This is a genomic window from Elizabethkingia argenteiflava (assembly GCF_009904105.1).
Classification (GTDB): domain Bacteria; phylum Bacteroidota; class Bacteroidia; order Flavobacteriales; family Weeksellaceae; genus Elizabethkingia; species Elizabethkingia argenteiflava.
Genome location: NZ_JAAABJ010000637.1, coordinates 1 through 50,774 on the forward strand (window position 1 = coordinate 1; position 50,774 = coordinate 50,774).

40 protein-coding genes, 1 tRNA gene and 1 pseudogene are annotated in these 50,774 nt (G+C 36.3%); 14 read left to right on the forward strand and 28 right to left on the reverse strand.

Features of this window, described 5'->3' with window-relative positions:
- Positions 1-399, forward strand: a 399-nt coding sequence (locus GNY06_RS11410; RefSeq protein ID WP_212995114.1) for a T6SS effector amidase Tae4 family protein, incomplete at its 5' end; no start/stop codon positions are given.
- A gap of 138 nt (positions 400-537) precedes the next feature.
- Here GNY06_RS11410 and GNY06_RS11415 read toward each other — a convergent pair.
- Positions 538-608, reverse strand: a tRNA-Gln gene (locus GNY06_RS11415).
- A gap of 192 nt (positions 609-800) precedes the next feature.
- Here GNY06_RS11415 and recA point away from each other — a divergent pair.
- Both recA and htpG read left to right on the forward strand, forming a co-directional pair.
- Positions 801-1,802, forward strand: a complete 1,002-nt coding sequence (recA, locus tag GNY06_RS11420; protein WP_166520183.1) for a recombinase RecA — start codon at positions 801-803, stop codon at positions 1,800-1,802.
- Positions 1,803-2,028: 226 nt separating this feature from the next.
- The gene (htpG, locus tag GNY06_RS11425) at positions 2,029-3,924 is read left to right on the forward strand and encodes a molecular chaperone HtpG (protein WP_166520184.1); all 1,896 of its coding nucleotides are present in this window, start codon (positions 2,029-2,031) and stop codon (positions 3,922-3,924) included.
- Positions 3,925-4,095: 171 nt separating this feature from the next.
- Here the strand turns inward: htpG and GNY06_RS11430 are convergent, their stop codons facing one another.
- From GNY06_RS11430 to GNY06_RS11470, 9 genes are all read right to left on the reverse strand, one after another.
- Positions 4,096-4,404, reverse strand: coding sequence for an MGMT family protein (locus GNY06_RS11430; protein ID WP_166520185.1), 309 nt, complete (start codon positions 4,402-4,404; stop codon positions 4,096-4,098).
- A gap of 102 nt (positions 4,405-4,506) precedes the next feature.
- Positions 4,507-5,484, reverse strand: a complete 978-nt coding sequence (locus tag GNY06_RS11435; RefSeq protein WP_166520186.1) for a deoxyhypusine synthase family protein — start codon at positions 5,482-5,484, stop codon at positions 4,507-4,509.
- A 61-nt stretch (positions 5,485-5,545) separates the two neighbouring features.
- Positions 5,546-5,938 (reverse strand): alternative ribosome rescue aminoacyl-tRNA hydrolase ArfB, encoded by a 393-nt coding sequence (gene arfB, locus GNY06_RS11440; protein ID WP_166520187.1) that lies wholly within the window; start codon positions 5,936-5,938, stop codon positions 5,546-5,548.
- Complete coding sequence (locus GNY06_RS11445; RefSeq protein ID WP_166520188.1) at positions 5,935-6,981, reverse strand: AMP-binding protein; 1,047 nt, start codon at positions 6,979-6,981, stop codon at positions 5,935-5,937. Before GNY06_RS11445 ends, arfB begins: the two co-directional genes overlap by 4 nt.
- A 57-nt stretch (positions 6,982-7,038) precedes the next feature.
- Positions 7,039-8,802, reverse strand: coding sequence for an arginine--tRNA ligase (argS, locus tag GNY06_RS11450; RefSeq protein ID WP_166520218.1), 1,764 nt, complete (start codon positions 8,800-8,802; stop codon positions 7,039-7,041).
- A gap of 74 nt (positions 8,803-8,876) precedes the next feature.
- Entirely contained in the window at positions 8,877-10,331 is a 1,455-nt protein-coding gene (locus tag GNY06_RS11455; protein WP_166520189.1) for a SusD/RagB family nutrient-binding outer membrane lipoprotein, read from the reverse strand.
- Between the two features lie 13 nt (positions 10,332-10,344).
- Entirely contained in the window at positions 10,345-13,404 is a 3,060-nt protein-coding gene (locus GNY06_RS11460; RefSeq protein WP_166520190.1) for a SusC/RagA family TonB-linked outer membrane protein, read from the reverse strand.
- A gap of 141 nt (positions 13,405-13,545) precedes the next feature.
- On the reverse strand, positions 13,546-15,123 hold the full coding sequence (locus tag GNY06_RS11465) for a SusD/RagB family nutrient-binding outer membrane lipoprotein (protein ID WP_166520191.1): 1,578 nt from the start codon (positions 15,121-15,123) through the stop codon (positions 13,546-13,548).
- 11 nt (positions 15,124-15,134) lie between these two features.
- On the reverse strand, positions 15,135-18,155 hold the full coding sequence (locus GNY06_RS11470) for a SusC/RagA family TonB-linked outer membrane protein (protein ID WP_166520192.1): 3,021 nt from the start codon (positions 18,153-18,155) through the stop codon (positions 15,135-15,137).
- 132 nt (positions 18,156-18,287) lie between these two features.
- Between GNY06_RS11470 and GNY06_RS11475 the strand changes: the two genes are divergently transcribed.
- The 3 genes and pseudogenes from GNY06_RS11475 (at position 18,288) to GNY06_RS11485 (ending at position 20,515) form a co-directional block, all read left to right on the forward strand.
- A complete protein-coding gene (locus GNY06_RS11475) occupies positions 18,288-18,866 on the forward strand; it encodes a ribonuclease HII (RefSeq protein ID WP_166520193.1) in 579 nt (192 codons plus the stop codon).
- A gap of 545 nt (positions 18,867-19,411) precedes the next feature.
- Positions 19,412-19,786, forward strand: a pseudogene (locus tag GNY06_RS15325) (fatty acid desaturase); the annotation flags it as partial.
- A gap of 81 nt (positions 19,787-19,867) precedes the next feature.
- Positions 19,868-20,515: a LysE/ArgO family amino acid transporter gene (locus GNY06_RS11485; protein WP_166520194.1), complete on the forward strand. Its 648-nt coding sequence runs from the start codon at positions 19,868-19,870 to the stop codon at positions 20,513-20,515.
- Between the two features lie 351 nt (positions 20,516-20,866).
- On the opposite strand, the gene yidC is transcribed toward GNY06_RS11485, so the two are convergent.
- Together yidC and GNY06_RS11495 are read right to left on the reverse strand one after the other, a co-directional pair.
- Positions 20,867-22,651: a membrane protein insertase YidC gene (yidC, locus tag GNY06_RS11490; RefSeq protein ID WP_166520195.1), complete on the reverse strand. Its 1,785-nt coding sequence runs from the start codon at positions 22,649-22,651 to the stop codon at positions 20,867-20,869.
- 7 nt (positions 22,652-22,658) lie between these two features.
- Positions 22,659-24,278: a CTP synthase gene (locus GNY06_RS11495; RefSeq protein WP_166520196.1), complete on the reverse strand. Its 1,620-nt coding sequence runs from the start codon at positions 24,276-24,278 to the stop codon at positions 22,659-22,661.
- Positions 24,279-24,494: 216 nt separating this feature from the next.
- Between GNY06_RS11495 and radA the strand changes: the two genes are divergently transcribed.
- Both radA and GNY06_RS11505 read left to right on the forward strand, forming a co-directional pair.
- Positions 24,495-25,841, forward strand: a complete 1,347-nt coding sequence (gene radA, locus GNY06_RS11500) for a DNA repair protein RadA (protein WP_166520197.1) — start codon at positions 24,495-24,497, stop codon at positions 25,839-25,841.
- A 39-nt stretch (positions 25,842-25,880) separates the two neighbouring features.
- Entirely contained in the window at positions 25,881-26,462 is a 582-nt protein-coding gene (locus GNY06_RS11505) for an acyl carrier protein phosphodiesterase (RefSeq protein WP_166520198.1), read from the forward strand.
- Positions 26,463-26,468: 6 nt separating this feature from the next.
- Here GNY06_RS11505 and GNY06_RS11510 read toward each other — a convergent pair whose 3' ends face one another.
- Together GNY06_RS11510 and GNY06_RS11515 are read right to left on the reverse strand one after the other, a co-directional pair.
- Positions 26,469-27,170, reverse strand: a complete 702-nt coding sequence (locus tag GNY06_RS11510) for a LytR/AlgR family response regulator transcription factor (RefSeq protein WP_166520199.1) — start codon at positions 27,168-27,170, stop codon at positions 26,469-26,471.
- Positions 27,163-28,278 carry a sensor histidine kinase gene (locus GNY06_RS11515; protein ID WP_244614426.1) on the reverse strand — a complete coding sequence of 372 codons (1,116 nt, stop codon included), beginning with the start codon at positions 28,276-28,278 and terminating at the stop codon, positions 27,163-27,165. The genes GNY06_RS11510 and GNY06_RS11515 overlap by 8 nt, the downstream gene beginning before the upstream one ends.
- A 147-nt stretch (positions 28,279-28,425) precedes the next feature.
- Here GNY06_RS11515 and GNY06_RS11520 point away from each other — a divergent pair, with 147 nt between their 5' ends.
- From GNY06_RS11520 to ribB, 5 genes are all read left to right on the forward strand, one after another.
- Positions 28,426-29,130, forward strand: coding sequence for a DUF2490 domain-containing protein (locus GNY06_RS11520; protein WP_166520200.1), 705 nt, complete (start codon positions 28,426-28,428; stop codon positions 29,128-29,130).
- 10 nt (positions 29,131-29,140) lie between these two features.
- Entirely contained in the window at positions 29,141-30,427 is a 1,287-nt protein-coding gene (locus GNY06_RS11525; RefSeq protein ID WP_166520201.1) for a CitMHS family transporter, read from the forward strand.
- A gap of 306 nt (positions 30,428-30,733) precedes the next feature.
- Positions 30,734-31,012, forward strand: coding sequence for a co-chaperone GroES (locus GNY06_RS11530; protein WP_166520202.1), 279 nt, complete (start codon positions 30,734-30,736; stop codon positions 31,010-31,012).
- A 113-nt stretch (positions 31,013-31,125) separates the two neighbouring features.
- Positions 31,126-32,757 (forward strand): chaperonin GroEL, encoded by a 1,632-nt coding sequence (gene groL / locus GNY06_RS11535; RefSeq protein WP_166520203.1) that lies wholly within the window; start codon positions 31,126-31,128, stop codon positions 32,755-32,757.
- A gap of 308 nt (positions 32,758-33,065) precedes the next feature.
- Positions 33,066-34,193 (forward strand): 3,4-dihydroxy-2-butanone-4-phosphate synthase, encoded by a 1,128-nt coding sequence (ribB, locus tag GNY06_RS11540; protein ID WP_166520204.1) that lies wholly within the window; start codon positions 33,066-33,068, stop codon positions 34,191-34,193.
- A gap of 28 nt (positions 34,194-34,221) precedes the next feature.
- Here ribB and fmt read toward each other — a convergent pair whose 3' ends face one another.
- From fmt to folK, 4 genes are all read right to left on the reverse strand, one after another.
- Positions 34,222-35,175: a methionyl-tRNA formyltransferase gene (gene fmt, locus GNY06_RS11545; protein WP_166520205.1), complete on the reverse strand. Its 954-nt coding sequence runs from the start codon at positions 35,173-35,175 to the stop codon at positions 34,222-34,224.
- Complete coding sequence (locus GNY06_RS11550; RefSeq protein ID WP_166520206.1) at positions 35,176-37,077, reverse strand: RecQ family ATP-dependent DNA helicase; 1,902 nt, start codon at positions 37,075-37,077, stop codon at positions 35,176-35,178.
- Between the two features lie 85 nt (positions 37,078-37,162).
- A complete protein-coding gene (locus GNY06_RS11555) occupies positions 37,163-38,620 on the reverse strand; it encodes an OmpA family protein (protein WP_166520220.1) in 1,458 nt (485 codons plus the stop codon).
- 77 nt (positions 38,621-38,697) lie between these two features.
- The gene (folK, locus tag GNY06_RS11560; RefSeq protein ID WP_166520207.1) at positions 38,698-39,135 is read right to left on the reverse strand and encodes a 2-amino-4-hydroxy-6-hydroxymethyldihydropteridine diphosphokinase; all 438 of its coding nucleotides are present in this window, start codon (positions 39,133-39,135) and stop codon (positions 38,698-38,700) included.
- Between the two features lie 35 nt (positions 39,136-39,170).
- On the opposite strand from folK, the gene sppA reads away from it, so the two are divergent.
- Positions 39,171-40,928 (forward strand): signal peptide peptidase SppA, encoded by a 1,758-nt coding sequence (sppA, locus tag GNY06_RS11565; RefSeq protein WP_166520208.1) that lies wholly within the window; start codon positions 39,171-39,173, stop codon positions 40,926-40,928.
- A gap of 56 nt (positions 40,929-40,984) precedes the next feature.
- On the opposite strand, the gene GNY06_RS11570 is transcribed toward sppA, so the two are convergent.
- The 10 genes from GNY06_RS11570 to GNY06_RS11615 all read right to left on the reverse strand — a co-directional run bounded on the left by GNY06_RS11570 (position 40,985) and on the right by GNY06_RS11615 (position 50,399).
- The gene (locus GNY06_RS11570) at positions 40,985-41,239 is read right to left on the reverse strand and encodes a GlsB/YeaQ/YmgE family stress response membrane protein (protein ID WP_166520209.1); all 255 of its coding nucleotides are present in this window, start codon (positions 41,237-41,239) and stop codon (positions 40,985-40,987) included.
- A gap of 84 nt (positions 41,240-41,323) precedes the next feature.
- A complete protein-coding gene (ftsY, locus tag GNY06_RS11575; protein WP_166520210.1) occupies positions 41,324-42,277 on the reverse strand; it encodes a signal recognition particle-docking protein FtsY in 954 nt (317 codons plus the stop codon).
- A gap of 386 nt (positions 42,278-42,663) precedes the next feature.
- Positions 42,664-42,813 carry a DUF4295 family protein gene (locus GNY06_RS11580; protein WP_166520211.1) on the reverse strand — a complete coding sequence of 50 codons (150 nt, stop codon included), beginning with the start codon at positions 42,811-42,813 and terminating at the stop codon, positions 42,664-42,666.
- 19 nt (positions 42,814-42,832) lie between these two features.
- Positions 42,833-43,015: a 50S ribosomal protein L33 gene (rpmG, locus tag GNY06_RS11585; RefSeq protein WP_009085751.1), complete on the reverse strand. Its 183-nt coding sequence runs from the start codon at positions 43,013-43,015 to the stop codon at positions 42,833-42,835.
- Positions 43,016-43,022: 7 nt separating this feature from the next.
- On the reverse strand, positions 43,023-43,259 hold the full coding sequence (gene rpmB, locus GNY06_RS11590) for a 50S ribosomal protein L28 (protein ID WP_166520212.1): 237 nt from the start codon (positions 43,257-43,259) through the stop codon (positions 43,023-43,025).
- A 173-nt stretch (positions 43,260-43,432) separates the two neighbouring features.
- Positions 43,433-43,933 (reverse strand): cupin domain-containing protein, encoded by a 501-nt coding sequence (locus tag GNY06_RS11595; protein WP_166520213.1) that lies wholly within the window; start codon positions 43,931-43,933, stop codon positions 43,433-43,435.
- 715 nt (positions 43,934-44,648) lie between these two features.
- Positions 44,649-45,515 carry an ROK family protein gene (locus GNY06_RS11600; protein WP_166520214.1) on the reverse strand — a complete coding sequence of 289 codons (867 nt, stop codon included), beginning with the start codon at positions 45,513-45,515 and terminating at the stop codon, positions 44,649-44,651.
- On the reverse strand, positions 45,515-47,161 hold the full coding sequence (gene lnt / locus GNY06_RS11605) for an apolipoprotein N-acyltransferase (RefSeq protein WP_166520215.1): 1,647 nt from the start codon (positions 47,159-47,161) through the stop codon (positions 45,515-45,517). Before lnt ends, GNY06_RS11600 begins: the two co-directional genes overlap by 1 nt.
- 37 nt (positions 47,162-47,198) lie before the next feature.
- Positions 47,199-48,197: an LLM class flavin-dependent oxidoreductase gene (locus GNY06_RS11610; RefSeq protein ID WP_166520216.1), complete on the reverse strand. Its 999-nt coding sequence runs from the start codon at positions 48,195-48,197 to the stop codon at positions 47,199-47,201.
- A gap of 33 nt (positions 48,198-48,230) precedes the next feature.
- Positions 48,231-50,399 carry a helix-turn-helix domain-containing protein gene (locus GNY06_RS11615; RefSeq protein WP_166520221.1) on the reverse strand — a complete coding sequence of 723 codons (2,169 nt, stop codon included), beginning with the start codon at positions 50,397-50,399 and terminating at the stop codon, positions 48,231-48,233.
- Positions 50,400-50,774 lie beyond the last annotated feature (375 nt).

Sequence of the window (50,774 nt, forward strand, 5' to 3'; positions counted from 1 at the left end):
AACAATCACCCTGGAAAGAGATCTTACCCCTGCAATTTTCAAAATCAATGTGCTATAAGAATGGGAGTTGCTTTGGAAAAAAGCAAGGTTGATTTAAGCTCGTTCAGAGGAGCCCGCTGTTGGTTTGGCCATAATCCAAGACATATTTTGCGGGCACAGGAGCTTGCAGACTGGATTTCAAAAAAATACACAATATTTGGAATAAAGAGAGTGTACAAAAGAAAAGATCACCCAAAGATGTCAAGTAGCGATTTTTACGGAAAGAAAGGCATTGTTTTTATAAAAGATGGTTGGGGTCCAACAGACCATATTGATCTATGGAATGGATACGAAATGAGAGGTGGAGACTTTTCATATTTAAAATTGGGAGTAGAAATATGGTTTTGGCGATTATCGTGAGGCGATGAGTACCGGTGAATAAAGCGATACGGATAGTAGACCTGGTGTATTAGCAGAATATTCAAACCTCAAAACAAACGAATAAAATATCATTTCATTGGGCAAAATAAAAAATCGCCCTTAAATAAAGGCGATTTGTAGACCCACAGGGATTCGAACCCCAGATGACTGAACCAAAATCAGTAGTGTTACCGCTACACCATGGGTCTCTGTTTTTATTGTGGTGCAAATTTACAATAAAAATTCCTTTTTGCAAGTTTTTTTTCAAAAAAAAGCCTATATAATGGAGCAAAAAGTAGCTACACCATTGGTTTTCAACATAAAAAAAACACCTTATTTTTTTACATACTCCCTGGTTTTAGTCTTTTTATTTCCGTATTTTTGGAAAAATAATTTTTTAGATGAGTGATACAAACGATAAGAAAAAAGCACTTGCTTTAGTGTTAGAGAAGTTAGATAAAACCTATGGTAAAGGCACCGTAATGACCTTAGGAGATAACTCTGTAGACCATTCTATTGAAGTGATCTCTTCCGGATCATTAGGACTAGATCTTGCGTTAGGTGTTGGGGGATACCCTAAGGGTCGGGTGATTGAGATTTACGGCCCAGAATCTTCGGGTAAAACAACTTTGACTTTACATGCTATTGCAGAAGCCCAAAAACAAGGAGGGGTTGCTGCTTTTATAGATGCCGAACATGCTTTCGATCGAAATTACGCTGCTAAACTAGGAATTAAATTAGAAGATCTTATTATTTCTCAGCCCGACAACGGAGAACAAGCATTAGAAATCGCCGATAACCTCATCCGTTCTGGAGCGATCGATATCGTGGTGATTGACTCTGTAGCAGCACTCACCCCAAAAGCTGAAATCGAAGGAGAAATGGGCGACTCTAAAATGGGATTACACGCGAGACTTATGTCCCAGGCACTTAGAAAGTTGACAGCTACGATCTCCAGAACTAAGTGTACTGTAATTTTCATCAATCAACTCAGAGAAAAAATCGGAGTAATGTTTGGAAACCCCGAAACCACCACCGGAGGAAATGCTCTTAAATTCTATGCTTCGGTAAGGATAGATATCCGTAAAGCCAGTGCTCCTATAAAACAGGGTGATGAGGCAATAGGCAGCCGAGTAAAAGTAAAGATTGTAAAAAATAAAGTAGCCCCTCCATTTAAGCAAGCAGAATTTGATATTATGTACGGAGAAGGTGTATCTAAAGTGGGAGAAATTCTTGATCAGGGAGTAGATTTAGGCATTATTCAAAAAAGTGGTTCCTGGTTTAGTTATAACAATACCAAATTAGGCCAAGGGCGGGATGCTGTAAAAGAAGTTATTAAAGATAATCCAGAATTACAGGAGGAGCTGGAAACCAAAATAAAAGAAAAGATTAGCACCAAATAAACCGAGTTGTGCTAAAGATGATATAATAAGGGCTATCTCAAAATGAGATAGCCCTTTGCATATTACTGAGTCCAGCATATTTTTATTTTCCGTCAGATTTAAGCTCTCTATTTTTATATATTTAGCCAATCTTTCGCCCCCATCTAACTCTAAATGACATTATGTCACTTTTATGAAGCTGGTATTTTTTTTGAAAAAATGAAATAAACATAAAACCTCAACAACTATGACAAAAGGGAATATCAATGTATCGGTGGAGAATATATTTCCGCTCATCAAAAAATTTCTTTATAGCGATCACGAAATATTTTTAAGAGAACTTATTTCCAATGCCACAGATGCGACTCTCAAGTTAAGACATCTTACTACGATTGGGGAAGCCCAAGTAGAATATGGCAGCCCGAAAATAGAAGTTAAGATAAATAAAGACCACAAAACCCTATCCATCATCGACCAAGGGATTGGTATGACTAAGGAAGAAGTAGAGAAATACATCAACCAGGTGGCTTTTTCAGGCGCTGAGGAGTTTCTTGAAAAATATAAAGATTCAGCTAAAGATTCCGGCATCATTGGTCACTTCGGCTTAGGATTCTATTCTGCTTTTATGGTAGCAGAAAAGGTGGAGATTATCACCAAATCCTATAAAGAAGGTGTTTCTGCTGTCCACTGGACCTGTGATGGTAGTCCAGAATTTACCTTGGAGGATGATAAAACAAAAGCGGAACGCGGTACCGAAATTATTCTCCATATTGCAGAAGATTCTACAGAATTCCTGGAAGAATCTCGTATCCGCGAGCTGCTTTTGAAGTATAATAAGTTTATGCCAGTGCCTATTAAATTTGGCACTAAAACAGAGAGCCTACCTCTTCCTGAAGGAGCTGCAGAAGATGCAAAGCCAGAAACCCAAGAGGTAGACGACATTATTAACAATCCGACTCCTGCCTGGACGAAAGCACCGAACGAACTCGAAAATGAAGATTACCAAAAGTTTTATCACGAGCTATATCCGATGCAGTTTGAGGAACCTCTCTTCCACATTCATCTGAACGTAGATTATCCGTTTAACTTAACCGGTATTCTCTTCTTCCCTAAATTAGGCAACAACCTCAATATTGAGAAGGACAAAATACAACTCTACCAAAATCAGGTATTCGTAACTGATGAAGTAAAAGGCATCGTACCAGATTTCTTAATGTTACTTCGAGGCGTTATTGATTCTCCAGATATTCCACTGAACGTTTCTCGCTCCTACCTTCAGGCAGATGGTGCCGTAAAAAAAATCTCTTCTTATATCACTAAGAAAGTAGCGGATAAAATGGCCTCGCTCATCAATGAAAATCGTGAGGATTATGAGAAAAAATGGAATGACATCAAAGTGGTCATAGAGTACGGTATGATCTCGGAGGAGAAATTCTATGAAAAATCCGATAAATTTGCACTTTATCCGAATGTAGATGGTCAGTACTTCCTGTGGAATGAATTGGTGGAAAAACTAAAACCTATACAAACAGACAAGGACGGTAAACTGGTAGTACTTTACGCTTCTAATACGAATGAGCAAGACAGCTACATCCAACATGCCAAAGCGAAGGGCTATGAAGTTCTCCTACTGGACTCTCCTATCACACCTCACCTGATCCAAAAACTGGAATCCTCAAAAGAGAACATTTCCTTTGCAAGAGTAGATGCAGACCACATCAACAACCTTATCAAAAAAGATGAACCTGCTATTGCAAAATTGAAGGATGAAGAAAAAGAAACTCTAAAAAAAGATATTGAAGAAGCGGTAAACGATAAAGCTTATAACATTCAATTGGAAGATCTGGACAGCCAGGATGCGCCTTTCATCATTACCCAACCAGAATTCATGCGGCGTATGAAGGATATGCAAATGACCGGTGGTGGTGGCATGTTTGCCATGGGAGGCTTCCCAGACATGTACAATTTGGTGGTTAATGCCAACAGCGATCTGGCATCCGGCATCCTGAAAGCAGAGAGTAGTGAGGATAAAAACGCTTTGGTAAAACAAGCTTTGGATCTTGCGAAACTCTCTCAAAATCTGTTGAAAGGAAAAGAACTAACCGATTTTATTCAAAGGAGCTTTGAACAACTGAAGAAATAATTTTATACTTTACATTCTAATCTTGGCGGGCATCTAACCCGCCATTTTTATATCCTAAAAGCATGTAATGTTTTCTCTTCATTTCCTTCTTTGTAATATATATTACAACTCTGTAACTCTAAAAAATCTTCTTTTTTGCCCTATAGGAAATATAAATTTATTTTTAGCTTCTTAAATTTCCTTTAACGGATCCCAAAATATTGCTCTGAAATTTTGAATTTTACCCTCTTTTCCGGTAAGACCTTCTTGCTTCAACTTTAGAATAAAGAGAGAAATACACCCTCCCGCAGTGATCACTCCGGAAGCATTACAAACCCTATGTACGGGCAAATCTTGATCACAATTTCGCAATATATTTCCCACATGGCGAGCATAATTGGGACACCCCAAGGCTCTGGCAATAGCTCCATAGGATGTCACTCGACCCCGAGGGATCATACTGACTACCTGGAAAACACTATCTTTAAACTGCTGATTCAAAACAACATTTCTTTACTCCTAAAATAAGCATAATAGAGCTTCTGTTCAAAACAAAAGCTTACCCATGGGCAAGCTTTTATTGTATCTATGAATATTTTCTGTTTAAGAGTTTTCCAAAATATAGGTAAACATAAGCGGTGCACAAATGGTAGCATCACTTTCGACAATAAATTTAGGAGTATGGATATCCAACTTACCCCATGTTATTTTCTCATTTGGAACCGCTCCTGAATAAGAACCATATGAAGTTGTAGAGTCTGAAATCTGACAAAAATAAGACCAGAATGGTACATCGTGCATTTCCAGATCCTGATAGAGCATAGGAACCACACAAATAGGAAAATCTCCGGCAATACCTCCTCCAATCTGGAAAAAGCCTACTCCTTTTCCCTCACAATTGTTTCGGTACCAGTCTGCCAAATAAGTCATATATTCAATCCCTGATTTTACTGTAGATGATTTTAGATCCCCCTTAATACAATAAGAAGCAAAAATATTACCCATAGTAGAATCTTCCCAACCTGGAACTACGATAGGAAGGTTCTTTTCTGCCGCTGCCAGCATCCACGAATTTTCTTTCGGAATTTCATAATACTGCTCTAAAACACCGGAAAGCAACATTTTATACATATATTCATGTGGGAAATAGCGCTCTTCTTTTGCTTCTGCATCTTTCCAGATTTCATAAATATGTTTTTGCAATCTTCTGAAAGCTTCTTCTTCAGGAATACAGGTATCGGTTACTCTATTAAGTCCTTTTTCTAAAAGATCCCATTCTTCCTGTGGAGTAAGGTCACGGTAATTTGACACCCTTTTATAATGAGAGTGTGCTACCAAGTTCATTAAGTCTTCCTCCAGATTGGCTCCGGTACACGAAATGATAGCAACTTTGTCCTGACGGATCATCTCTGCTAAAATTTTCCCTAATTCGGCAGTGGACATGGCACCTGCTAAAGTAATCATCATCTTACCCCCATCTTTAAGGTGGGCAACATATCCTTTAGAAGCATCTACCAAAGCCGCTGCATTAAAGTGCAGATAATATTTTTCTATAAAATCAGAAATGGGTCTATTGCTCATTTTTTAAAATTATTTTTGCAAAGATAGGCATTAGAAGTTAGAAGTCGCGAAGTTAGCATGCCTATATCCGAAACCTCCGGTTTTGTTTTTTCTCAGCATGCTGCTTTTTCTGGTTTAACCTTTTTTCTTTGGAAGTTTTGGTAGGCTTGGTTTTAAACCTTTTTTTAGGTACCACCAATGCTTTTTCTACCCATTCTAAAAGCTTTCGGGCTGCCTTTACTTTATTTTCGTGCTGCGATCGAAATTCCTGAACGCTGGCCTGTAATATTCCTTCAGTATTAATTTTGCTTTTGAGCTTTGACGCAATAATAGCTTTTTCGTCTTCGGAAAAATACCGAGAAGCCTCTAAGACCCAACCCGCAGTAACCATGGTTTCTACTTTGTTAATATGCTGGCCACCGGCACCACTGCTGCGTGCTGTTTTATAACGAATCTCGGAAGAAAAATCTATCATGACAGGTCTTTTGTGATGCGTTGTAGTAATTCTATTCGGTTTACTTTTCCATTGGGTGTTCTCGGTATTTCGGAGATAAAAATAATTTCTTTAGGTCTGTGGAAAGAATACTTAAATTTAAAATTCAAAAGCTGATCTTTTAGACTTATACTTTCAGCACCCTCAATAACAGCCACCAATTTATGTCCCAATTGCTGGTCCATTACTCCCAAAAACACCACCTCTTGAGGAATCTTTCTTTTGACCAAAGCTTCGAGCTGCTCGGGGAATATTTTCGCACCTCCAGAATTAATCACATGATCCAGCCTCCCTAAAAAACGAAATTGCTTTGAGTTTAAAATTTCTACCATATCGTGGGTCTGTAAAACATCAGGATGTAGCATCGGGGCCTCAATACGCAAACACCCTCTAGGATCCTGAGAGATATCAATCCCCTGAAACAGACTAAAATAATCTTCTGCTATGGGAAATATTTGCTTTAAACCAATATGGGAAAGGGTTTCTGACATCCCATAGGTTTCAAAAACCTGAACCTTAATCTCTTCGGATAAAGGCAGCAAACTTTCGAAAATTTTCCGCTTCAACAATTCAGAAACGGCTACCCCCCCAATAATTAGCTTCTCTATACGGCTCAGATGAGCTAATGAATTTTCTACCTGCAAAGGAGTCATTGCTGCGAAAGTAAAATTTCCCACTACATTCTTAAAGGGTATTAAGGAAGGCTCTACCACATTTAGCTTCAACTTTCTAAGCAAGGACCTTACCACCATCATTTTACCCGATATATAAGCTATCGGCAGACACAGTAGGGCTGTATCTCCTTCTTTAAGGTCCAAAAAATCGCAAGTCATCCGAGCAGAATTTAGCATTTTGGATTTTTCAATCGGAAATTTTTTAGGCATCCCCGTAGAGCCTGAAGTCTGCACCCAAACAGTAGTTGAATCTGAAAACCATTCCTTCAAAAAGTCTAAAACTTCCCTCTGAAAGTCATTGTTCGGAATTATTTGATCAGTCAAAATATTTTTAGAAAAGTCTAATAACATAACTTTGTGTTAAAAATAAAAAGCGGACACCGTCCGCTCTGTCATCATATTCTGTTCTTACATTCTATCAACAGTTCCTATGCCTAAAAGCCTTAGGGATTTCTGGATAATATCTCCCGTTACCTTGGAGAGTTTTAAACGCAGCTGCCTCGCCTGTTCATCATCCTGATTCAGAATAGGATTGTTTTGGTAAAAAGAGTTATAAGACTTTACCAAATCATAAACGTAATTGGCTACTTGTGCAGGGCTCAGTGCTTCCGCTGCTTTGGTAATTACCTCATTAAACTGCGCTATCACCAAGAACAATTCTTTTTCAAAAGTATTGAGTTGGTATTCTATGGAAAGTATTTTATCCTCATATTCGGATTTCTTGAGCAAGGACTGAATCCGCGCATAAGTATACTGGATAAAAGGCCCTGTATTCCCATTAAAATCAATGCTTTCTGCTGGATTAAACAATATTTTCTTCCTGGGATCTATTTTTAAAATATAATACTTTAAAGCTCCCAAGCCCACTGTCTCATAGGACTGCTCTTTTTCCTCGTGACTAAGCAGCTCCATTTTACCAAGCTCCTGAGCCTTTTCCTTTGCTGTCAGGTACATCTCCTGCATCAAATCATCAGCGTCCACCACCGTACCTTCACGCGATTTCATTTTACCCTGAGGGAGTTCCACCATTCCATAAGATAAATGATGTAAATCTTCTGCCCATGAATAGCCCATCTTTTTAAGGATTAAAAATAAAACCTGGAAATGATAATCCTGCTCGTTACCCACCGTATAAATTAGCTGCTGAATGTCGTTCTTTTTAAATCGTTCTACCGCTGTGCCCAAATCCTGAGTTATATATACCGAAGTGCCATCTGCCCGCAAAAGTAATTTCTGATCCAAGCCTTCGTCTGTAAGATCTACCCATACCGAAGTATCTTCTTTTTGAAAAAAGACACCCTTCTCTAAGCCCTCCTGGATCAAATCTTTCCCTAAAAGATAGGTCTGACTTTCATACTGTCGCTGATGGAAATCAACTCCCATACGAGTATAGGTCTCATCAAAGCCTTGATATACCCAGCCGTTCATCATCATCCATAAGTGCCGAACCTGCTCATCTCCCTGCTCCCATGCCAACAGCATTTTTTGCGCTTCCTGCAAGATAGGGGCCTGTTTTTTAGCCTCCTCCTCAGCCAGCCCCTGAGCTTTTAATTCTCCGATCTGTTTTTTGTATTCCTGATCGAATTTTACATAGTAATTGCCAATGAACTTATCACCTTTTAGTCCTGTAGATTCAGGTGTCTCTCCATTTCCAAATTTTTGCCAAGCTAACATCGACTTGCAAATATGAATGCCTCGATCATTAATAATCTGGGTTTTAATGACATTGTAGCCTGCCGCTTGCAAAATTTGAGCTACAGAATAGCCCAGTAAATTGTTGCGTACATGCCCCAGATGTAAAGGTTTATTGGTATTCGGAGAGGAATATTCCACCATAATGGTCTCTTGCCTCTTGGGTAGTTGACCTAAATGATTACCCAATTGTTGAAGCTGATGGATAAAAAAATCATTATGAAGGGAAAGATTCAAAAACCCCTTCACTACCTGATAAGAAACAATATAGTCCTCAGCTACCATCAAAGCCTCACCCAATTCTGCGCCCAGAATATCAGGGCTTTTCCTCGCCTGCTTCACAAGTGGGAACATAACCACCGTAAAATCTCCCTCGAAATTGGTTTTATTTTGCTGAACCTCCAAAACAACATTTTCTAACTGATATTGCTGCTGAATGACCTGAGTAATCTTATCTTGTATTTGTTTTTTAATCTCCATTCCTAAAAATTGTATCTGCAAATTTACAAAATAAAAAAACCACCCGAAGGTGGTTTTCATAGGTTGTATAAGTTTTAGTATTTATCCCAGAAAATTTTGGAACTTTGAACATCATTGCTTACACTTCCCCATTGCTTTACTACAGCTGCATCTCTATTAAGCCTGTTAACACTCGATTCTTTAATAGGATAATAAAGTCTTGTTGGTAAAGGATTCTGGGCAGGAGGAACAAAATTTCTAAAATCAAGCCTTCTGGAGAATGTCCAGGCCTCTAACCCTCTATTATAGGTTGCGATCCATGCCTCGTTTCCTATTTTCTGTTTCCAAGTACCCGATAAACCTGCATAGTCATTAGCAGCTATATACTTCTTAGCGTCTTCACTATTCACTCCCCAAGACTCCATTGATTCTTGTATACCCTTTTTAAAATAGCTACTCGCTGTGCCTCCTACACTATAACCTCTTTCTGCTGCTTCGGCTAGAATAAAAAGATTTTCAGCCGCTTCAAAAAGATTATACTTATAATCTGCTACTAAAATAGAAGGATGTATATGAGAAAAATTAGAATATAAATTTCCTTTACCATATTCCCCCCCAATAGCAACAAATTTTTCTTTATCACCGCTAACGCTAGTAAAAAACTTTTCCCTCCTTGGATCAGATTTCTGGTTCAATACATCTACAAGCGTATTGGCCGCTACCCAATCATTTCGACCACTCTGCACAACTTCTTGAAAAATAGGAGAAGTAAATAAACCTGATTTATCGAATTTTATTCCTAAATTATCACTATTCAAAAGAATAACTCCCTGTTTGTAGGCACTCTCAACCGTATTCTTGGCTAAAACATTATCCACATCGGCAAGATTGATTCCTAAACGTAATTTTAAGGTCGCCGCAAATTTTTTAACACTAAGCAGATTTCCCTTAAAGATAAGATCTCCATTCGTAAAACCTGACTTTGAGATGTCTATTCCATTATAAATATCATCACATTTTTTAATTAGGCTCTTATAAATTGTAAAAGCATCATCATATTTCGGAGTATTGGTCTTATCTATTTGAGTGGACTCACTATAGGGAACATCTCCATATGTATCTACTAAAACACTATAGATATAGGCTTCTAAGGCTTCTATAGTCAAAATTTTATTTTTTTTTGTAATTTCATCAATCTTTCCATCTTTTCTGACACCTTCTTTAGCTAAGGCAAGTGAATTAAGTCCATAATTCAACTTATTCCAAGTATTGTCTGGAACTCTTCTTTTGAATAAATTATACCGAGATTCATCTAAGTATTCAGTCTCTGTTATCTGCTGTGTAAACGTGCGCATAATATTGTAATTAACACTCGTTGTAGACATTTGATTTGCTATCTCTATTTCTGCATTTGTTAAGAGATATGTATAATCCGTATGATTTGGATTTTTCTGATCTTCATTTAATCTCGTAATATCACTCTCACAGGATATGGATATTAACAAAAATAATAAGATAAAAGAACTTATTAATATTTTTATTTTATTCATAACTTTACTTTAATTAGAAATTCGCACTAAAACTCATGCCTATTGTACGGACAGCCGGCATTGAACCGATCTGCAAGCCTCTCCCCAAATTACTGCTCGCTACACCTAACTGGTTGAATCCTCTATAGGCATCTTCGGGATCTGCATATGGCATATTCTTATGAATAATCCATAAATTTCTCCCTACAAGCCCCACTTTCGCTCCTTTTACAACCGTACCTTCAAACCATCTCTTGGGAAAATCATAATAAACCGCTGCTTCTCTCAGTTTAATAAATGTAGCATCATATACGAATTGTTTAGAGGGATATCCTACCGATGTTAATACCGACCCGGTTTTCGAATAAGAATATTCTGTTGCTATCGGTTTCGTATTAGACACATATTTTCCATTTTCTTCTACTACACCTGGAAGAATGGGCATAGAGCCATCTTTTGGTCTTAAACTAATAGTTTCAGGATACAAACCCGTATCCGTTCCATACAACATATCGACTGAAAAAATATCACCACCTTTCTGTCCATCTATCAAAAAAGAAAAAGTAAAACTCTTATATGAGAAACTGTTTCTTATGCTCCATGTATAATCAGGGGTTATATTTCCTATTTCTTGGTTACTGTCTGTAGTTAAATACCTTCCCTTATCATCAACCACCTTCTGCCCATCGGGAGAATAAACAAAATCCGTCCCATTAATAACACCGTATTTCTTTCCCACTGCTGCATTAAAAGTCACATTATTATTAGCGGATGCCAATAGTAAATTAGTACTAGATCCTTGCAGACTAATTACCTTATTCTGATTCTTAGCCCAATTTAAATTAATATCCCATTTAAATTTATCGGTTCTGAATGGTACAGCATTCAACTGAAGTTCAATTCCTTTATTTTGGATATTACCTGCATTAATCCATTGTTTTGCATATCCTGAAGAAGTGGAAACATCTACCAGCATAATTTGATCTTTTGAATTAGTTTTATATGCACTAATATCAAAACCTAAACGATTTTTAAAAAATCTAGCTTCCATCCCCAACTCTATTTCATTTGATCTTTCCGACCTTAAGTCAGGATTATTCTTATAGGTCCACGGTCTAATTACAGGATCTCCTGTGCCAAAAATCCCTATAATATCATAGGTATCTTCTATCCCATAGTTTAAAGTTGTTTTTCCTACTTGAGCCAAATTCCCTCTAATTTTCCAGAACGATAACCAGTCTCTTTTTATTAAATTTGATAAAATTACGGATCCCGATACAGAAGGGTAGAAATAAACATTATGTTGCTTGGGTAGGTTGGAGGAGCGATCCACACTCGAAGTAGCTTCTATATAATAGGTATCATCTATTCCAAAAGATATCTGGCCATAAGCCCTAGGCAACAGAGAAGTAGCAGAATATTCCTTCGCAGGAAGAGGTTGTCCATAAGAATTTCTTAAGGCATATAAACCTGGTATAATTAGACCTCCTTCTGTAGAAGCATCGGTAGTTTCAGTTTTATTTCTTCTTAAGGATGTACCTATTAAACCGCTCAATGTCATATTATTGTCAAACCTTTTATTATAGTTGGTAAACAAATCAAAATTAATTTCATTACTATAATAGGTCCCAAGATAATATCCTGAAGGAGCATTTAATTTAGATAAACCAAAAGTTTGATTAATTGATCCTATCGCTAATCTCTGTTCATTTTTCTGATTAATGAAATCTGTTGACATTCTTCCGGTAAGGTTCCATTCTTTGTTGAATTTATAATTTAGCACCAAATAACCAAAAAATCTTGTCCTATTATCGCTTTGATAGTTTTGATACCTTTCAAAATAAGGGTTATTCCAATAAGCAGGAGAAAAAAAAGCAGCTTGATCATCTACAGAATATCCTTTAGGATTCCATGTTAAATTTTCGTGATTTAGAAAATATGCATTCTTTAAATCTAACATATCTACATTGGTTTGCCACCATTGTCTAAATCCTCCAATAATATTATCATTATATCCTGTAGTATTTCTTCCCACTGTATTTTGTATCGTCAAAGTTGTATAAGCGGTAGCACTCAACTTATCGGTAAGATCATATGTAAACTTGGATGTAATAATATTCTTTTTTAAATCCGAGTTTGGTAAGACGCCGGAGGAAAGGTAATTATTATAATTTAAGTATATAGAAGAGTGATTATTAGACTTCTCTATACTTATAGAGTTAGATGTAGTTTGTGACTTTTGAAAAAAGTAATCTGGAGTATGTTTCGCTGCCATCCATGGGGTTGCTACATGGTACCCTGGCAACTGAGGATATAAAGAATTCCATTGATACACCATTTTTTTGGGATCAAAAGCATCACCCATACTGGCATCACCGCTTGTGACAACGACAGGTCTCATGACTCCATCTCCAAGAATATTTTTATTACTAAAACTAGAACCATAACCTCCCCCAAATACATTTTGATACTTAGCAAAAGTCGACTTATCAATTTCACCATATAAGTATTCTGTTGAGAGTTTAATCCCCCATGTATCATCTTTTTTTGATTTACCTTTTTTAGTGGTAATGACTACGACTCCAGCAGAGGCTCTCTCTCCGTATAAAGCGGCGGCGGCCGCACCTTTCAAAATATTAATACTTTCGACATCATCGGGATTAATATCCGAAATTACATTTCCCCCATCATATTTTCCATACTCTGAGGAAAGCGTAGAACTTGTATTATTAACTGGGACCCCATCAATCACAAAAAGTGCTTGATTATTACCTGCTATAGACTTCATTCCTCGTATAACCACGCTGGAACTTCCTCCAAAATTAGAGTTAGTAACTATCTGAACTCCGGCTGCCTTACCTGTCATCTGAGACGATAAATTTCCAGTAGATGCTCCTTCTCTCAAAATATCTCCCTTAATTTCTTGTGAAGCATATCCCAAGGCTTTCTTCTCTCTCTTAATCCCGAGAGCGGTGACTACCACCTCTTCAATGTCTGTTGTTTTAGTGGAGTCTTTCTTCTTTTTCTGAGCTGAAACCAGCACAAAAGATGAAGACAAGACCACCGCTAAAACACTGTTAATTAGTTTCTTCATATTAAATTAATTTTTACATACACAAGTGTATTAAAAAAAACTTAATCTGACAAAAAACATTAATATATTCTTAATAAAAATAGCATTTAACAAAAGAAGCTGCCTTAAAAAGCAGTTTCTTTTGTTAAATATAAAAATGACCTACTTTAGCCAAAAGGGAGTAAATGCATTTTTACTAAAACATTCAGAGGCTGATAATTTAGGTACATTCTGACTATTTGCAGCAAGCTCAGAATTTGGATACATTAATCTGTAGGGTTTATTATTCTGTACAGCTCTTTTTGACAAAGGTATATAAGGGTACCCTGTTCTATTATAATCAAAAAAAACTTGAATTGGAGCCACTAAGCCTAATGCTAACCACTTTTGAGTCATAATAGCATCTAATTTCTCATCATTAGAGCCGAGCCAACCGAGCCTCTTTACTGTATTAATTTTAGCTATATAATCTGTTGCTCCTTGAGCATCTAAATAATTAAAAGAGGCTTTGATTCCTGATTCAAAAGCTGTTTTACCCTGTATTCCTAAATCGGGATACTTTAAAGAGGCTTCCGCTTTTAAAAAATCAATTTCTGACTTCGTCATTAAAGCTCCACCTCTTGATGATGCTGACTCCAAGTTACGCTCTCCCTTGGTAAACCAACCAGGACCAAATGAAGAAATAGGTCTCTCTACTGCCATATCTGGATCACCTGGACGTACTCCTTGTTTAACTCCAATCACCCTATTATTTTTATCTACCGAAAACATTCTGGATTTACGCCCATCCTGAATCCCATTAAATTTTTGATAAAATGGAGTGGCATCATTTTTATCATTACTATTTAGGCATATGGCGAGATGCCCAGAGGCCGTATCCATCCTAAAGGCTTGAGATAAAGTCCTTCCACTTGAAGCGAAAAAATAATTGGTAAAAGGATTCTGACTATCATCATTAGCGGCTGAATATCCAGGATTTACAACAACATCTTCATTTAAAAACGCAGCTCCTCTAAGCGAAATCAATTGTTGATTTCTAACTTTAGCGAGTTCCCCCTTAGCATTTGACATCCGGATAATCATTCTCAATTTAATATTATTGGCAAAAGCCTTCCATTTTAACCTATCTCCTCTAAATACAATATCTTCATTTCCTGGTATAGCCCTATCTTTATTTTTATTAGGATCATCCAACTCTACTAAAGCTTCATCAAGCTCCTTAAACATTTTGCCATAAATATCACTATCTTTTTCATATGCTGGAGTTAATCGACTCTTTTCCCCAAAAGCCTCCGTATAAGGAATATCTCCATACAGATCCACTATGGTTTGCATATAAAATACTTTCATAATTTTAGCCATTCCGGAATAATAAATATAGATAGGATTTTCATGTGCCTTATCAATTATAATTTGTAAATTATTTACTCCTCTCAAGGTACCATCCCATAAAGCCGAATAAAAGGAAGTATTAAGAGTGAGCATAAATTCAGGATCATTACCATTACCATACACTGCAGAATTGGTCCCTATATAATTAGTATATAAAGCACCTAAGTTCACTAGGTCTCGAGCATGCACCCTAAAGGTTTCGCTTACTGCACCCGGAAATATGTTATTCGGCTGCAGGTTACCTTCCAACACTTTGTTGGGGTTTTCATTAATATCCAAATAATTGTTACAAGAGGTAAAAGGTAATAAAAAGGTGATTGCAACTATAAATATTTTTGGTAAATTCATTTTGTCATATTTTAAAAAGTGGCTTTAATATTGAATCCAAACGATCTGATGGTAGGATATTGATTCATGTTAGCATATCCTGTTGCATTACCTACATTAGACGTCTTAGAAGTTGTAGTGCCTGATGTTTCAGGATCTGCGAAATTTCTATTTTCTCTAGAATACTTTATAAATGGATTTCTGGCATAAGCACCTATGGTAATAGACTTAATAAAAGTATTACTGAATACAGATCTAGGAATATCATAAGCTAATGCAATTTCTCTTATTTTAAAGAATGTAGCATCAATTACATAATACTCCGAAGCTGTTCCTAGAAAATTTCCAAAATAGGAATTCGCTCCCTGATAATTCGCTTGACCTAAATAAGGAGTCGTATTCGGAACATACTTCCCGTCTACGTATTGCACAGAATTAGGGACAATATATCCTTTAGATCTATCAAAATCGGCAGAATCTTCTGTATTTCCGGCAAAGGCAAGGGTACTTCGAATCGGGACAATAAATTTCCCACCTTTCCTCCATTCGGCTATTCCTGATAGTGTAAGGCCTTTATATTTTATGGAGGTAGTAAAATTCATGGTAAAATCCGGAGTCGTTTTCCCCAATTGACCCAAGCGTCCTGTAAATTGTGGCACCCCTTTTTCATTCACCACAATTCGACCTTGTGGATCTCTTTGAAAGATACCCCCCCCTTGTATCATCGCAAAATCTTGATTTTTAACAGCATAAATACCTATTCCTCCAAGGTTGGTTGAAAGTAAAGAAATTTGATTTAAGCCTTCTCCCAATTCTAAAATTTTAGATCTAGACATTGCATAAGAAGCTTTTAAATTCCATTGAAAATTTTTTGTTTTAATAGGCGTTCCTCCTAAATCAATATCAAACCCCCTCATGCGCATTTTACCAAAATTACCTTTTAATGACCTAAGTCCTGATGCACTAGATGTGGTTGCTTTGGTAATTAGATCATCAGTATCTGACTGGTATAAAGAAGCATCTAAAGTCAATCGATCTTTAAATAAACCTAGATTTAAATTTGCTTCATAAGTGGAAATAAACTCCGGTTTAATATCTGGATCTGTTTTATCAATATCAGATATATAAGACGGAAGCCCATTAAATGGATAGCCTGTAGGAATATTTCCTGTAGCATAAATTTGATATGGATCTATAGCAGAAGTATTACCTACCCTTGTATACGATGCTGAAACTTTCATATAATTTAAAGTTTCACTTCTAATACCCTCAAAAGCCTTTGTCGGAATAAAGGATGCTCCTCCTGAATAATATAAATAGCTTTTATTTCTATACTTATTCGTTATTTTCGGGGTAATGGCTAAAACTGAAGACTGCTCCAAACGCCCTGTTGCATTAATAAATAAATAATTTTTATAGGCTAAATCTGCATTTACAAAACCCGCTACAATTCTTGAATTCGTCTGGTAATTATTAAGATTTGCCCAAGGATCTGGTTTCAGTACATTATTAATATGATACCACCCAGGAATATCTAATCCAACCCCCCCTACTTGAATAACATTATATCGATTATCTTGAATATTATTACCTACATTAAATTTTAGATTCCAATCCTCATTTAAGTCATAATTAAAATTAACCATTAAATCTCCGTAATAATTCCTGGTTCTCTCATTCTTGTCATAAAACTTAGATTCTATATCGGATAAGCCTGCATCAAGACCTGTTTTACCATTTAAAAACGGAACCTGTGGCACACGATATATCCTACTCACCACGTCTCCATCATTATGTATGTTAGAATTAATGCTTTTTATAGCCAAATTCCCCGTATAAGTAACATTAATATTTTTATTAAAATCATATTTGATAGAAATAATCCCACTAAGGTAATCACTATTAGAATTATTTCTAGCATGCTTAATTGACCAATAAGGATTGGTAGCATATGAGGTGGTATAAGCATCACGCCCTGAATTTCTAAAAAGTTTCACATTAGAACTTGTAGGGTTTTGCATAAAGTTGTACCATAATTCTTCATCCGGATCTGTTTGACTAATAGACTGGTTGATATATTGTATATTGCCATCAATATGGAATTGCCCAAAAGTTTTTCCTGCTTTAAATATAAAACTATTTCTTTTCATCTCATCTCCTGGAATAACAAAACTATTGTCTTGCCTATTAACAGAAAGAAATGCATAAGAATCATAACCTCCCACATTCATTGAAAGCCCATTCTGGAAAAGCAACCCTTTGTTAAATATTCTACCATACATATTGTCCAATGGAGCATACTTTTCATAAATAAACTGGTTATTAAGCTGTGGCAATCCAGAAGGCATCATCTTACCGCCAATTTTCGGATTAGAAAAAGCTGGCCCCCAAGATGTATTCTCCCAAGGAACATAATAGGTCCCATCTAAAGACTCTTTGGTCCATGAGTCATCTACCGCGCCCTTTCCATATTTTTTCTGATAGAGTGGCAGTTTATAAGCCTCTGTCATCTCTGTAGAATTGGTCAAAGTAAATTGTATTCTCTCACTTTTACTTCCCTTCTTTGTGGTGACTACAATTACCCCATTTACCCCCTGCTGTCCGTAAAGAGCCGCTCCCTGTAAACCTTTAATAACATTAATATTTTCAATAGACTCGGGAGGAAGCTGTTGTAGAATGGCTGCAGAAGATATTACATTATCAATAACGATCAAGGCTTGATTATTGCCCGTAATAGATTTTACACCTCTCAATACAATCCTACTAGTAGGATTAACAGATGAGTTGGTTTGGGTAATTTGCAATCCCGAAACTTTAGCCTGCAATCCTTGGATAGCATCTGGCGGAGCCGCAAGTGTTAGCTCTTTAGAACTAATAACCTGCTGTGCAGAAACTACCGCATCGGCTTTTTTCTTAATCCCAAGAGCTCCTGTCACCACCACCTCTTCAATGTCCGTTGTTTTAGTGGAGTCTTTCTTCTTTTTCTGAGCTGAAACCAACACAAAAGATGAAGATAAGACCACCGCTAAAACACTGTTAATTAGTTTCTTCATACCTATCAATTTTTCACAGTATCAAATATGTAAATTTTTATTAATATAGCAAGCGAAAAATTTAACTTTTTTTTTAAAAAATATAATTAATTATATCTATTAATAATAAGTAAAAATAAACTCTATAATAACATGAATTTAATCAAAAAATGCCACCCTCATTATATAGAAGCCGGTTGTGATGAAGTGGGTCGAGGTTGCTTAGCGGGACCTGTAGTTGCTGCGAGCGTAATTCTAGGTGATGATTTTAACAATATTTTTGTTAAAGATTCTAAAAGTTTATCTAAAAATTCTATAAAAGATCTCGCCTCTTATATCAAGGAAAACGTTAAAGATTATGCTATTTCAGAGCTACCGCCCGCTTTTATAGACCAACATAACATTCTTAATGCCAGTATTCATGCCATGCATTTAGCACTGGATCAATTAAAAATACGCCCAGAATTTATTCTAGTCGATGGCAATAGATTTCACCCCTACCCCCATATTCCACACCAGTGCGTGGTTAAAGGAGATTCTAAGATTTTAAGCATTGCTGCAGCATCCATATTAGCCAAAGATTATAGAGATAGATTAATGGAAGATTTACACCGAGAATACCCGCAATATGGATGGGAGCGCAATGTGGGTTATCCGACAAAAGCACATAGAGAAGCCATTAGAACATTTGGTACTACCCCCCATCATCGGATGAGCTTTAAACTGCTATAAGGGGGATTATTTAGTTTGATAAAAAATTATTAATTTAATCTCAATAATTATGTCTAATTTTTTAAATTAATAAGAAATGAAACTAGAGGCTAAAAGAAAAAAAGAATTGATACTTAAATTTGGAAAAAAAATAATCTTAAAGGAATGGTTGGGATTATAAAAAATTGGCTCGTATTTTTTATTGTGTTCTTTTTATTGTATATTATACAGAATAGTAACCTTCAAAGTTATGCTAAAATATTAATATATATACCTATATCCTTCTTTATAGGCTGTTGTTTAAGGGGATTTGATAACTTAACTCATGAAGCCTCTCATTATAATATTTTTGCCACGGTAGCATTACATGAAAAGTTACAGTTTTTATATAGTTACCCTGTTTTTTAAAGTTTTATATGACTATACAATTTCTCATCTAAAACACCACAAAAATTACAGAAGTAATAAATCCAATGCCCCTGATACAATACAAAATATTAGATGGGGGATAGAAACAAAAATAAAAGCTCCTATCTCTTACGCAAATCAAATATTAAAATTTTTACATATTTAGATTTTTTACTCTTTATTATTTTTACGATAACATAAAATATAATTTTATACCTACTCTATTAAATAAGAGAAGACCAATTAAACTATTATTTTTCTGGACCTTCATCTTATTTATAATTTATACAACCTCTTCTTGGAACTTATTTTTAAAAGGATACTTAATTCCTTATTTCATATGGTTACCTTACATAAGATTTATTCCAGAATCTTCTAAACATACCAATGTTAATCTTAAAGACGATTTTTCAAACAGCAGAAATAATATAGGAGTTTTACATCAGATTTTATTACACCCTCATAATGATGGATTTCAGCAAATGCACCATCTTGTTCCTTCTATCCCTTTTTACAATCTAAAAAAAGCATATTTAAATATTAAAAAAAATGGAACTGCTAAATTTATAGAATCACACACGCCTATCGAAACTATTCAACAATCATTAAAAATAATGAGATCTCTATCTATATTAATTAAAGGATTTTTGGTTTCTGCCGCTTTAATCATTGCTATAGGCGCGCAAAATGCCTATGTATTAAAAAAAGGACTTAAAAAAGAAAATATTTTTTGGGTTTCTTTTACCTGCTTCTTGTACGATTTCGTTCTTATTGTATTGGGTGTTTTTGGCCTGGGAAAAATTATTGGAGAAAATTTTTTAATTTCAATTTTACTATCCTTGGCAGGATGTCTATTTCTGTTTTGGTATGGGTTTAATTCTTTTAGAAGCGCTATAAAAGGAACGAGCTTTCTAAATATAAAAACAAATGAAGATCATAAAAAAGAAAATGTAAAAAAATCCATATTAACCACCTTAGCCATCACCCTACTTAATCCCCATGTATATCTAGGTACCATAGTGGTAATTGGAGGAGTCACGAATGTACTAAATAATACGGAAAAGATATTTTTCACATGTGGAGCTTTATTCACTTCTTTTTTATGGTTTTTTTCTTTAGGCTATGGCGCATATTTTTTAATCCCCTTTTTTAAGAAAAAGATCACTTGGCAAATTCTTGATTTCATTATTGGTTTAATCATGTGGTCTATTTCGTTTAGTTTAGCCTATCATGCTATTGATTCTTTTAATCATTGGAAATAAAAATTTATTTTACTTCTTTTTGATATAGAATTTCATTATCCAAGATGTATTGCGTTGCTATATAAGGAAAAATATAAATCTTCATTTTTTGATATAATTTCGTTAATTGCACTCATATATGGGTATAACTTAAATATTGTAAAGATTTCTCTAAAAAAATATGCTCATCGGTAATGAATTGATTTTTATTAACCTCAATTTACGCATATAAACGCTAAATTATTAGAACTCTTGCTGTCATAATTTATTTTGATCGATCTCTGGGGTCCATCACTTTATTTTTACTTTTAAGTTATCTACAATAAAAAAACTCAGCCTTTATAACTGAGTTTTTTATTGTAGTTGAGGATGTTATTTCTTTTTCTGCTGTTGTTTCTTCATTTGCTCTACTTGCCTTTGTTGCGCTTGAGCTTTTTCCATCATCTCACGCATCCTGGTCTGAAAGCGTCCTTCTTTTTTAGGTTTTGCTTTATTTTCTTGTATCTGTGCATGTATTTTCTTTTCATCCAAGATAAAATATTTGATCACCAAAATAATGACAATATTAATCGCATTGGATACAAAATAATACCAGGATAAACCAGAGGCTGCTGAATTTAGAAAGAACATAAATGTAATCGGGAAAATATACATTAACGGCTTCATATTGGGCATTCCTTCCTGAGTTGGTTGCTGCATATTTCCGGCAGACATGATGGTATAAATAAGAATGACTATAGTACATGCCAGTGCAAAAACACTAAGGTGCTCCCCTAAAAAAGGGATGTTAAAAGGTAATTTAATTACATCATCATAAGCCGTGAGATCATCCACAAACCAAAAGCTTTTCCCTCTAAGATCCAACATGTTGGGAAAGAAACGAAATAATGCATAAAAGATCGGGATCTGCACCAAGCCTGGAAGACAACCAGCAAACTGATTTACGCCCGCTTTGCGATAAACTTCCATCGTAGCCTGCTGCTTTTTCATTGGGTCGGCCTTTTTATATTTCTCCTGAACCTCTTCAATCTCTGGTCGGATCACACGCATCATGGCACTTAACTTATGTTGCTTATACATAATTGGAGAAAGAATAAACTTCACTGCAATGGTCATTAAGAAAATAACCCATCCAGCGGCAATTCCCCAAGATGACAACATGTTATACACTGGTATAAAGAATCCCCGGTTAATAAAACCTATAAAAGACCATCCCAAAGGAAGAATTTCATCAAAGTTTTTACCATATGATTTTAAGAGTTTAAGATCTAGTGGCATAAAATACCATTTAAAATCCTGATTCAATTCATTAGCTACCAAATCAACATGTCCGTTGTAATGAAATTTCTTTAGAAATTCCCCTTTTTCAATCACTTCCTGGTGTCCGGAAGAATTTTTAAATCCACTTTCAGATTCTATCAAGGCAGAAAAAAACTGCTGCTTGACACCTATCCAGTTGAGTATTTCTTTCTCCTCATTCATGTCGCCACGAGAGTCGTAGTCATAGCTTTTATAATTGTTAAAAGCATAGACAAATTCTGTATGTGTCTGCTCCTGAGAACGCCCCTTTTCTATTTCGCGTACATTATAATTCCATACGAAATCTGCCTTATTATCCGAAACTAAACTGGTAAGACCTTGTGTTCTGACTTTAAAATCAATCGTATATTGATCCAATAAGGTATAAATAAATGTTATGGTCGCCTCTCCTGCATTGGCCTGCATGCTTATCGTATTGCCATCGGTTGTTGATTTGAATATCAAATCTTTGGTATCAACCAGTTTTCCAGACTTATCCTTAAACTGAAAACCATAATCAGCATTATTCCCTGAAAATAAAAGCACAGGTTTGTCTTTTATTTTTTCATCAAAAGCATTAAACTTATTTAACTTTACGTTCGCTATTTGCCCCCCAAGCGTAGTAAAATCTACGGTTAACAAATCATTTTTAAGCTGTACTTTCTGGATACTCGCTGTATCGGGATGCCTCTGAAGTTGTGGTACATTCGATTTTTGAACAGGCTGAACGGATGGTTTAGCCCCATCTTCCACCGGTTGTTGCTTAGATTGGAAGTAGAACATAACCCCCATAAGGATTAATGAAAAAACCGCAAAACTGATCAGTTGGCTCTTGCCGACACCATTATTTTGTTGCATCTAGTAATTATTTTTTTGTTTGAAATTTTACAGCAGCGTCTATAAACGCTTTAAACAATGGATGCGGATTCGCTACTGTACTTTTATATTCCGGGTGATACTGTACCCCCACATAAAACGGATGATTTTGTAATTCTAAAGCTTCCACTAAGCCTGTATCGGGATTTTTACCTGATGGAATAAATTCATTACCCTCAAAATCAGCAATAAAATCACTATTAAACTCATATCTATGACGGTGTCTTTCGGATATATTTTGGTTGTTGTAAATATCAAAAAGTTTTGTTCCTGGCTCTAATACACACTTCCATGCTCCTAAGCGCATCGTCCCCCCTTTATCAATAACATTTTTTTGCTCTTCCATAATATTGATAACCGGATAAGGTGAATGGGTATCAAACTCGGTACTATGCGCCTTGTTTAGACCGAGCACATTTCTGGCAAATTCAATAGTCATAATCTGCATTCCTAAACAAATTCCCAATACCGGAATTTTATGCTCCCGAGCATATTGAGCCGCTTGTATTTTGCCTTCAATCCCTCTATCCCCAAAGCCTGGTGCAATTAACATTCCATCGACTCCAGCCAATAGCGATGCCATATCTCCATTCTCTAGATCACCACTGTAAATCCATCTCACTTTAACATCGGTATGAGAGGCTGCTCCTGCATGAATAAAAGCTTCTGCAATAGATTTATAGGAGTCCTGTAAACTTACATACTTCCCCACTAGTGCAATTTCTACATGCTTTTTAGGATTTTTATATTTTTTAAGAAAATCTTTCCAGTCTTTTAAGTCTGGTGCCTGTTCTATGGGCAAAGCCAATTCACGGAGCACCACCTCATCAAAATTCTGTTTATGTAATTCTAAAGGAACTTCATAGATAGTTGGAAGATCCATACACTCAATCACATTTGCCTGATTAACATTACAGAATTGTGCTAATTTAGCCCGCTGATCTTTCGGAATTTTGTGTTCAGTTCTACATACCAAAACATTGGCCTGTACTCCGTATTCCATGAGCTGACGTACGGAATGCTGGGAGGGTTTAGTTTTCAACTCTCCGCTTGAAGCAAGATAAGGAAGAAGGGTTAGATGAATAACCATAGAATTGTTTTCTCCCAATTCCCACCGAAGTTGACGTACACTTTCTATATAAGGTAGAGACTCTATATCCCCCACTGTTCCACCGATTTCAGTGATAATAATGTCGTAATTTTCTTTGGCAAGAATCTTAATTCTACGCTTAATTTCATTTGTAATATGAGGAATTACCTGCACTGTTTTCCCAAGAAAATCACCTTTCCTTTCCTTATCGATAACGGTCTGGTAAATTCTCCCTGTAGTCACATTATTATTCTGACTGGTGGCTGAATTAAGGAAACGTTCATAGTGGCCTAAGTCCAAGTCGGTTTCAGCCCCATCCTCTGTGACATAACATTCACCATGTTCATATGGATTTAAGGTTCCTGGATCTATATTAATATAAGGATCGAGTTTTTGGATCGTTACGTTATAACCTCTGGATTTCAACAACATACCAAGGGATGAAGAAACTATCCCTTTCCCCAAAGAAGACGTTACACCGCCGGTCACGAAGATGTATTTTGTAGCTTTTTTACTCATTAGATTAGGTTTGCGCAAAGTTAAAGGTTCTCATTCAATTAGGCAACGTGAAATAAAATAAGTTTAAACTGCTATTTTACAGCTATTTAATACCCAAACACCGTTTTCTCTATTCATCAGCAAATTCTCAAATCATACCTAAAATCAAAGTTTTTATTAAGAAACTAGAAATGAAATTGTAATTTGCAGTGTTATTCAAAGTTCTTAGCGATAAAGATGGCAAAAGTTAAAACAGCATATTACTGCCAGCACTGTGGGAGCCAATACCCTCAATGGCATGGACAATGCAAAAATTGTGGAGAGTGGAATACTTTGGTGGAAGAGATTATAGAAAAATCGAACTCAAGAAATTATTCTGGCGAAAAGAAGCAGCATATCATTAATATCATAGAGGTGAACGCGCAAGAGGAAGCTCGTATCTCCACACCCAGTGAGGAGCTGAATCGAGTTTTAGGCGGCGGTATAGTTTTAGGGTCTGTAACATTGATCGGCGGAGAACCCGGTATTGGGAAATCGACCTTACTACTCCAGCTGGCCTTAAAAATGCGTAAGCGCATCTTATACGTTTCTGGAGAGGAAAGCGCTTCTCAAATTAAGATGCGTGCCGACCGGCTTACGGATTTACAAAATCCAGAGTGTTTTCTATTTACCGAAACGGCTGTAGAAAAAATCTTACACGAAGCGAGAAAGCTCGAACCTCAGTTTATGATTCTCGATTCTATACAAACTTTACATACACAACTCATCGAAAGTTCTCCAGGGACAGTTTCCCAAATTAGGGAATGTTCGGCTGAGCTGATTAAATTTGCCAAAGAAACTAATACGCCCGTATTTTTAGTAGGCCATATCACTAAAGATGGACAGATTGCCGGTCCCAAAATTTTGGAACACATGGTGGATGTCGTGCTCAACTTTGATGGCGATCGCAATCATCTTTTCCGTTTGCTAAGGGCTAATAAAAATCGGTTTGGATCCACTTCTGAAATCGGTATTTATGAAATGGTTTCTCAAGGCTTAAAAGAAATCAAAAACCCTTCGGAAATTTTGATTACCAAGAAATTTGAAGAGCTTTCTGGAAATACTGTAGCCGTAACATTGGAAGGTAACCGCCCCATGTTATTGGAAATCCAAGCACTGGTAAGTTCAGCAGTATATGGTACCCCCCAGCGGAGCTGCACAGGCTTTGATGCCAAAAGACTCAATATGCTTCTTGCTGTTCTTGAGAAAAGGGCGGGTTTTCAACTGGGAGCAAAAGATGTTTTTCTCAACATTACAGGGGGAATTAAGACTGATGATCCAGCACTAGATTTAGCAGTGGTCGCTTCCATATTGTCGTCAAATGAAGATACTGCCGTCTCTGAAAAATACTGTTTTACTGGGGAAATAGGCCTCAGCGGAGAAATTCGCCCCGTACCACAAATTGAGCATAGAATTTCCGAGGCTGAAAAACTAGGATATGATAAAATTTTTGTTTCCAATCTTAACAAAATACCCAAACGAAAATTTGCTATCCAAATTGAAGAAGTAAGCAAGATTGAAGACTTCCATGAAAGACTTTTTTAATTTTTCGAAAAATAATTATTACAATAAAGCCTAAAAGACGTGAATCACCTGGCCCATTCCTATTTATCTTTTACCGATGAACAAATCGTGGGCAATATGATTGCAGATTACATTAAAAATGCTGATCGTAAAAAACTGCCCTTCTCTATACAACAAGGAATTAATATACACCACCGAATTGATAGCTTCACCGATCAACACCCTATTATTCATCGAGCTAAAAAAGTTTTCCAGCCTTTGGTACGTCTTTATGCTGGTGTTTTTGTAGATGTAATTATGGATTATTATCTCGCCAATGACGCACATATATACAAAGAAGAAGATTGGAAAAAGCACTGCCTATATGTGTATACTACATTATGGAAGTACGAAAATTATTTACCTGATAGCTTCCGACAATTATTACCCAAAATGGAAACTGATGACTGGCTTTTCAATAGTCGCTATGAATGGGCTATAAAACACAGCTTACAGCACCTTCTTAATAGAGCCCAATATCTTGAAAAAGATCTCCCTGTATTTACGGTATTCTTAAAATATAAAAAGTTCTTACAAGAATGTTATGCGGCTTTCTTTCCGGAACTTAAAGCATATGCTGAATCAATCTTATATTTAAAGTAAGCCCTTTTATTTATTGAGATTTTCTTTTAAAGAGGCTTTATAAGTCCTCCCGAATGGAAGGCTATCCCCCGTGATTAGATAAATATGAGAAGCATCATACGATTTAATATGAGATAAAAGTACAATATAGGACTTATGAATTCTAATAAATCCCAGATGACGAAATTTTTCTTCAAAATGAGAAAGTCTCTCCAAAGCCATATATTTTTTAATAGGGGTAACCAAAATAATATATTCACTACAACCCTGTATCCATAAAATATCCTTGAGAAAAATTTTATTTATGACATTATTGGACTTAAACATAATAAAATTATCCTCTTCTTTGGATGAATCTAGATTTCGAATTTGTAAAAATTTCCTAGCTTTATCAATCGCTCTATTAAAAGATTCAAAACTTACAGGTTTCACAAGATAATGTACCACATCCAATTCGAAAGCTTGTACTGCATACTGTGGTTCCAAGGTAAGAAATATACAAAGTGGGCGATAGGACAGTTTCTGAAGCAGTTGAATACCACTCATATTAGGCATGTTGATGTCCAGAACCAAGAGGTCTACCTTATGTTCTTTAAGATATCGCAAAGCCTTTTGAGCGTTCTGAAAGGATTCCATCAGTTCGACATTGGCGATCTGACTACAATACCGGTTAATGAGTTGCAATGCAGGATATTCGTCATCTACATTTACAATGCTTAATTTAGCCATCAATATTAATCTTTAATAGCGTTTTATAATTATTATTATATACCGATCCGGAGAAGAAATAAAAATTTCTGTAATAATATTTCTCTAGAACCTTAATTATCATACTATTCCCTAGTCCCTTATAGCCTACATCAATCGCCTTTTCCTTGTCCTCAGCAACCGAATTTATAATGCCAAAAAGCAAGGCTCCATTTTCGACTCTACACTTTAATTTTATATAACTACCGGATTCTGAACCTATAGCAGAGTGTTTCAATGCATTTTCAAATAGGGTAAGCAATATGGTAGGAGGAACTTCAATTATATTGAACACCTCTGCATCATCCATATCAAAGGCAATATCTAATTTATTCTTATATCTTAGCTGATAAAGCTCTTTAAGAGCATAAATACCCCGTAATTCCTGAGCTACACTTACCTTTTCTTTTCCACTTTCGTAGAGTACATATTGCAAAAGTTTGCTGAGTTGCAAAATAGAGTCAGAACCATTTTCTGAAGAGCTAAAAAAACTATCAGCATAAATATTATTAAGTGTGTTCAATAAGAAGTGGGGGCTTATCCTCGATTTTAATAAGTTTAAACTCAGTTGATCCTGTTTTCGTCCCAAATCAATCATATCTTGTTCTATCAAAAATTTATTTTTTGTAATCCCTAAAAACGACGCCATAAGGATAACAATACTTTGAACGAGATAGATATTGTAAAGAAAAATCACATAATCATCTTTATAGGTGAAATTAAAATTAAAAGTAACGGGTTCTAAAACAGCACGACTTAAACTAGAGACTAAGAAGCAGATTAATGCATACAATATAAATTGTGGATATTTTCTTAATGAATAGAAAAAAGGCACTAAATAATAATAAACGAGCGCATATACTCCCATATTAAGAATAACGTTCAAGACAATACTCTTTATAAGACTCATATTATCCAAAAGATGCCGCTGACTGAAAAATATAATTAAAATAAAAGCAAAGAAAAATACAAAGTGTTGAAATTTGAGAAAAAACGTCCAATGATATTCCATAAAAACTCTCAATACTTTAGGTACAAACAGACCTATTATAATCAAGAGTAAAACAATAACGTTCACGATTAAAAACATCTTATGTATTTTGTATTAGATAAAAATAAAGATAATATCTTTTTGATTGCAAAACGTAGTTCACTGATAAAAATTGTCATTGACTGAAAAAATAGACCTTCATATCCTCTAATTCCTATATTTGGAAAAAAACTATCCTCCCCTTACATGAAAAAAAATCTGAGATTAATACTCATTATCTTGGGAATATTTTATTCTATTGTTTCAAAAGGACAAAGCAGAGATAACTACAACATGTGGTTCCAATATTTATTAGCTGCCAAGGTGTCTGATAAGAGTACCCTAACTGCTCTAAGTCAATATCGTTCTTTTGACTTGGCTTATGATACCAGGCTTTTTCTGATTAATTCGTACCTTGATTATAAAGTGAGTGAAAATCTAAAACCTGGTATAGGAGCTATGTTTCTTATTTTAAAATCGTATAAACCTGATGATACCAAAAAGGTTCGCTATGAAAAAAGACCTTTTCAACAACTCACTATAGATCAGTCACTAGGAAAAATATCTCTATCCAATCGCCTTCGTATAGAAGAGCGCTTCCTGAACAACCCAGATGATTTTATAGTCAGAATGCGCTACCTGATTTCTATAAAAATTCCTTTCAATATAAAAGATACAAAAGATAAATTTTATGGGATTTTCAAAAATGAAATTAGAATGAATATTGTAAAAGATCAACCCTTCGATAGTAACCGCATCACTGCTGGTATAGGGATAAAAACTGGAAAAAACTCAGCCTTAGAAGTGGCATTTATTAATCAATTAGAAATCAAGAAAACGAGCAATTATGGTTATATAGGCTTTAGAAATAATTTTGACTGGAGAAAAAAAGAAACACAAAACCACCCTTAAATTTATAAGTATGCTTACAACTATTGGATTTCTGATGATTTTAATTTTCATGGTGCTGATCATGACAAAAAAAATGACTCCCCTAAACGCATTGGTGCTTATCCCTATTATAATTGCACTAATCACTGGATTAGGCCCTAACATTGGAAAAATGATGAAGCACGGCGTAATCGAAATTGCTCTCACCGGCATCATGCTTATTTTCGCCATTCTTTACTTCAGCCTAATGATAGATACGGGTCTTTTTGATCCATTGGTCAATCTAATCATTAAAATCGTTGGGGATAATCCTGTAAAGACAACCCTAGGAACGGCTTTATTAACAAGCCTCGTTTCTTTAGATGGCGATGGCTCCTCCACTTATCTTATTGTTGTAGCCGCTATGCTTCCCCTTTATAAAAAACAAGGAATGAACCCCTTAATTCTCACCTGTATTATTATGTTAGCAGGGGGTATTATGAATATTCTGCCCTGGGGCGGCCCCACTGCAAGGGTCATGAGTTCTCTAAAAATGGGACATACCGAAATTTTTGTCCCTATGCTCCCCTTAATGCTAATAGGCCTTATCTGGGTATTTATTGTAGCCTATATTCTGGGGGTTAAAGAAAAAAAAAGAATACTGAAACATGGGAAATACAATAGATATAGTACACAAGATATTTCTGGAGAAAAAGATACCAGCCTACTACGACCTAAGCTCATTATCGTAAACCTTTTGCTTACATTAGGGCTTATGACCGTGATGATTCTGGATATTATCCCCCTGGGTATCGCTTTTATGATCGCTTTTTGTCTCGCTAGTGTTATTAATTACCCCAAAACGTCGGATCAATCTAAAATTATATCAAAACATGCAGGCAATGCTCTGGCGGTAGGAGGAATGATTTTCGGAGCCGGAATTTTTACGGGTATACTCAATGAAACCGGCATTATGCAAGCGATGGGAAACACTATTATCGATATCATTCCGAAAAGCTTGGATAGTTATTTAAGTATTATTACAGCCGTATGTAGTGTTCCTCTAACCTTTTTCCTGACTAATGATGCTTATTACTTCGGGATATTACCTATTCTTACAGCTACTGGACATCATTTGGGTATCCCCCCTGAGATATTAGGTAGAGCCAGCCTTGTGGGCCAAGCCTCTCACCTTCTTAGTCCTTTAGTTCCCTCCACCTATTTACTCGTATCTCTTGCAGGCGTTGATTTTGGAGATCATTTAAAATTCACCTTAAAGTGGGCGATAGGATCTTCTGTAGTTATGCTCTTAGCTGCCATTATAATTGGAATTATATAAGTGTAAACTTGGTTATCATAAATCAGTTTCCTTCAAATCATTGCCTTCTGACACTTTAAAAACAATACATAATATTGCAGCTATAAGCTTATCACAAGCTGGCAAGTTCTTTATAAAAAATATTTCGTTAGCCCCCAATAATTAAAAAAGGCAGAAAACGATTTGTTTTTAGTGTCAAAAAATCATTGCGCTATCTAAAACCTGCCAAAATTTCACCTCAAAATATCAAATTTAGAGCCCGCTCTTAGTTGGCACATTGTTGGTGAGGATTGAAGCAGATAAAAACAAAAAAAATATAATACAATTATGTCAGTAAACTTTAAACCACTAGCAGATAGAGTTCTAGTAGAACCAACAGCTGCAGAGACTAAAACAGCTTCAGGTATTATTATTCCAGACACCGCTAAAGAAAAACCTCAGGAAGGAACTGTAATTGCAGTAGGTGCTGGTAAAAAAGACGAGCCCACCACCGTTAAAGTAGGTGAAAAAGTTTTGTATGGAAAATATTCAGGTTCCGAATTAAGATTAGACGGAAAAGATTACTTGATTCTAAGGGAATCCGACTTATTGGGAATAATAGAATAAACCTACAATCAACATAAGTCCCAAAGACTAATTGGATTAAAATTAAAGAAATAAACAAATTAGACGTCTTTAGAAGAGCGTCTATCTATTTAGAAACATTTTAATAAAAAAAAATGGCAAAAGAAATTAAATTCGATATCGAGTCTAGAGATGCACTAAAAAGAGGTGTGGATGCCCTAGCAAATGCGGTGAAGGTAACTTTAGGACCTAAAGGAAGAAACGTAGTCATCGAAAAATCTTTCGGAGCTCCTCATATTACAAAAGATGGAGTTTCTGTTGCAAAGGAAATAGAACTTGAAGACAGAGTAGAAAATATGGGAGCACAAATGGTAAAAGAAGTGGCTTCCAAAACAAATGATATTGCAGGAGATGGTACTACTACCGCTACTGTTTTAGCACAGGCTATCGTAAGAGAAGGTTTAAAAAATGTAGCTGCAGGTGCTAACCCAATGGACTTAAAAAGAGGTATTGACAAAGCTGTATCCAGCGTCGTAGACAACCTGAAATCACAATCTCAGGAAGTGGGTGATTCTTCAGAAAAAATCCAACAAGTAGCTTCTATTTCTGCCAATAATGATGAAACCATCGGAGCACTTATCGCTGAAGCTTTTGGTAAGGTAGGTAAAGAAGGTGTAATTACCGTAGAAGAGGCTAAGGGTACTGATACTACTGTAGATGTGGTAGAAGGAATGCAATTCGACAGAGGTTACCAATCCCCTTATTTTGTAACCAATCCTGAAAAAATGGTTACTGAATTAGAAAATCCTTATATCTTATTGGTAGAGAAAAAGATCTCTTCCATGAAAGAGTTATTACCTGTTTTAGAACCGGTTGCACAAGGTGGCAAGTCTTTATTGATTATTTCTGAAGAAGTAGAAGGTGAAGCTTTAGCTACTTTAGTGGTGAATAAATTAAGAGGTTCTCTTAAAATAGCAGCTGTAAAAGCTCCTGGTTTTGGAGATAGAAGAAAAGCAATGTTAGAAGATATCGCTATCCTTACAGGAGGACAGGTAATTTCTGAAGAACAAGGTTTCACGATGGATAACATTACATTGGATATGTTGGGTACTGCTGAGAAAGTTTCTATCGATAAAGATAACACAACCATTGTAAACGGAGGTGGCCAGGAAGATAAAATCAAAGGAAGAGTCAACCAGATTAAAGCGCAGATGGAGACGACCACTTCTGACTATGATAGAGAAAAACTACAAGAAAGATTGGCTAAATTAGCTGGTGGAGTTGCTGTTCTTTATGTAGGTGCCGCATCTGAAGTCGAAATGAAAGAGAAAAAAGACAGAGTAGACGATGCACTACATGCTACAAGAGCCGCTGTTGAAGAAGGTATCGTAGCAGGTGGAGGTGTGGCCTTAGTAAGAGCGATCAGTTCATTAAGCGATCTTTCTGGTATTAATGCCGACGAGACAACTGGTATTAAAATCGTAAAAAGAGCTATTGAAGAGCCTTTGAGACAAATCGTCGCCAATGCTGGAGGTGAAGGCTCTGTTATCGTTGCTAAAGTTGCTGAAGGAGAAAATGATTTTGGGTACAATGCTAAAACCGACGAATATGTAAATATGTTGGAAGCAGGTATTATTGACCCTACTAAAGTAACCAGAGTAGCACTTGAAAATGCAGCTTCTGTTGCTGGAATGCTTTTGACTACCGAATGTGTTATCACAGAAGTAAAAAAAGATGAACCTGCTGCTATGCCTCCAATGGGTGGTGGAATGCCTGGTATGATGTAATATTATAAAATGTAATTCCTATAATATTAGACCGCTCTAGAACAATCTAGAGCGGTTTTTTTTATTATTGAAGGAAAAAAACTCGCCCTCACAAATCTAAACATTACATCAAGATCGGCTAATATATTGCTTAAGCATGCTATAAATTCAGAATATCCTTATCTTATGAAGGTCATTTCTTATAAAATCAACCCCATATTTGATGATTCAAAATGTTCAAGCCAATAAAAAACCACTCCCTTTAATGAAATTAAGATTGTGGGTTAATCGAGGAATAATTAAATTTGAGAAAAAATTTTACATAAAAAATGGAGAAAATCCAACTCAATAGTATACCTGAAGCTGTGGAACATCTACGACAAGGTAAAATGATCGTAGTAGTAGATGATGAAGACCGCGAAAATGAAGGAGACCTAATCGGCGCAGCAGATTTGGTGACCCCAGAAATGATTAACTTTATGACCATCAATGCCCGTGGTTTAATCTGTGTTCCTCTTCCAGAGACAAGATGTGATGAATTAGGTTTAGATATTATGGTGAGCCGTAGTAGCGATCCTAAAGAAACCGCATTTACGGTTTCTATAGACCTCTTAGGACATGGCAACTCTACTGGAATTTCTGCAGCCGATCGCGCACGCACCATTAAAGCAATGATGGATCCAAAGACCCGCCCTTCGGACTTCATGCGCCCTGGGCATATCTTCCCTCTTCGAGCAAAAGAAGGAGGAGTGCTCAAACGTGCAGGGCATACTGAAGCCGCGATAGATCTTACACGACTTGCTGGCTTAACAGAGGGAGGGGTAATCTGTGAAATTATGAATGAAGATGGCAGTATGGCCCGATTACCAGATCTCAAGAAATTTACAGAAAAACACAATCTAAAAATCGTTTCTATTGAAGATCTTATTCAATACAGAATGAAGCAAGGAGATCTGGTAGAAAGACTTGAAGAAGCTCCTATAAAAACCCATTTTGGTGATTTTAATTTCTACACCTATAAAGAAAGGCATACGGATCAAATCCACTATGTAATGACAAAGGGGAAATGGGCGGATAAAGAGCCTGTACTCATCCGTGTACAATCGAGCAGCGCTTATTTTGATGTATTTAACCGCTTACTCAATGGAGAAAAGCCACTAATGGAGAAAGCTATTCAAATGATCAACGAAGAAGGCAAGGGAGCGATTGTCTTTATAAATAACGTTTCGGATACTGAAAAAACAATAGGTAAGCTTCAGCAATTCTTATCTTATCAAGCCGGTAAGCAAGACCAACCGCGGGCACGCGCAAATTATAAAGATTATGGAATAGGCATCCAAATTTTAAAAGACTTGGGAATTAACAACCTGAAAGTCCTTACGCAAAGCCCTGACCAACGGCCGATTGTTAGTGGCTACGATGTAAAAGTAAGCGAAATTGTAGAACTAAGTGTATAATTGAATACACCATACAAAAACAGCTGTCTTAAGACAGCTGTTTTTGTATGCATTCAAGACTTTGAAATCCATTTAGAAAATCTTTTAATGACATTTTTTTCTTTCCTTCTAATTGTAATTCCTGAGGCAAATATACACCATCCCTTGTATAAATCTCAAAATGGTTTTTATCTATGCTGATTTCCCCCGCTCGTTGGCTATGCTTTCTATGTTCAAAGCTGCCTTTAAATATTTTTAAAGTTTTTATCTGACTAGAAATTTCAATATTTGTAAAAGCGGCCGGATAAGGAGAGAGACCTCTGATAAAATTATAGACCGTCTCAACATCCTGGTCCCAATTAATTCTGGTATCCTTTTTAAATATTTTATAAGCCGTTTTAAAATCTGCAGAATGGGATTGCGGTTTTTCTTGAATACTCCCCTCTGCTAAACCATCCAGAGTCTTCACTACTACTTGTGCTCCCATTTGCATTAGACGATCGTGAAGCTGCCCTGCATCTTCATCTGGATGTATTGTCGTTTCTGCTTGTAATAAAACATGGCCTTCATCCATTTTCTCATTAATAAAAAAACTAGTAACACCTGTTCTCTTTTCTCCATTCATCACCGCATAGTTAATAGGTGCAGCCCCCCGGTAATTCGGGAGCAAAGAAGCATGCAGATTAAAAGTTCCGAAGCGTGGCATCGTAAACAATACTTTAGGCATCATTCTGAATGCAACGACTACAAAAATATCTGCTTCCAATTCTCCCATAACCTCAAGAAAACCGGCGTCTCGAAGCTTTTCAGGCTGAAACACTGGAATCCCATGCTCCACCGCATACATTTTTACGGGTGATGCTGTGATTTTTTGGCCCCTCCCCGCTGCTTTATCTGCTACCGTAACGACGCCTACCACCTCGTGTTTGCTTTGATGAATGGCCTCTAAAGAGGCCTTTGCGAACTCGGGTGTTCCAAAAAAAACAACTTTCAGTTTATTCATTTATAAAGTATAAGTTTGGTAATTTAACATTCTAATTTGATTTTTGTCCAGTAAAGATTTTAGCTGTTCTAATAGCTCAGCTTTGGGGTAAAGCTTTAAATAAATTGTCAATTCATCCAAGTTCATGGGCCGTCTCATCAGAGCTTCAAAAATGATTTTTTTATATTCTTTATCACTTATTCTTCTATGATGAGCGAGACAATAGCTACATTTACCGCAATCTCTCGTATGCTTTTCTCCAAAATAAGCGAGTATAAGCCGCATTTTACAATGAGAAGAATCCTGAATAAAAAATTTCATTTCTTCCCATTTTTGTATTTTATTTTTCTGAATACTAGAAAAAAGCTTCCAATACTTGGTATGTAAATCTCTATCGTTTCTCGGAAGCAAAAATTTTATTCCTGCAGCGTTACCATCAAAATAATCGACAAATCCCTTCTGGTGGAGTTCTCTTAAACGCATACGTATAATAGACTCTTCAAGATTCATTTTTTCCACTAGCCTCTTTTCGCGAAAATAAGTCCTATGAGTAGCTATTCCATCCAACGCACGCGATAATTTTTCAATAAAGAAGCTATCATTTTTACCCAAGCCTTCAAACTCGGAAATATCAAATTTTAATTCCAGTGATGATAGTCCTTTGGATTCTTTTAAATAAATAATCTCCTGATTATGAAGAAAACGCAGAACCGATACTATTTTTAGCCTCGAAACTTTAGTCAGAGTTTGTATTTTTGAAGTCTGCATTTCAAAAAAACCTTCGGGTTGCTCATGCTCGGCAACCTGACAAAAAGAATATGCATACGAGCATACTTTCTGATAATCTATTTTACTCGCTAACTGACTTTTGAACAAATCATCCATCTGTGCCAGTTCATTTTTATTCCATAGCAATATCGTTTCAGCCTCCTGACCATTTCGTCCTGCCCTCCCAATTTCCTGATAATAGTTTTCAATAGAAGGAGAAGGAGACTGGTGTATTACAAATCCCACATTATCCTTATCTATTCCCATTCCAAAAGCATTGGTAGAAACTAGGGTATAGTTGTTAGTGTTAAGCCAATAGTTTTGGCGTATCTGCTTTTCTTGAATCGACAGACCCGCATGATAAAAATCTACCCGGTCTATTCCACTAATTTTAAGCCAATTACTTAAATGCTCTGCTTCTTTTCTGGTCCTCACATAGATCAGCCCAGATTTTTCATTGCTCCTTAAATAATATAAAATATGATTATACTTATCGGCTAGCTCTCTGAAATGAATATAAAGATTTTCTCGCCTATAAGATTTTTTATAAATCTTAAGATTTCTGAGTTCGAGCTTTTGTTGAATTTCCTCTATAACCCTAACTGAAGCAGTGGCTGTCAATGCAAGACAAGGAAGGTGAGGATATTCTTTTCTAAATTTTCTTATATTCTGGTAACTGGGCCGGAAATCACTCCCCCATTCGGAGATGCAATGGGCCTCATCTACAGCAATTAAACCTAACCTTACTTCGCTTATATTTTCTAAAAAATCCCGGTTGGTGAGTCGCTCTGGGGATATATATATAATTTTATATTCTCCATTTCTCATATACTGATAGACCAAATCTTGCTGTTCCTCGTCCAACTCTGAACTTAAATACATCGCTGGAATTCCTCTTGCCTGAAGTCCATATACCTGTTCTTTCATTAGAGCCAAAAGCGGTGATATTACCAATACTAAACCCTCTAGAAAAAGCGCTGGCAACTGGTAACACAAAGACTTACCTCCACCTGTGGGCAACAAGGCTAAAGTATCGTTGGCAGATAGTACTGACTGAATGATGTCCTTCTGCTGATCTCTAAACTGATGATATCCCCAAAACTGTTTAAGGCTATCCTCCAACATATGCTCATCAAAAGGTGTATGATTAATCATCAAGTAAAATTAAATCTTTTTGGGGTCATTTAAAAATAAAAAAGGCGCGCTCTCGCACACCTTTTTTTATCAATAGAGCTTTATTTTATCTTTGCTGAAAATAAACTCTTCTGTTCGCTCTGTTTTTCCATTCAGGACATTTGCTGGCAGGATTACACTCTGGGTATTTAAGATCACTCTTACCCCTACCTATTGCATTAAGTTTAGATGCAGAAACACCATTACGAATTAAATAACTTTTTACATTATTCGCTCTTCTCTGAGACAAAACTTTATTGTATTGTGCTTTTCCTCTAGTATCAGTAGTTCCTACCACTGTATATCTAGTTCCTGTATTAGATGAATTAATATAGTTAACAGCACTATTTAAAATTTCTCTGTTGGAAGAAAGAATTCTATCAGAATTTAAGTCAAATTCTATACCTTCTAATTTTCTTGATACTTCTGTAGCAACTTGATTTTTACCGCTGCCATTACCCTGACCACCAAAATTACCACTACCATCTATAGGACAACCGTTATTGCTGGCAGGCCCCGGAACAGTTACACACTTATCGTAAAGGTCAATCACACCATCTAAGTCGGTATCTAAAGCTCTACCTGAACCATCTACTCTTGCTCCTGCAGGCGTATTCAACTCTCTATCCCAGTCATCACATACACCGTCGTTATCAGCATCTCCTTTTTTACATACTTGAATATCTTGATTTCTGCTTTCCGCGATATCCAATTTGTAATAAATTTCCTGTAATGGGTCATGCCAGAATAAATGAGACTGATGTTTTCCAATATTATAAGTGAGACCTAAAGTTCCGGTCATAACATCATTCTGATTAATTTTAGCAGGATTGATATAATCTCCTCTAGATCCATCAAACTGATCATCTCCAGAAATTAACCACATCAATCTACCTTCTAAGTCAATAGAGTTAGTCAATTTATATTTTAGACCTCCCCCCAGTTGAGCAAAAAATGAATTAAATTTAAACGGCTTTACTTCCTTGGTTAGACTTTGATTATACTTTTGACCAGGCTCTTGCAAATAGGATCTATAGGCCAAAGTACCAGCCCCCACGTAACCATGAAGCGCCCATCTGTAAGCGGAACGACTATCTACCCTTCTGAATAAATTAGAAAAATTCAAGTCTCCTAATAACGAAATCGCGTCATATTGGGTTCTACCACCTAAGCCAGGTACATGATCTTTAGTACTAACGTCCCCTTGTCTAGTTTCGCCTTTATCATATTGAAGTTTCAATCCAAAAGCATGGGTTAACGCCTTATCAATACTAAAATATCCCGTCCAACCTATTAATTTTTTATCTCGTATGGAATTTAAACTTCCTGTTTTCATGATTGCAGCTCCCCCCCCTGCAGAAACAGCCCAATCATTAAATCTCTTGGACTTACTAGCCGAAGAAGTAAGTGCATTTTGTACCCCTCCATCCGCTGCGGGTGTCACCGGGGCTGCTATGGAATCCTGCCCATACATGGCAGCTGGCAGTGCTAAGGCCAAGGCCACACTTGCCAAATTTAATTTCATAAATTTCATAATCTAGTATTTTAAGTTAATAAATGATCGTTTTGCAATACTCAATTAAATTATAAATTTAGTATTGTTTATTGTTTATTTTTTATAATTAAATTTAATTCATCCAATAATTCTCTCGAAAACTCCCTCTGCGTTAAATGTTTATCGTGGGGTATCGTTAATTTGTGTGAACAGAACTTAATATTACCAAAACACACAATATCTATATCGATTACCCTATCCTGATAACATCCTTTTACAAAAGAATCTTCAGTTCGCCCCATTCCATACTCAATTTTTTTAACAATATTTAACACCTTAATCGGTGAAAATTGGGTACTTATTAACACTGCAATATTACAAAAAATATTTTTACTAACAAATTCTATTGGATCGGTCATTATTTTTGAAGACTTTGCAATAATCGCTCCTAAATTATTATTAATCAACTCTATAGCAAAATCAATATTTTTTTCCGGAAAATTAATATTGCTTCCCAGTAACAAAATCACGTTATTTGACGACATATAAAAAAATAAAATCTATAGTTTATTAAAAGCCAATGAAAAATTTTATTAAAATGGTGATGGCCAATATTGTTGCCATCTCAATTCTAGGATTTAGCTGTATTGCAGGATTATTTTTTCTTATCCTTATCTCATCCCTCTCCAGCAAAGGTAGCATAAATATAAAAGATAACTCCATATTAACGCTCAACTTAAAAGATAATATTATTGAGGCTTCCTCGGAAGCTTCGCCTTCTATCTTCGATATAGGCGGGGATCGATCTACGAAGATATCCGAGATCCTCAACGCTATTCATGAGGCTAAACAAGATGAAAGAATCTCTGGTATCTCTATTGAATCGGATGATGTTTTAGGGGGAATTACGCAAATAGATGATATACGACAAGCTTTAGAAGATTTTAAAAAATCAGGGAAGTTTGTCTATTCATATGGTAATAATGTATCACAGAATGCTTATTACCTTTCCTCTATTGCCGATCAATACTACCTTCACCCTGCAGGTGGCATAGAATTAAAAGGCCTTGCTACAGAAGTCATCTTTGTTAAAGATTTATTGAATAAATATGGGATTGGAGTAGATGTAATTCGCCACGGCAAATATAAAGCTGCTGTAGAGCCCTATATCACGAATAAAATTTCGGAGGAAAATAGAGAACAGCTTTCCTCCTTACTTAATGATATATGGGGTAATATTTCAAAAAAAATAGAGGTTTCCCGAAAGTTAAATGATCGTGAGTTTAAAACCATAGTAGATAGCCTATATGGTATTATACCTGAATATGCTTTAAAAAATAAACTGGTAGATAAACTGATTCAGAAATCCGAGTATGACAATATTTTAAGAAATCGATTGAAATTGGGGAGCATTGATGACCTTAAAAAAATTTCCATTGGGAATTACGTAAAATATTTAAATAATAACACCCAACTTTCACCTTCTAAAAATAAAGTGGCTGTATTATACGCTGCTGGAGAAATATTCAACGGAAAGGGTTATAATGGAATTTATTCTGAAGATTTTATTCGTGAGATAAAAAAAATAGAGAAAGACGATAATATAAAAGCTGTGGTGCTGAGAATAAACTCTCCAGGAGGAAGTGCAAATGCCAGCGATGAAATTCTTTTCGAATTACAACAGTTAAAATCAAAAAAAGCCTTGGTGGTTTCTTTTGGAGATTACGCAGCTTCTGGAGGCTATTATATTGCTATGGCTGGTCAAAAAATATTTTCAGAGGCCAACACCCTCACCGGATCTATTGGAGTTTTTGGCCTCGCCATGAATTTCAAAGATCTTGCTCATAAAAATGGGCTTCGCTCCGATATCGTAGCTACCAATCCCAATGCTCAAATGTTTTCGCCTATTTCAGGATTGGGCCCCAATACTAAAAACATACTGCAAAAAAATGTAGAGCAAACCTATAAAAGGTTCGTCTATTTCGTTAGTCAAAATAGAAACAAAACATTTGAAAGTATAGATGCTATGGGAGGGGGGCGCGTTTGGTCCGGAACCCGAGCCAAAGAGATAGGGCTTGTCGATGAGATAGGTAGTTTACAAGATGCTATTCATTATGCTGCTAACTTGGCTAAAATATCAGATTACAATATTAAGACTTATCCGAAAGATAAGAGTAATCTCGAAAAGTTTTTTGACAACATGAATGAAGAGAATATAGCCGCTAATGCTATAAAAATTAAATTTGGTAAAGAAAGCTATCATTTATTCCAAAAAATTAACACCCTTAACCAACAAGGTCTCCAAATGGCACTCCCGTATATGATCAAAATACAATAAAAAAGTAGGGCAGAAATATATTTCTGCCCTACTTTTAGTCTTCTTCATTAAGAAGCTTATTTAGACCTTATCCTACCATAGATAAACAATAATAAAACGGCCCCTCCAATTGAGAAAATCCAATTTTTAAAGCTCCAAAAACTATCGGGAGCATACCAGCCCAGTAATCCTGCTAACCAACGTCCCACAATAGATCCTAAAATTCCAAGAAAAATAGTAATCAGCCAACCTCCTACATCTTTACCGGGGTGTATGGCCTTAGCAATTACTCCGGCAATAAGGCCGAATACAATAAAAGTAATCCAATTCATAATTTTGTTTTTTAATGAATTATAAAATAGTTTAGTTTAGATTACTCAAATTTAATATATTATAATTAAAATTTACAAATTATTTTATTTTTTTTGAAAAAAAGAGTCAACAAAAGCCTTTGCATCAAACAGTTGCAAATCTTCCATTTTTTCTCCTACGCCTATATATTTTACGGGAATTTGAAACTGATCCGAAATACCAATCACCACGCCACCTTTGGCCGTTCCATCTAATTTGGTAACGGCTAATGCCGTCACCTCAGTGGCAGCCGTAAACTGCTTTGCTTGCTCAAAAGCATTCTGCCCTGTTGAACCATCCAATACCAGCAATACTTCGTGAGGAGCCTCCGGAATTAATTTTTGCATAACTCTTTTAATCTTAGAGAGTTCATTCATAAGATTAACCTTATTATGGAGCCTTCCGGCAGTATCTATCAGCACCACATCTGCATCTTGAGCTACAGCGGATTGTACTGTATCAAAAGCTACAGAGGCTGGATCCGCTCCCATGAACTGCTTCACAATAGGTACGCCTACCCGCTGCGACCAAATGACCAACTGATCTACTGCGGCCGCTCTAAATGTATCTGCTGCCCCCAGAACAACCTTTAAACCTTCTGCTTTAAACTGATGGGCAAGCTTACCTATAGTAGTCGTTTTACCTACTCCATTTACCCCTACTACCATGATGATATAAGGTCTTTTATTGGGGTTAATATTTTGGGTATTTACATGGGGATTCTCCAACAACAAACCGGAAATCTCTTCACGTAATATAGTATGTAGCTCGCTGATATTCATATATTTATCTCTAGAAACACGCTCCTCTATCCTTCTCATAATCTTAACCGTAGTTTCTACGCCTACGTCTGAGGATATTAAAACTTCTTCCAGATCGTCAAGAACCTCGTCGTCTACCTTGCTCTTGCCGACTACAGCTCGACTTATTTTCTCAAAGAAAGACTGACTGGATTTTTCTAGACCCTTGTCTAAAGAGTCTTTTTCTTCTTGCTTGAATATTTTTTTAAACCAACTCACTTAATTAAATATTAATTATATTAACAATTATCATCGCCCTTTCATATCAATACTATTTAAGGACTTTTTACCCCCTAGCATAGACCTTGCTCAAGAGGCTTGTTATGTTTATCGGAAACCGATCTACTTTTATAAGCAAAGTATTTTTCTTATGCGTAAAATCCAGTTTGACTACCCTCCTATTTTTAAAAGTGTAGTCTGATAAAACCTTATATAAGAGCTTCTTTTGTTGTTTAAGCAATTACCTTTACTATGAACGCCTGGCTTCCTACTTTTTCATCTACATAAGAACCTATCATTATATTATAAAAACAGGTATCTGACAAATATATAAAAAAAACTACCTAAATAGGTAGTTTACTGTATAGTAAGTTTTTAACTTATGATTATTTTTTAAGATATGCATCTACTTCATCAGCATTCATTACTTTTTCTTCGAAAACGTATGCGCCAGACTTAGGTGATTTAATCATTTTCACCACTTTAGTCATTTTTTTAGAGGATGTCTGAAGGGTTGCTACAACTTTCTTAGCCATTTTTTTTTATTTTAAGAAGTTATTTAATTTCTTTATGAACAGTATACTTCTTCAAAACAGCGTTGAATTTTTTCAACTCTAGTCTTTCTGTTGTATTTTTTTTATTTTTTGTCGTGATGTATCGAGACATCCCCGGCATTCCGGATTCTTTATGCTCAGTGCACTCTAAAATCACTTGCACTCTATTACCTTTCTTTGCCATTTTTCAATTATTTAATAAATCCGTTTCTAGTAGCTCTTTCAATAGCTTCTTCTACACCAATCTTGTTAATAACTCTCAATCCATGAGCAGATACTTTCAAAGTAACGTGCTTATCCTGCTCAGGAAGGTAAAATTTTTTCTCCAATAAATTAATTTCAAAGCGTCTTTTGGTCTTATTATTGGCGTGAGAAACGTGGTTCCCGACCATTGCACGCTTACCTGTTATCTGGCAAATTTTTGACATATCTTTAGTCTTTATACTACTTATTCAAATCGAAGTGCAAAATAAATATTTTTTTTTGGAATACACAAGTTTTTATCCCTTAATTTTTTAATTTACAGTAGCTGTTAAAAAAAGAAATCTCCTCTGCTTTTCAGAGGGAAGAGTTAAAAAAGATGACTGTGAACCAGTCCGTTTCAATCTCTTCCGAAATCATCCTGTACCCTTACTATATCCTCTTCATTGGAAGGATTACCCATATCGGTATGCTGCCAAATTTCAGCCACCACACCCCAGGTATCTAAACCTATCAAGCGATGCCTTTCCCCCTGTTCAAGTTTAATCTGATCTTTTGGGAAATACTCCTTCATTTCTCCTTCTTCGTCGGTAAGACTACGCTTAACGCCCACCACACCATCTACCACTTGCCATATCTCTGCTCTCCTATGATGATACTGCCAACTTAATCTCGTGTGAGGCGCTACTATAAGTATTTTAGGGCTTAGCTTTCCTCCTCTTTTTAAATGTTCTACTTTGATACCCTCAAAATAATGATCGGCAAAACGCTGTGCCTGTTGTTCATCAATGACAAAAAAACCACCCCAAGGCCTTTTATCATCTTTATTCACTATAGTAAACCCGTGATCATCCAGTGCATTTTCTATCTTATTAAAGATTTCTATTTTCTCAATATTCATTATATAGCAAGTTTATATTAATTTTTTATTTTTTGGTAAACATGAGTCAGGGGAAGTCCTCTTCAGATATTCCTCTTTATCTTATTCGGCTGATCTATCATCTGAAAATATAACTCTCATCCCTCTCATTAAGTATTGATGACTAGCCCGGTTTATCAGGATAGACTAAATGATTCCCCCTTTAAAGACAGTAGATAGATATTCTTTTTAGAATTCTGCAGTGCCTGAATCATGTGCTTGCATTTTCTAGATGAGTAATCGCTTCCTTATATAAAAGCCGCTCGTAAAATATCTTAACCCATAACCTAAATTTCAGCACAGAAAAATAATCTAGACTCGTTTTTAAAATTATCACATTCCACTGCCGCATATTCGGTGTCTTTCCTTTTTTCTTTGGGTAAATTTGATAGAACGCTCCCTCTATTCTGAGTTTCTAGAACGAAATAAACTCCATCAGGCGAAACCTTCACTCTTATTGGCATTATAAGTATAAAGCCCCGCATTTCTAATTTTTACAGCCGGGATGTCCAAAAATCCCTCCTCCAAAGCAACCCCAAATCAGCGTGAGTATTTCCTTTGGATAAAGCGTACTCAGACAGCTTTTTCATCAACGAATTCACATCATCTGCGAGTCTACAATTTTGACCAAAAGCCCACCAACCGGATAGCAATAAAATAAAAAGTCATAAAACCAACACTCATCTCTCGAGGCATTTTATATTTTATTTCTCATCTTTAAAGCATGACTAGCTGCACCCAGAATAGCCGCATTTTCAAAAACTTCGGATATTTGGATGTTAAGATCCATCCGATTTTCTTGTAAAATATCTTGCAATTGCTCAGAAAAAAAAGGAAAAGATTTGGCAATATTCCCACCAATCAACAATATTTCGGGATCATAATATTTAACATATTTCAGAATAAATTCCGCTAGCGAAACAGCATATTCATTAAACATTTGATGGCGTATCTCTTCGGACTTATCCCATAAATCTATAACGCCCGAAATAGTATCACCCGTGAGGGTGTTATACCGATTCACAAACCACCGCGTAGCCAAATAATCTTCGCAAATACTCTCGCGGAAAGGGGAATCCCATAAATCTTCATCGGTTGCTACGCTGCCATTATAGAAAGCAGTCCCCAATCCCGTACCCAAGGTAATGCCAAATATACGCCGATATCCATGGATCCCACTAGCATAGATTTCGCCTTCTAAAAAGGCAGTTGCATCATTAATAAAATGAATTTGCTTCGATTCTATGCCTAAACTTTGGATAAGTTCCTGCTTAACGTTTACCTCATACAGGGAACGGAATTTACCTTGTAACATTAAAGAAACGCCGTTTTCATAATCAAACGGAGCCGGCATCGCTACTCCTATTAATAATTCTTCTTTTTGCAAACCCTCTATTACCCTGTTAATATTGTAAACCCAGGCCGGAAGAATAATTTCCCTAGCTGCAAAAGAGTCCACCCTCTCGCGAAGGTAAGTAGCGTTTATCAACTCATGTTTTTCTGGTTGTACCTGGGCTAACGTGATATGAGAACCCCCGATATCTATGCCAATTATATTTTGCATTATTTCTTAACTTTATTTTTACGTGATAGGTAGATTTGAGACCAAAAATAAATAAACAGGAAACCAAATACAAATAAGGCAATCCTATAAATGACATCTCCATATTTTACATAAGGAGTTTCTCCCTCAAAGACCTGTGCCCTGATCTGTATGGCTCCCTGAGCTCCATAAGGAAGACTTTCTATAATATCCCCTCTCGCATTGATATGAGCACTTACCCCACTATTTGCAGCCCTCACCACTTCTCTGCGCGTCTCTATCGCTCTCAGCTTTGCTAAAACCAACAACTGACGGTAGCCTGGGGAATTCCCCCACCAAGAATCGTTCGTCATAATCGCTAAAAGATTGGCTCCTTTTTTCAGATATTCTGTTACATATTCTCCATATATGCTTTCATAGCAAATAATGGGCGCTATTTTTACAGTATTAAACGGATTAGAAAAGACTTTTCTTTCTGGATCACTCCCCAGAGAGGCAATCGTTCCTCCGAAATTAAACATGGCATTTCCCAAAAGAGGTTTTAAAATGTTAATATAAGGAAAAAGTTCCACTCCAGGCACCAACCTTCCCTTATGATAAGTCTGAATAGTCTGATTAGGAATGATTTGCAAAGCTGTATTATAGCTATCTACCCATACACCAGGGTTCTCAATAAAGTAAGCTGTGTGCGACGTGTTGGCTGCATGGGGATATATTTTATGAGTAGAAGCCCCTGTAAGAAAAGTCGATTGAGGATAGGCTTTTGTAAAATCGTTCACTTCATTGAGAATTTCGCTATCGTTAAAACCCCTTTCACTTATGCTCCCATAGCCCGGCACTGCCGTTTCAGGGGCTATAAAAAAATCTACCTTCCCCTGTGCATGCTTTTTTGCAATATCCAGTAATCCATGTACAATTGTTAAGCTATCTCTGTTGTATTTTTCGGTATAAGGGTCCAAATCTGGCTGCAACAATACTACGTTCACTCTGCTACTCGGAGTCAGTTTTAGCTGCTGGTATTTGATTAATGAAATGCCTAGAGGCAACAACAACATACCTAGGAAAATAATAATATTCTTAATCAATAAGCTTCTCTTTCGGGTTACCTGAAAAAGTCTGTACGCATAATAGGTAAAAACATTGACGGATAATATCCATAGGGAGCCACCAAAAACGCCTGTTGTATCGTACCATTGTACCCATTGATGCCATCCTGCAAACACATTCCCCAACGTAAGCCATGGCCAGCTTAGTTCCCAAGTAGTATGGAATTTCTCAAAACAAATCCACAAAGCAACTAAAAACAACAATCCGGGATAAGTTCCTATTCTCTTTTTATAAATATGATAAAAAAGAAAAACCAACCCCATCGCTACAGAATTGAATAGCGTAGGTATAGCCACGGCTAAAAAGGAATGACTACCATCGGGATTTTTAGAATTAAACAGCCACCAGGTAGTGCATATATTCCAGATGAAAAAACTAAGAAAGCTAAATCCGAAAATGGCTGTTTTTTTGTTGTTGATCCGACTAAAATTAGCGAGATGATGCTCTAGCAACATTAAAGGTACGAAAGCAAAAAAGATCAATACAGGAATTCCGTGTGCCGGCCATGATAAAGCAAACAATAGACCACTGAGTATGGAAAGAGAAATATATCTACGCATAACTTTTAATCTTTACAAATATATTTTTTTTCAAGCATCAACGACTGATCATATTTTTAAAAATTTCATAAGACCTTAATCGTTCCTGATGATCATAAATATGTGAAACGACCATGATTTCATCAATGGGGCAAACACTCAGGAAATGCTGTAATTTTTTCTCTATAGTGGATTCTCCCCCGATTAAACTGGAAGAAAGCATTCTACGAACTTGCATGGCTTCTATAGGAGACCACAGAGCATCCATATCCTCTACCGGAGGAAGAGAAGGTTTCCTATCGTTTCTGATTAAATTGAGAAAAGCTTGAAATAAGGTAGTTGCGAGATAATCAGCTTCCTCATCTGTTGGGGCTGCAACGACATTAATGGCTGCAATTACATAAGGATGGGGAAAGTCTTGGGAAGGTTTATAATGTTCTCGATAAATATTAAATGCTTCTGCCATATGGTCAGGAGCAAAATGCCCGGCAAAAGCATAAGGCAAGCCTAACTGAGCTGCTAACCAAGCGCTATCGGTACTAGAGCCTAAAATGTAGATGGGTATCTCCAATCCCTCCCCAGGTATAGCCCGAACCCCTTCTTTTCTATTTTCTTTTGAGAAATAAGTTTGTAATTCGGAAATCTGATGCGGAAATTGCGCGTTAATGATATGTGGATTTCTTCCCAATGCCCTAGCTGTCTGAGCATCTGTACCTGGTGCTCTACCAATACCTAAGTCAATACGCCCAGGATACAAGGTTTCCAATGTTCCGAATTGCTCAGCCACCACCAACGAACTGTGATTGGGGAGCATCACCCCTCCTGAACCTACTCTAATTTTTTGAGTACCCCCAGCGATATACCCTACCAGTACGGCAGTTGCCGAACTGGCAATATTAACCATATTATGATGCTCAGCCAGCCAAAACCGCTCATAACCCCACTTTTCAGCATGAATGGCTAAATCCAACGAATGCTTTAAAGTTTTATAAATACTATTTCCTTGTGCAATATAAGCCAGATCTAATATTGAGTATTTTATTTTTTTTAGGTCCATAATTATTGGTATTGATCTGTAGAAAATAAGTTTCTATTTCTCTTCGCTTTCAACTTCCGGTGATTTTCCATATCGATAGTTAAAATGATTCCACAAAATACGAATTTCATAAAACTCAAACTCCTCAGGCAGAGATTTTTTCCATTCGGTGAGATGATCAAAAATTTCTTTTTGATACTGAATCTCAAATGTCTGAATTTTCTTCGCATCGATTATTCTTGTTATATCTACCAAGCCCACTTCAGCCATCTTGGCCAAATGCCCATATACGGTGGAAACGACCAGACCTCTTTCTTTGGCTATCTCACCAGGGGTTTTACCCTCTTCAAATAACTGAAAAGTAATAATATGAGTAGGCTTTTTAGCTATTTTAGAGGAAGTGTCTATTTCCTGATCTCTATCAAATAAAGGGAGATCCAGCAGCTTAGATGCTTTTAACCGGTCTATGTATTCCTCCAAATCATCGAGGAATATTTTTACAGATTCATTATACGCCTTCATACCTTTAACACCTTTGGTCTCTGCATAAAAATCTTTTAGCGGCAACAAAAACTGTTCTGTTACATTTTTATAGAAAAATGCGACTCCCCCCTTACATTTCTCTTCTATATCTGACCATTGAATGCTTCCTTCTATGAAACTTTTAGCCTTCTGCTGTATAATTTTTTTAAACTTTTCGGAGATAGCAAAAAGTTTTTCACTCTCTATTTTAAAAATATGCGAAAGCTTACCCACTTTATCATGGTCCAGGGCTTTAGTAGAAAAAGCAGATGCTTTCCAGTTGACAAGGGCATCCTTTAACCAAGCCGTATCCAACCTCATCTGTACTTTATGCAATGCATAATCATACTTTTCCCGTTCCAGAATTTGATTCAATACATCGTTGGCATGGGTGGACTGCTGAAAATGTTCTATTCGAGGATCGCTAAAAATCACTTCAGGGGTTATTTTAGACCTGAGGATAATCCCCTCTAAGGTACGGCAGCGGCTTAAGGCTACATATACCTGCCCACTCACAAAAGATTTACCCGCATCTATAATCACTCTATCAAAGGTTAATCCTTGACTTTTATGAATGGTAACAGCCCATGCTAAGCGAATCGGAAATTGCTCATAACTCCCGAGTATTTCCTCCTGAACATTTTGATCTGCATCTAAGAAATATTTTTTTTGTTCCCATATTTCTTTGGTAATGGTTATTTCCTCTTGAGAATCTTCTAATACCGCTTTTAGAACCTCCCCATCTGCATAGGATATTGCTGCTAGCTTCCCATTATAGAATTTCTTTTCAGGCGAAGTATCATTTCGAATAAACATGACCTGAGCACCTACCTTGAGCTCTAAAACTTCATCAGTAGGGTATTGATTTTCATTAAAATTACCCACCACAGAAGCCTTGTAAATTTGAGTTCTCCCAACCAGTTCTTTCAATTTTTTCTGATTGATTGCATCTGCAATCCGATTATGGGAACACAAATGTATATAAGCCTCGCCCTGGGGCTCAAAATCGGGTTGATAGCGTTGATTGAGTTTTTTTAAATCTAACCTAGAGACATCGGCATCCCTGACTGCGTTGAGAATTTCCAAAAAGGCTTCATCCTGCTGGCGGTATACTTTTGTAAGCTCCACAGTCAGCAAGGGGACTTCCTGTAAAGCTTTAGCCGAAAAGAAAAAAGGCGAAGGGTAAAATTTTGACAAAATTCTTTCGGAATCCTCTCTTACTACTGGGGGTAATTGATATAAATCACCAATCAACAATAATTGTACCCCTCCAAATGAGAGTTGATTTCTACGAATGTGCCGCAAAGCATGATCAAGCATATCGAGTAAATCAGCCCGCAACATAGAAACCTCATCCACTATCATCAGTTCTATTTCCCGGAGTAATTTTAATTTATCCTTTCTATACTTGAAATGGGTATACAAATCCTTAATATTAATAGCCACATTGCGGTCTACATATTCTGTTGTGGGAACAAAGGTTCGTAAGGGCATTCCAAACATAGAATGGATGGTAACCCCGCCCGCATTAATAGCAGCGATACCTGTAGAAGCTACTACAATATGCTTCTTACGCGTTTTCTGAATAAAGTTGGTTAGGAAGGTCGTTTTTCCTGTTCCTGCTTTGCCTGTCAAAAATACACTTCTGTTTGTATTTTCAAGTAAATCGACGAGTGCCTCCAATGAATGAAAAAATTTCATCAAAGTTAAGCTATTAAAAGGCGAAAAGCAATTCATCCTATATCCTGTTATACTCTTTTTAAGCTTTACATTCTAGTTTTTTTTAAGATTCCTGAAACGCTATAAAAAGCTGAATATAAGATTATTTAACCACTCTTAGCTTACTAACTTGATATTTAGAGATTCCATATAAATTGGGCTTTATATGGGAAAACCCTCTTTCGAAAGTTTTTAATAAAAACACACAAGAGATGAAAACACTATGATCCACCCGTGGTGCATTTAGGATAAAAAAAAGGGAGCTGCTCATTATTAGCTAAATACCTAAATTTAATAGTCTAACAAACGATTAAATATGAACAGTTTTACCGCAAATTATGAAAAAATATTAGAGAT

Bases quoted from the DNA above. Each gene is read 5' to 3' on its own strand.
- GNY06_RS11460 (WP_166520190.1), bottom strand. From the start codon at position 13,404: ATGAAGAAACTAATTAACAGTGTTTTAGCGGTGGTCTTGTCTTCATCT.
- htpG (WP_166520184.1), top strand. From the start codon at position 2,029: ATGACAAAAGGGAATATCAATGTATCGGTGGAGAATATATTTCCGCTC.
- GNY06_RS11465 (WP_166520191.1), bottom strand. From the start codon at position 15,123: ATGAATTTACCAAAAATATTTATAGTTGCAATCACCTTTTTATTACCT.
- GNY06_RS11495 (WP_166520196.1), bottom strand. From the start codon at position 24,278: ATGAGTAAAAAAGCTACAAAATACATCTTCGTGACCGGCGGTGTAACG.
- GNY06_RS11555 (WP_166520220.1), bottom strand. From the start codon at position 38,620: ATGAAATTAAATTTGGCAAGTGTGGCCTTGGCCTTAGCACTGCCAGCT.
- lnt (WP_166520215.1), bottom strand. From the start codon at position 47,161: ATGCGTAGATATATTTCTCTTTCCATACTCAGTGGTCTATTGTTTGCT.
- yidC (WP_166520195.1), bottom strand. From the start codon at position 22,651: ATGCAACAAAATAATGGTGTCGGCAAGAGCCAACTGATCAGTTTTGCG.
- GNY06_RS11515 (WP_244614426.1), bottom strand. From the start codon at position 28,278: ATGTTTTTAATCGTGAACGTTATTGTTTTACTCTTGATTATAATAGGT.
- fmt (WP_166520205.1), bottom strand. From the start codon at position 35,175: ATGAATAAACTGAAAGTTGTTTTTTTTGGAACACCCGAGTTCGCAAAG.
- arfB (WP_166520187.1), bottom strand. From the start codon at position 5,938: ATGATAGATTTTTCTTCCGAGATTCGTTATAAAACAGCACGCAGCAGT.
- GNY06_RS11455 (WP_166520189.1), bottom strand. From the start codon at position 10,331: ATGAATAAAATAAAAATATTAATAAGTTCTTTTATCTTATTATTTTTG.
- GNY06_RS11615 (WP_166520221.1), bottom strand. From the start codon at position 50,399: ATGAAATTTTTTCATTCATTGGAGGCACTCGTCGATTTACTTGAAAAT.
- GNY06_RS11510 (WP_166520199.1), bottom strand. From the start codon at position 27,170: ATGGCTAAATTAAGCATTGTAAATGTAGATGACGAATATCCTGCATTG.
- GNY06_RS11600 (WP_166520214.1), bottom strand. From the start codon at position 45,515: ATGCAAAATATAATTGGCATAGATATCGGGGGTTCTCATATCACGTTA.
- GNY06_RS11530 (WP_166520202.1), top strand. From the start codon at position 30,734: ATGTCAGTAAACTTTAAACCACTAGCAGATAGAGTTCTAGTAGAACCA.
- GNY06_RS11580 (WP_166520211.1), bottom strand. From the start codon at position 42,813: ATGGCTAAGAAAGTTGTAGCAACCCTTCAGACATCCTCTAAAAAAATG.
- rpmB (WP_166520212.1), bottom strand. From the start codon at position 43,259: ATGTCAAAAATTTGCCAGATAACAGGTAAGCGTGCAATGGTCGGGAAC.
- GNY06_RS11435 (WP_166520186.1), bottom strand. From the start codon at position 5,484: ATGAGCAATAGACCCATTTCTGATTTTATAGAAAAATATTATCTGCAC.
- argS (WP_166520218.1), bottom strand. From the start codon at position 8,802: ATGGAGATTAAAAAACAAATACAAGATAAGATTACTCAGGTCATTCAG.
- groL (WP_166520203.1), top strand. From the start codon at position 31,126: ATGGCAAAAGAAATTAAATTCGATATCGAGTCTAGAGATGCACTAAAA.
- GNY06_RS11610 (WP_166520216.1), bottom strand. From the start codon at position 48,197: ATGGACCTAAAAAAAATAAAATACTCAATATTAGATCTGGCTTATATT.
- GNY06_RS11470 (WP_166520192.1), bottom strand. From the start codon at position 18,155: ATGAAGAAACTAATTAACAGTGTTTTAGCGGTGGTCTTATCTTCATCT.
- sppA (WP_166520208.1), top strand. From the start codon at position 39,171: ATGAAAAATTTTATTAAAATGGTGATGGCCAATATTGTTGCCATCTCA.
- GNY06_RS11475 (WP_166520193.1), top strand. From the start codon at position 18,288: ATGAATTTAATCAAAAAATGCCACCCTCATTATATAGAAGCCGGTTGT.
- rpmG (WP_009085751.1), bottom strand. From the start codon at position 43,015: ATGGCAAAGAAAGGTAATAGAGTGCAAGTGATTTTAGAGTGCACTGAG.
- ribB (WP_166520204.1), top strand. From the start codon at position 33,066: ATGGAGAAAATCCAACTCAATAGTATACCTGAAGCTGTGGAACATCTA.
- GNY06_RS11520 (WP_166520200.1), top strand. From the start codon at position 28,426: ATGAAAAAAAATCTGAGATTAATACTCATTATCTTGGGAATATTTTAT.
- GNY06_RS11485 (WP_166520194.1), top strand. From the start codon at position 19,868: ATGAGATCTCTATCTATATTAATTAAAGGATTTTTGGTTTCTGCCGCT.
- folK (WP_166520207.1), bottom strand. From the start codon at position 39,135: ATGTCGTCAAATAACGTGATTTTGTTACTGGGAAGCAATATTAATTTT.
- GNY06_RS11525 (WP_166520201.1), top strand. From the start codon at position 29,141: ATGCTTACAACTATTGGATTTCTGATGATTTTAATTTTCATGGTGCTG.
- GNY06_RS11445 (WP_166520188.1), bottom strand. From the start codon at position 6,981: ATGTTATTAGACTTTTCTAAAAATATTTTGACTGATCAAATAATTCCG.
- recA (WP_166520183.1), top strand. From the start codon at position 801: ATGAGTGATACAAACGATAAGAAAAAAGCACTTGCTTTAGTGTTAGAG.
- GNY06_RS11550 (WP_166520206.1), bottom strand. From the start codon at position 37,077: ATGATTAATCATACACCTTTTGATGAGCATATGTTGGAGGATAGCCTT.
- GNY06_RS11595 (WP_166520213.1), bottom strand. From the start codon at position 43,933: ATGAATATTGAGAAAATAGAAATCTTTAATAAGATAGAAAATGCACTG.
- radA (WP_166520197.1), top strand. From the start codon at position 24,495: ATGGCAAAAGTTAAAACAGCATATTACTGCCAGCACTGTGGGAGCCAA.
- GNY06_RS11570 (WP_166520209.1), bottom strand. From the start codon at position 41,239: ATGAATTGGATTACTTTTATTGTATTCGGCCTTATTGCCGGAGTAATT.